Genomic DNA, 55,933 nt, shown 5'->3' with positions numbered 1-55,933 from the left:
CGCGCAGGTCGGCGCCGTGATTCAGCAGGTGCGTCGCGAACGCGTGCCGCAGCGTGTGCGGCGACAGGTGCGCGCGCACGTCGGCCTGCTGCGCGTGACGCTTGATGATGTTCCAGAACTGCTGGCGCGTCATCCCGTCGCCGCGCGCGGTCACGAACAGCGCGTCGGCCGCGCGCGCGCCGAGCAATGCCGGCCGCGCGTCGCGCAGGTAGCGTTCGATCCAGCCGTGCGCGACTTCGCCGAACGGCACGAGCCGCTCCTTCGAGCCCTTGCCCATCACCCGCACGACGCCTTCGTTGAGGCCGACCTCGACCGTCTTCAGCGTCACGAGTTCGCTCACGCGCAGCCCGCTCGCGTACATCAGCTCCAGCATCGTGCGATCGCGCAGGCCGAGCGGCGTGCCGATGTCGGGCGCGCCGAGCAGCGCCTCGACCTGCGCCTCGGACAACGTCGACGGGAACCGCGCGCCCTGTTTCGCGGACGTGATCCGCAGCGTCGGGTCGGCGCTCGCGCGATGCTCGCGCACGGCCCAGCCGTAATAGCGACGAAATACGGACAGCCGCCGGTTCGACGACGTCGCCTTGCCGTCGCTGCGTGCGGCGATGTAGCCCGTCACCATCGCCTCGTCGGCCGCGTCGAGCGGCGCGTCGTGCGTCGCGGCCAGCCACTGGGAAAACAGCACCAGATCGCGCCGGTACGCGTCGAGCGTGTTGCGCGCGAGCCCGTGTTCGAGCCACAGCGCATCGCAGAACACGTCGATCGACGCGCGGCTCGCGAGCAGCGCGGGCGATGCCGCGACGGCATCGTCGTCGGCCGCGGGGGAAATCATCGGTTCGCTCATCGGTATGGCACGCCCTCGTGCGCGAGCAGCCAGCGCTTCACTCGCTGGTAATAGCCGTTGTCGTCGTGGTTCGCGAACCCGCCGAGGCCGCCCGCCGCGACGACGCGATGGCACGGAATCACGAGCGGGAAGTAGTTCGCGCCGCACGCCTGGCCGACCGCGCGCGGCGCGCTGCCGATCCGCTTCGCGACCTGGCCGTAGGTCAGCACCGTCCCGGGCGGGATGTCGCTGATCACGTCCCACACGCGATGCTGGAATGCGCTGCCGACGTCGGCGAGCGGCAGGTCGAAGCGCGCGGACGCGCGCTCGAAATAACGTTCGATCTGCTGGACCGCGCGCTTCGCGAGCGCCGAATCCGGTTCGACCGCCTTCATCGACTCGGGCAGATAGACGATCTCGCGCACCACCGCGGCATCCGTACGGATGCCGACCTTGCCGAACGGCGCGTCGATCACTGCGTTGAACATTGCCTTCTCCTGACCGGGGGATGCGCGCGGCCCTGCCCGCGCGCCGACGACACTTTACGCCGCCTTCACGCGGCTCGCAGCGCCCATTCGACATGCTCGCGCACGACCGGCGACGGATCGTCGGCCCGCGCGCGCAGCGCGGCGACGATCGCGTCGCGCGCCGCCGGCGAGAGCCGGTCCGCGCCCGCGCGCAGCGCATTGCCGAGCCCGACCGCGAGATTGCGCAGCCAGCTTTCGTAGCCGATGCGCCGGATCGCGCTGCCCTGCATCCGCGTATCGAACGTGCCCGCGTCCCACGCGAACAGCTCGACGAGCGTCGCGCGGTCGAGGCCGTGCCGCACGTCGAAATCGGCGACGGGCGCGGCCTGCGCGAACTTGTTCCACGGACACACGAGCTGGCAGTCGTCGCAGCCGTACACGCGATTGCCGATCAGCGGCCGCAGCGGCTCGGGGATGCTGCCTTTCAGTTCGATCGTCAGGTACGAGATGCAGCGGCGCGCATCGACGCGGTACGGCTCGACGATCGCGCCGGTCGGGCACGCGTCGATACAGCGCGTGCAACTGCCGCAGTGCGCGCCGGGCGTCTCGGGCGCGGTGTCGGGCGACGTGCGCGCGTCGGTCGGCAGCGGCAGGTCGACGTAGATCTCGCCGAGAAAGAACAGCGAGCCGGCATCGCGCTGCAGCAGCAGCGTGTGCTTGCCGCGCCAGCCGACCCCGGCCTTCTGCGCGAGTTCGACTTCGAGCACGGGCGCCGAATCGGTGAACACGCGATAGCCGAACCCGCCGATCTCGTGCTCGATGCGCTCCGCGAGCGTCTGCAGCCGGTTGCGCAGCACCTTGTGATAGTCGCGGCCGCGCGCATAGATCGACACGACCGCCGCCTGCGGATCGTCGAGCCGTGCGCGTTCGCGCGCGCGCCAATCGTGCGGCACGAGCGCGCCGGGCTCGTCGTCAGCCAGCGTTTGGGCCGGTAAATAGGCGAGCCGCACGGAGATCACGCGTCGCGTACCGGCCACAAGTTCGGCCGGCCGCGCGCGTTTCATCCCATGTTTCGCCATATAATCCATTTCGCCGTGGTAACCGGCTTCCAGCCAGGCGGCGAGGCCTGCTTCGGCATCCGAGAGATCGGTGTCGCTGATGCCGATCGCCCCGAAACCCAATTCGCGCCCCCACGCCCTGATGCGAGCGGCGAGCGCAGTCAACGCCGCATCGTCGAGCGCGCACGGCGCCGCGCCTTCGGCACGAGTCGAAGGCCTGTCGGATGCGGCGCGTTCCGGTAGTCGGTTCATCGCACTATTTTACGAGAATGCCAGCCACGCCCAGCCAACCGCCTCACGCCATGCTGCCCGCCCCGCTCGCGGAGCGCGTGATCGCGCTCGCCGACGACGCGGCAACCGAGGCCTTCGGCACCCGCTTCGCGCACGCGCTCGACGCCGCGCGCATCGCGCTCGACCGCGCCCACGCGTTCGACGGGCTGCAGATCCAGCTGGTCGGCGATCTCGGCGCGGGCAAGACGACCCTCGTGCGCGCGATCCTGCGCGGCCTCGGCCACCAGGGGCGCGTGCGCAGCCCGACCTATACGCTCGTCGAGCCGTACGCGCTCGAACGCAGCGACGGGGAACTCGAGGTCTATCACTTCGATCTGTATCGATTCAACGATCCGGCCGAATGGTCGGACGCAGGCTTTCGCGAGTATTTCAATTCCAGCGCGATCTGCCTCGTCGAATGGCCGCAACAGGCGGGCGCCCTGCTCGGCGTGCCCGATCTGGTTTTCTCGCTCGACGTGGACGGCGACGGCCGCGTCCTCACCGTCCGGGCGTACAGCGCTTCAGGAAACGCATGTCTCGAAAGATGTTGATCAAACCGTTCCGCTCGATCGAATCGGCGGCCACCGCGACGCACAACTGGCGGCGCCGTCAGATCCTGCGCGCGGGGGCGTCGACGCTGGTGCTCGGTCTCGTCGCGCCGCGGCTCGCGCACGCGTCGTCGGTGCTCGGCGTGCGCGTGTGGCCCGCACGCGATTACACGCGCGTCACGATCGAATCCGACCAGCCGCTGCAGAATAGCCAACAACTGCTGCAGGGTCCCGACCGTCTCGTCGTCGACCTGAGCGGCCTCGATCTCGACCAGGCGCTGCGCGACCTCGTCTCGAAGATCGCGCCGAACGATCCGCAGATCCAGTCGGTGCGCGTCGGCCAGTATCAGCCGCACGTCGTGCGGATGGTGTTCGACCTGAAAGGCTCGGTGAAACCGCAGGTGTTCACGCTGCCGCCCGTCGGTACGTACAAGTACCGGCTCGTGTTCGATCTGTACCCGGCCGTCGCGCCCGATCCGCTGTCCGACCTGATCGCGCAGACGGAACGCAAGGAACAGGCGCTCAACGACACCGCGCGCGCGCAGCAGATGCAGCCGCCTTCCACGCTGGCCGGCCCGGGCACCCCGCCGCCCGCCGCGGGCGACAACAGCGACGCATTCTTCCAGCGTTTCGCGCAGAACACGCCGGCCGCGCCGCACACGCCGCCGGCCGCCGGCACGCCGTCGACGCCCGCGAAGCCGGCCGTCAAGCCGCCGCCCGTCATCGCGCGCCGCGACGACAGCGACGACGACGGCGACACCTACAAGTTCACCGCACCGAAATCGGGCAAGGGCGGCACCGTGCGCCTGCTGACGGTCGCGATCGACCCGGGCCACGGCGGCGAGGATCCGGGCGCGATCGGCGGCAACGGCACGTACGAGAAGCACATCGCGCTCGACATCGCGAAGAAGCTGCGCGCGAAGATCGACGCCGCCCCGAACATGCGCGCGATGATGACGCGCGACGCCGATTTCTTCGTGCCGCTGAACGTGCGCGTGCAGAAGGCGCGCCGCGTCGGCGCGGATCTGTTCGTGTCGATCCACGCGGACGCGTTCACGACGCCGTCCGCGCGCGGCTCGTCGGTGTTCGCGCTGTCCGACCACGGCGCGTCGAGCGCCGCGGCGCGCTGGCTCGCGAACAAGGAAAACTCGTCCGACCTGATCGGCGGCATCAACATCAAGACCCAGGACGCGGCAGTCAGCCGCGCGCTGTTCGACATGTCGACGACCGCGCAGATCCGCGATTCGCTGCGCTACGGCAACTACGTGCTGAAGGAAGTGGGCGGCATCAACAAGCTGCACAAGGGCTCGGTCGAGCAGGCCGGGTTCGCGGTGCTGAAGGCGCCCGACATCCCGTCGATCCTCGTCGAGACCGCGTTCATCAGCAACCCGGACGAAGAGCGCCGGCTCAACGACGACAGCTATCGCGACGAGATGGCCGACGCGATCTTCCGCGGCATCAAGCGCTACTTCGCCGCGAATCCGCCGCTCGCGAAGAGCCGGATGGCCTGAGCGCCATCCGTTCCCTGCCGCCGGCACGCGGCGCGTGCCGGCGCGTCACGACGATGCCGCGAAGCGGCTCAGCAGTTTCCCGCCGAACACGTTCACCGCGAGCCCGCCCATCACGAGCGCGGCGCCGATCAGCTGCGCTTGCGTCAGATGCTCGTCGAGCAGCAGCGCCGACGACGCGAGCCCGACGATCGGCACCAGCAGCGAGAACTGCGCGACCTGCGCGGCCGGATAGCGCGACAGCAGGCGGCTCCACAGCCCGTAGCCGAGCAGCGTCGCGACGAACGCCAGATAGACGACCGCGAAGATCGACGCGCCGTCGAGCCCGGCGAGCGCGGTCGCGATCCGCCGCGGCCCCTCGAACCACAGCGACAGCAGGAAGAACGGCACGGGCGGCACGAGGCTCGCCCACACGACGAGCGACACGAGGTTCGCCTTCCCGACCTTCTTCGTGACGATATTGCCGAAGGCCCACATCGCGGCCGAGCAGATCGTCAGCAGGAAGCCCGCGAGCGTCATCGCACGGCCGCCCTGCGCGGCGATCACGACGAGGCCGCCCGCGGCGATCGCGAGCCCGATCAGGTTCTGCACGCGCAGCCGCTCGCCGAGGAACAGCATCGCGAACACCAGCGTGAAGAACGCCTGCGACTGCAGCACGAGCGACGCGAGGCCGGCCGGCATGCCGACGTACATGCCGGTGAACAGGAACACGAACTGGCCAAGCTGGATCGTCGCGCCGTACAGCACCAGCAGCCGCCACGAAATCTGCGGCCGGCGCACGAAGAACACCGCGGGCACGGCCGCGAGCGTGAAGCGCAGCGCGCCGAGCAGCATCGGCGGCATGCCGTGCAGGCCGACCTTGATCACGACGAAGTTCACGCCCCACGCCAGAATCACGACCAGCGCGAGCAGCAGATCCTTCGGGGCCATCATCGGCGTCTCCTCGATTGTCGAATCGTCGTTGTGAAGCCGGTCAGTCTACCGGGTTTCGCCGCCGCGCCGGATACCCGCGCGGCGCGCATGGAATCGGCAGCGGGCGCAGCGGCTGGCGCGACGCGGTGGACACCGCACGATGCGTGCCCGCCGCGGCCGCATCGCGCCGCGCGCGTTTCGCGCTGCCCGTCACGCGCGCCGCCGTGCCGCCAGTACAATGACCGGCAATCCAGCCGTTCCCCACGAGGCCCGCCATGACCGACTCGATCAAAGCCTTGCTGAAGCCGCACGTGCGCGACATCGGCAACCTGCAGGTGCGCCGCACACTGCCCGCGCTCGCCGCACGCCTCGTCGGCCCGTTCATCTTCTTCGATCACATGGGGCCCGCCATGCTGCCGGCCGGCACGGGGCTCGACGTGCGCCCGCATCCGCACATCGGGCTCGCGACGGTCACCTATCTGTTCGACGGCGCGATCCTGCACCGCGACAGCCTCGGCTCGCGGCAGGAAATCGTGCCGGGCGACGTGAACTGGATGACGGCCGGCCGCGGGATCGTCCACTCGGAGCGCACGCCCGACGCGCAGCGCGCGAGCGGCCACACCGTGCACGGGATCCAGACCTGGGTCGCGCTGCCGAAAGCGCACGAGACGACCGAGCCGTCGTTCGAGCACCACGCAGCCGACACGCTGCCCAAGCGCGACGAAGACGGCGTGGCGCTGACGGTGATCGCCGGCGACGCGTTCGGGCTGCGCTCGCCCGTGACGACGTTCTCGCGCACGCTGTACGTCGCGGCCGAATTCGCGGCCGGCGGCCGGCTCGAACTCGATGCGTCGCACGAGGAGCGCGCGGTCTACGTGGTCGACGGCGAGCTCGCGATCGACGGCGCGCCGGTGCCGGCCGAACGGATGGCCGTGCTCGCGCCGGGCGCGAGCGTCACGCTGACGAGCGGCAGCGGCGCGCGCGCGATGCTGCTCGGCGGCGACCGGATGGACGGCGAACGCTTCATCGAGTGGAATTTCGTCGCGAGCAGCCGCGACGCGATCGAACGCGCGAAAGCGGCGTGGACGCGCCAGGAGATGGGCAAGGTGCCCGGCGAGACCGAATGGATTGCGCTGCCCGAAGCGAAGCCGCGTTGAAAAAGCGGCGCACCGCCCCCACCCTGACGATATTCGAACGGAAGAGAACGCCATGGACACCACGCTTGCCACATTCGAGAAAGACGTCATCGAGGCGTCGCTGGACACGCCCGTGCTGGTCGACTTCTGGGCGCCGTGGTGCGGCCCCTGCAAGACGCTCGGCCCGCTGCTGGAAAAGCTCGAAGCCGACTACGCAGGCCGCTGGAAGCTCGTGAAGGTCAACGTCGACGAGAACCAGGAGCTCGCCGCGCACTTCCAGACGCGCAGCATCCCGCACGTGATCGCGTTCGCCGACGGGCGGGCGGTCGACCAGTTCGTCGGCGTGCTGCCCGAAGGGCAGTTGCGCGCGTTCCTCGACCGCCTGCTGCCGGCCCCCGAGGAAGCCGAACGCCGCGCCGCGCAGTACGCGATGGCCGAACAGCGCTTCGACGATGCGCGCGCGCACCTCGAAGCGGCGCTCGCGCTGAACCCCGGCTACGACGACGCGCGCCTCGACCTGATCGAGCTGCTGCTCGCGCGCAACGAAGTCGATGCCGCACGCGCGGAGACCGAGCGCCTGTCGCCGCAAACCGTGCAGAACGGCGACCCGCGCTACCAGGCGATCAAGACCCGTTTCGACGCGCTCGACGCCACGGCCGACCTGCCGCCAACCGACGCGCTCGAGGCGCGCATCGCGGCGAACCCGGCCGATCTCGACGCGCGCTTCGACCTCGCGCAGAGCCTGATCGCGCGGCGCGCGTACGAAGGGGCGCTGGAACAGTTGCTGGAAATCGTGACGCGCGATCGCGCGTACGGCGACGATCTCGGCCGCCGCACGATGATCTCCGTGTTCGAACTGGCCGGCGATCGCCCCGACCTCGTCGCCGCGTGGCGACGCAAGCTGAGCATGGCGCTCAACTGACCCGACGCACGACCGGCCGGGCCGCCACGGCCCGGCTGCATCGGCCTATCGCTCGCGGCACGTCACCCGCGCCGCGGCATCGTCGTTGCGTGCCCGCGCGCCGCGCGCTCAGCCGGCCGCCCGTGCCGCGATCGCCCGCAGCGCATGCGCGGCCGCCGCGAAACCGAAGCTCGCAGTCACGCACACGCTCGAACCGAAGCCCGCACAGTTGAGCCCCGCGACGTGCGCGACGGCGGACGGCTCGGCGCCGTCCTCGATGTCGCAGGCCGCCGCTTCCGGATAGATCAGCGGCTCGTCCGAATACACGGCGCTGACCTTGAAGCGCGCCTTCGGCCCGCGCGGAAAGCCGTGCTGCTTGCGCAACTGCGCGCGGACCTTCGACAGCAGCGGATCCTGAATCGTCAGCGCGAGATCGTCGATGCGAATGCGCGTCGGGTCGAGCTGCCCGCCCGCGCCGCCGACGACGATCAACGGCTGCCGTTTCGCGACGCACCACGCGATCAGCGCGACCTTCGTGCGCACGCTGTCGATCGCATCGATCACGTAGTCGAAGCCGCCGCCGAGCAGCGCGTCGAAATTGTCGGGCTCGACGAAATCCTCGACGCGGTTCACGCGGCATGCGGGATCGATCAGCGCGATGCGCTCGGCCATCGCGTCGACCTTCGGCTTGCCGTAATTGCCGTCGAGCGCATGGATCTGCCGGTTCGTGTTGCTTTCCGCGACGTTGTCGAGATCGATCAGCGTCAACGTGCCGACCGCGTTGCGCGCGAGCGCCTCGGCCACCCACGACCCGACGCCGCCGATCCCGATCACCGCGACGTGCGCCCGCTCGAACGCGGCGGCCGCCGGCGCGCCGTACAGGCGCGCGACGCCGCCGAAACGCCGCGCGCGATCCACGTCAAGCTGGATTTCCGGGGTCGGGGTAAGATCGGAAGAACTGGGCGGGGCAGCGTCGGCGGCGGACATGGCAGCAAGGAAAACGTAAGTCGTGCAGCCCTCTATTCTGCCTGAACTCCCCCGCTCCCACGCGCCACCGCGCACGCACGATTCTCGCGCGTTCGCTATACTGGCCCCAGATTGAAGCGTTTGCATAACATGACGACTCTCGCCGATCTTCGGATCAACTATTCGCGCGCTTCGCTCGACGAAGCCGATGCCGCCCCCGACCCCTTCGCCCAGTTCGATCGCTGGTTCAAGGAGGCGCTCGCCGCCAAGCTGCCCGAGCCGAACACGATGACGCTCGCGACCGTCGGCGCCGACGGCCGGCCGTCGGCCCGGATCGTGCTCATCAAGGGCGTCGACGAACGCGGGTTCGTCTTCTTCACCAATTACGAAAGCCGCAAGGGGCACGATCTGGCCGTGCATCCGCACGCCGCGCTGCTGTTCTACTGGATCGAGCTCGAGCGCCAGGTACGCATCGAAGGCCGGATCGAGAAAACCAGCGCGGAAGAAAGCGACCGCTATTTCGCGTCGCGCCCGCTCGGCTCGCGCATCGGCGCGTGGGCGTCGGACCAGAGCACCGTGATCGACAGCCGCGCGACGCTCGAAGCGCGCGAAAAGGCCGTCGGCGAACGCTATGGCGACAACCCGCCGCGCCCGCCGCACTGGGGCGGCTACCGCCTCGTGCCCGACGCGATCGAGTTCTGGCAGGGGCGCCCGTCGCGGCTGCACGACCGCCTGCTCTATACGCGCGACACCGCGGCAGCGTCGGGCTGGACGATCTCGCGCCTGTCGCCGTAAGCGCGGCGCCGGCGCATGCCGGTCGTGTTCCGGGTTGCATCCGGGCGCCCGCGCCGCACGCACGCGGCGGGCGCCGGTCAGGATACTTGGCTGTATTCGATTCAACGAACAAACGGAGAATCCAAATGTTCTGGGAAAAGAAGCTGGCACAGTGGGCGGACGAAGTACGGGCAAAAGCGAACATACCGGCGCGCCTCGTGCTGTGGAACGGCGATCAACTCGATTTCGGCACCTTCAGCGCGCCGCAGGTCACGCTGAAGGTGAACAGCGCGTCGGCGCTGCCGCTGCTGCTCGAACCGAGCCTCGACAACCTCGGCGAGGCATACGTGAAGGGCAAGATCGATATCGAAGGCAAGCTGTCGGACATCATCAACATCGGCTACTCGCTCGCGCGCAGCACCGTGACGAGCGCGAGCAAGCTCGCACGCGTGAAGCGCTACTTCAATCACACGAAGAGCACCGACAAGAAAGCGATCCAGTACCACTACGACGTCTCGAACGAGTTCTACAAGCTGTGGCTCGACGAGAACATGGTGTACTCGTGCGCGTACTTCGAGAACGGCGACGAGGATCTCGCCACCGCGCAGATCAAGAAGATCGACCACATCCTGACGAAGATCCAGCTGCAGCCCGGCCAGCGCCTGCTCGACATCGGCTGCGGCTGGGGCGCGCTCGTGCTGCGCGCCGCGCAGAAGTTCGGCGCGACGTGTCTCGGCGTGACGCTGTCGCAGAACCAGTTCGACCTCGCGACCGCGCGCGTGAAGGCGGCGGGGCTGGAAGACAAGATCGAGATTCGTCTGCAGGATTACCGCGAGATCGAAGGCCAGTTCGACCGCATCACGAGCGTCGGGATGTTCGAGCACGTCGGGCGCAAGAACCTGCCGCTCTATTTCTCGCGCATCCGCGAGCTGCTGACCGACGACGGCATCGCGATGAACCACGGGATCACGTCGACCGACGCGGAAAGCGGCGAAACCGCGCTCGGCGGCGGCGAATTCATCGACCGCTACGTGTTCCCGGACGGCGAGCTCCCGCACATCAGCCTCGCGCTCGAAGCGGCGCAGCGCGGCGGGCTCGAGGCGGTTGACGTCGAAAGCCTGCGCCGGCACTATGCGCGCACGCTCGACATCTGGACGGAAAACTTCGAGGCGAAAGCCGAGGAAGCGCGAAAGCTCGTCGACGACGAAAAATTCCGCATCTGGCGCGTGTATCTCGCCGGCTGCGCGTATGCGTTCGAGCACGACGACGTGTCGATCTTCCAGATCGTGTGCCGCAAGGCCGGGCGCAGCGCGAAAACGCTGCCGTGGTCGCGGCGCTACATGTACGAACACGCGCTGCCGCGCTAGGCGGCGCATCACGCTGGGCATGCATGGGTGACGGCAGGACGCGGCGCAAGGCGCCGCCGCAACGACAGCGGCACGACGACGCCGACGAGTCGCACGCCGACGGACAGTTCGATCTGTTCGGCGTGCCGACGGACGCCGAACGCACGTCGCCGGTGGACGGCGACCACTCCGCCAGCCCCGACGAGCCCGTGACGCCGGACGCAGCGAAAGACCCTCGACCGGCGCCGCCCGCCCGTACGACCGCCCGCCCCGCCGCCGAAGACGCCCCCGCCCCGTCGTCCGGCCTGCTGTGGGACGAACCGCCGTCGGCGGTCGCCCCGCCAAAGAAAGGCCGCCGCAAGCGCGGCGTGCTGCCCGCGCCGGTCTCGGCGGACGTCGCCGAAGTCGCGGCCGGCCTGCCGCCGAACGTGCGGCTCGGCACGTCGTCGTGGTATTTCCCCGGCTGGAACGGCATCGTCTACGACGGCGACTTCGCGCAGACGAAGCTGTCGCGCGAAGGGCTCGAAGCGTATGGCGCGCATCCGCTGCTGAAAAGCGTGAGCCTCGACCGGTCGTTCTACGGCCCGCTGTCGGTGGCCGACTACCTGCGCTACGCGCAGCAGGTGCCCGACGATTTCCGCTTCGTCGTGAAGGCGCCGGCCGCGGTGACCGACGCGGTGATCCGCGGCCGGCGCGGCGAACCGTCCGGGCCGAACCCGACGTTCCTCGATGCGCCGCTCGCGACCCGCGAATTCGTCCAGCCGTGCCTCGAAGGGCTCGGCCGGAAAGCCGGCGTGCTCGTGTTCCAGTTCTCGCCGCTGCCCGATCAACTGCTCGCGCAGCCGGCCGCGCTGATCGACCGGCTCGCCGCGTTCTTCGCGGCGCTGCCGCCGTTGCCGCCGGACGCCGACGGCACGCGCTACGCGATCGAGATCCGCGACGCGAGCCTGCTCACGCCGCGCTTCATCCGCGCACTGGCCGCGCTCGGCGTGCGCTACTGCGTCGGCTTGCACGCGCGGATGCCCGACCCGCTGCGCCAGGCCGCCGCGCTCGCGCTGCTCGATGGCGACGCGCCGGGCCCGCTGATCGTGCGCTGGAGCCTGCACGGCGGCTTCAAGTACGAGCAGGCGAAAGCGAAATACGAGCCGTTCGACAAGCTCGTCGACGAGGATCCGGCCACGCGCTCGGCGCTCGCCGAACTGGCCGCGCGCTACGCGCTGGCCGGGCAGCCGGTGATCATCACGATCAACAACAAGGCGGAAGGCTCGGCACCGCTGTCGTGCCTCGCGCTCGCACGCGAAATCGCCGCCGCGTGCGCGCAGTGGCGCAACGAGGCGGCGTGACGCCGGTTGCCGCGGCCGACGCTCAGGCGCCGCGCAGCGACTTCAGCCGGTGCGAGAACCTCTGCCGGAATTTCGCGAGCTTCGGCCCGATCACGACCGAGCAATAGCCCTGCCCCGGGTTGCGCGCGTAATAGTTCTGATGATAGTCCTCGGCCGGCCAGTAGTTGCCGTCGAGCGGCACGACCTGCGTGACGATCGGCTGGCCGAACACCTGTTCGCGCTCGAGCTCGCGGATCACGTCGAGCGCCGTATCGCGCTGCGCATCCGAGTGCGTGAACACGACCGACCGGTACTGCGTGCCGACGTCGTTGCCCTGCCGGTTCAACTGGGTCGGATCGTGCGTCGCGAAGAAAATCTCAAGGATCTCGCGATAACCGATGCGCGCCGGATCGAACGTCACGTTGACGACTTCCGCGTGGCCCGTGTCGCCTTCGCAGATGTCGCGATAGCCCGGATTGCGCGTATGACCGCCCGCGTAACCCGACTGGACCGCCGTCACGCCGTCGACGTCGAGAAACACGGCCTCCGTGCACCAGAAACACCCGCCTCCGAGCGTCGCGGTTTCAAGCATTTCGTTCCCCATGAAATCAGCCTCTCGTGGATGATGGCAGCCGGCACACGCGTGCCGACTGCCACGGTTTCGCATCGCCGCTGCCGGCCCGCGGTGCGGGACGCGGCGGCACTCCGGCAAGTATCTCACTCGCGCGCTAAACTGGCAGATCGGCCAGGCGTCACACGCGACCGGCAGCGTATTTCTCGTCTACACTAGGCACGCGCACGCGGCGGTCAACCCGCCTCGTCAACCCAGCGTCCGATGCATGCCCGACCCCGATGCCAACACCATCTGCCGGAACATCGATATGCACGCCTTAACAGACATCGCCTGCGTCGCGGCCCCGCTCGCCGCTACGTCAATCGCACCTTCGCGGTGGCGCGTGCCCGTTTCACGGAGCGCGCCGCGCGGCAACCCGTCGCCTTTTCCCGCTTTCACGACCTGATGCACGGCATCGCGCGCGTCGCCGACGCGTTGCATTCGCCTGCCGCTCGCTCCGCCGGCATGATGCGCGCCGCGCGGCCACCGCAGTCCGCACGTCCGCAACGAACGGCCGTGCGTCCACGATCCGACACCTTCGAGAGACACCACCATGAGCATGCGGCCTGACCCGACGTTTCACGCTTCGCCCGAGCTTGCGATGCAGGCGCCGGCGGAAGAGTTTGCCTATACGTTGTTGCTGAGCCCCGATTTTTCCAGACCCGACGCGCTCGCCGTGATCGACGTGAAGCCCGGTTCGTCGACGTACGGCAAGATCGTGCATACGGTGACGATGCCGAACACCGGCGACGAGTTTCACCATTTCGGCTGGAATGCGTGCTCGTCGTCGCTGTCGCCGCTCACCGGCCATGCGTTCCTCGAGCGCCGCTTCCTGATCATCCCCGGCCTGCGCTCGTCGCGCATCTACGTGATCGACACGAAGCCGCATCCGACGCAGGCGCGCATCCACAAGATCATCGAGCCCGACGAGATCTTCGCGAAAACCGGCTATTCGCGGCCGCACACCGTGCATTGCGGCCCCGAGGGCATCTACGTGAGCACGCTCGGCGGGGCGGGCAAGGACGGCACCGACGGTGCGCCCGGCATCTTCATCATGGATTGCGAAACCTTCGACGTGCTCGGCCGCTGGGAAATCGACCGCGGCCCGCAGGACAAGCACTACGACTTCTGGTGGAACCTGCCGCGCGACTACATGGTGTCGAGCGAATGGGCGCTGCCGCCGCAATTCGAGAACGGGATCGTCCCCGAGGATCTGCTCGCGAACAAGTACGGGCACCGGCTGCATTTCTGGGATCTGCGCGCGCGACGCAACGTGCAGACGATCGATCTCGGCGCGCAGCACCAGATGGCGCTCGAGGTGCGGCCCGCGCACGACCCGGTGCGCGAGTACGGATTCGTCGGCGTCGTGGTCGATACGACCAATCTCGAAGGCTCGATCTGGACCTGGTGGCGCGAAGGCGGCAAGTTCCATGTGAAGAAGACCGCGACGATCCCGGCCGAGCCGGCGGCGGCCGACGAGTTGCCGCCGCTGCTGCAAGGATTCGGCGCGGTGCCGCCGCTCGTGACCGACATCGACCTGTCGCTCGACGACCGCTTCCTGTACGTGTCGTGCTGGGGCACCGGCGAGATGCGCCAGTACGACGTGTCGGACCCGCACCACCCGGTGCTCGCCGGGTCGGTGCGCATCGGCGGCATCGCGCGCCGTGCGCCGCACTCGAACGGCCGCACGTTCGCGGGCGGCCCGCAGATGGTCGAGATCAGCCGCGACGGCCGGCGCGTGTACTGGACCAACTCGCTCTATTCGACGTGGGACGACCAGTTCTATCCGGACGGCGTGCCGGCCGCGCAGGTGCTCGCGCACGCGGGGCCGGACGGCGGGCTGACGCTCGCCGACGACTACTGGGTCGAATTCCCCGACGGCTATCGCGCGCACCAGATCCGGCTCGAAGGCGGCGACTGCTCGACCGACTCGTTCTGCTATCCGTCGGTCAAGCGTTGAGCGCCGGGCTTCATGCGCCGTTCGCGCTGTGGGCGGCCGTGCTCGCGAGCGGCGTCTATCACGGGCTCAACCCGGCGATGGGCTGGCCGCTCGCGGTGTCGAACGCGCTGATGACGCGCCGCGGCGGCGCGCTCGTCGCGGCGCTCGGCTATCTCGCGCTCGGTCATGCGCTCGCCGTCTTCGCGGTGATGCTGCCGTTCGGGCTGCTCGCCGCGCTGCTCGCGTGGCAGACGGCGATCCGGATCGGCGCGAGCGCGCTCGTGATCGGCTTCGGCGCGGTGCTACTGATCCGGCGCCGGCATCCGCGGGCGCTCGCGCGGATTCCGCCGGCGCGGCTCGGCCTGTGGTCGTTCGCGGTCGCGCTCGCGCACGGCGCGGGGCTGATGCTCGTGCCGATCTACCTCGGCCTCTGCGGGCTCGACCGCGATGCCGGCCACCGCGCGGCGGCGATGCTCGTCGATGCGCATCTCGGGATGGCGCTCGTCGTCGCGGCCGTGCACGCGGCCGCGATGATCGCCGCCGGCGGCGGGCTCGCATGGCTCGTGTACCGCTATCTCGGGCTGAAGTTCGTGTCGCGGAGCTGGTTCAATCTCGACACGGTGTGGGCGTCGAGCCTGATCGTGACGGGGGCGCTGTCGCTCGGGCTGGCGGCGGCGCGATAGCGCGGGTCGCGCTGCGATGCAATGCCCGGCAGCGCAATCCGGCGCCGGGACGAACGGCCGCACCGTCAAAAAGCGTGACGGAACGGCGATGCCGGCCGCGCGCCGCACTGTTCGCTACGTCACCCTGCCGTCACGATGCGCCGCCCGACCGGGCCCGGCGGCCCCGATTCCGCTAAAATCGGGCCATGCGCACCCCTTCCTCATCGACCGCCTTGTCGTCTTTCGTCCGCCGCGCCTGTCGCACCCGCGCCGTGTCGCGCCCGCCCGTCCCGTTCCGGATGGCTGCCCGATGAGCCACGCCAATCCGCCGGATTTCGACTCGGCCGCCTTCCGGCAGGCGCTCGGCCAGTTCGCGACGGGCGTGACGGTGATCACGACGCAGGCGCCCTCCGGCCAGTTGATCGGCATCACCGCCAGCTCGTTCAATTCGGTTTCGCTCGATCCGCCGCTCGTGCTGTGGAGCCTCGCGCACAAATCGGCGTCGACGCCGGTGTTCCGCGGCAACAGCCATTACGTGGTGAACGTGCTCGCGGCGTCGCAGCTCGACCTGTGCAAGCGCTTTTCGACCTACAAGGGCGACCGCTTCGAAGGGATCGCGCACGCGGCCGGCAACTCGGGGATGCCCGTGCTCGACGGCGCGCTCGCGTGGTTCGAATGCCACAACCGCAGCCGCTACGACGAAGGCGACCACGTGATCTTCGTCGGCGAAGTGGAACGCTGCGGCGTGCGCGCCGTATCGGACGCCGCCCCGCCGCTCGTGTTCCACGGCGGCGGCTTCCACGGCCTCACACCGCTTTGATCGCCCCCGTGCGCGCAAGGCCGACCGGCGCGCCGGCTTCGTCCTTCAGCGTCTGCAGCACGATGTTCGAACGGATGTCCATCACGCCCGGCGCCTTGTACAGGCGGTTCAGCACGAAATCCGAATAGTGCTTGAGGTTGTGCGCGAGCACGCGCAGCAGATAGTGGCTCTCGCCCGTCACGACGAACGCGCCGACCACCTCCGGCCATTCGCGCAGCGCTTCCGCGAAGCGCTCGTGCCATTGATTCTCTTCGTTGCGCATCGACACCTGCACGAACGCCTCGAGCTCGAAGCCGAGCTTCTCGCGGCTCAGGCACGCGCGATAGTGCTCGATCACGCCCTGCTCCTCGAGCAGGCGCATGCGGCGCAGGCAGGCGGATGGCGAAAGCGAAATGCGTTCGGCCAGGTCGAGATTGCTGATTCTGCCCTCCTCCTGCAATACCGCCAGAATCCGGCAGTCGGTGGCATCGAGCGTGATCGCGTGCATTTTTGGTCCCCGTTTTCCCTCTGAGTCGAATTATCTGCCAATCCGGCGGATTGTCCATGTTTATTTCGCAAGCACTTTCTGCGAGCGTCCACCTATCATTCGATGCATCGATTCACGATTCGTCATGCCATGGACACACTCTGGGACATCTCGCCGCCCGTCAGCCCCGCCACCCCCGTGTGGCCGGGCGATACGCCGGTTTCCGTCGAGCGCGTGTGGCGGATGGAGGCCGGTTCGCCGGTCAACGTCGCGCGCCTGACGCTGTCGCCGCACACGGGCGCGCACTGCGACGCGCCGCTGCACTACGACGCCGACGGCGCGCCGATCGGCGCGGTGCCGCTCGACACCTATCTCGGCCCGTGCCGCGTGATCCATTGCATCGGCGCGGCGCCCGTCGTGCGGCCGGCCGATATCGCGGCCGCGCTCGACGGCGTGCCGCCGCGCGTGCTGCTGCGCACGTATGCGCGCGCCGCGGTCGAACGATGGGACAGCCATTTCTGCGCGGTCGCGCCCGACACCGTCGATCTGCTCGCCGTGCATGGCGTCAAGCTGATCGGCATCGACACGCCGTCGCTCGACCCGCAGGAATCGAAGACGATGGATGCGCATCATCGTGTGCGCGCGCACCGGATGGCGATCCTCGAAGGCATCGTGCTCGACGACGTGCCGCCCGGCGACTACGAATTGATCGCGCTGCCGCTGAAGTTCGCGACACTCGACGCGAGCCCCGTGCGCGCGGTGCTGCGCGCGCTGCCCGCCCGCGCCGCCTGACTACCCCGACCTACGACCCCACATCATGATGATCAAGACCCGTGAAGACGCGCTCGCGCTCGACCGCGACGACCCGCTGGCCCCGCTGCGCGACCAGTTCTCGCTGCCCGACGGCGTGATCTACCTCGACGGCAATTCGCTCGGCGCGCAGCCGCGCGCGTCGGCCGCCCGCGCGCAGCAGGTGATCGGCGCCGAATGGGGCGACGGCCTGATCCGCAGCTGGAACACGGCCGGCTGGTTCGCGCTGCCGCGCCGCCTCGGCGACAAGCTCGCGACGCTGATCGGCGGCGCGCCCGGCGAAACGGTCGTGACCGACACGATCTCGATCAACCTGTTCAAGCTGCTGTCGGCGATGCTGCGCCACCAGGCCGAGCGCGCGCCCGAGCGCCGCGTGATCGTGTCGGAACGCTCGAACTTCCCGACCGACCTGTATATCGCGCAGGGGCTGATCGAACAGCTCGGCGGCGGCTACGAGCTGCGCCTGATCGACGATCCGGCCGACCTGCCCGGCGCGCTCGGCGCGGACACGGCCGTCGCGATGATCACGCACGTGAACTACCGCACCGGCTACATGCACGACATGCCGGCCGTCACGCAGCTCGTGCACGACGCGGGCGCGCTGATGCTGTGGGACCTCGCGCACTCGGCCGGCGCGGTGCCGGTCGACCTGAACGGCGCACGCGCGGACGGCGCGGTCGGCTGCACGTACAAGTACCTGAACGGCGGCCCCGGCTCACCCGCGTTCGTGTGGGTGCCGCAGCGTCACCTCGCGCATTTCTCGCAGCCGCTGTCGGGCTGGTGGGGCCATCGCGCGCCGTTCGCGATGCAGCCGGGCTTCGCGCCGGATCCGGGCATCGCGCGCTTCCTGTGCGGCACGCAGCCGATCGTGTCGATGTCGATGGTCGAATGCGGGCTCGACGTGTTCCTGCAGACCGACATGGATGCGATCCGCCGCAAGTCGCTCGCGCTGACCGACGCGTTCATCGCGCTCGTCGAAGCGCGCTGCGCGGGCCTGTCGCTGAAGCTCGTCACGCCGCGCGCGCATCACCAGCGCGGCTCGCAGGCGAGCTTCGAGCATCCGCACGGCTACGAGGTCATGCAGGCGCTGATCGCGCGCGGCGTGATCGGCGACTACCGCGAGCCGTACGTGCTGCGCTTCGGCTTCACGCCGCTCTATACGCGCTTCGCCGACGTGTGGGATGCGGTCGAGACGCTGCGCGACATCCTCGCCACCGATGCGTGGAAGGCGCCCGAATTCGCCGAACGCGGCGCGGTGACCTGAGCGGTCTTGCGCGGCACGCCGCCGTTGCAGGCGGCGCACGCGCCGCGCGTTCGTCATTCAAATCTGGAGAAAGTCGTGAATTCTGGTCATATGCAGCCGCCCGGCGGCGACGCGCCGGCAGGCTGCCCGTTCTCGGGCGCACGCGCCGCCCAACCGGCGCAAGCCGCGCATGAAGCGCCGCACGTGCCGGGCGAGGCGGACACGCAAGCCGGCTGGCACAACGCGCAACTCGATTTCTCGAAGTCGATGAGCTACGGCGACTACCTGTCGCTGAATTCGATCCTCGACGCGCAGCATCCGCTGTCGCCCGATCACAACGAGATGCTGTTCATCATCCAGCATCAGACGAGCGAGCTGTGGATGAAGCTCGCGCTGTTCGAGCTGCGCGGCGCGCTCGATGCCGTGCGCACCGACGCGCTGCCGCCCGCGTTCAAGATGCTTGCGCGCGTGTCGCGCATCCTCGAGCAACTGGTGCAGGCGTGGAACGTGCTGTCGACGATGACGCCGTCCGAGTATTCGGCGATGCGGCCGTATCTCGGCCAGTCGTCGGGCTTCCAGTCGTACCAGTATCGCCAGCTCGAATTCCTGCTCGGCAACAAGAACGCGCAGATGCTGCAGCCGCATGCGCACCGGCCGGACATCCTCGAACAGGTGCGCGCGACACTCGAGGCGCCGTCGTTCTACGACGAGGTCGTGCGCCTGCTCGCGCGGCGCGGGTTCGCGATCGCGGCGGAGCGGCTCGAGCGCGACTGGACGCAGCCGATGCGGCACGACGAGACGGTCGAGGCCGCATGGCTCGAGGTCTATCGTCATCCGCAGCAGCACTGGGAGCTGTACGAGATGGCCGAGGAACTGGTCGATCTCGAGGATGCGTTCCGCCAGTGGCGCTTCCGTCACGTGACGACAGTCGAACGCATCATCGGCTTCAAGCAGGGCACGGGCGGCACGAGCGGCGCGCCGTACCTGCGCAAGATGCTCGACGTCGTGCTGTTCCCCGAGCTCTGGCACGTGCGCACCACGCTGTAACGCGCGTCACGCGCCCGCCGTCACGACGACGTGCGGGCGAGTTCCTCCCCTTCGCGCGGCTGAGCCGGCGCGCGCGACAGCCGCGGAATGTGCCGCCGCACCGCGAGCAGCGCGACGCACACCACGCCCATCGCGACGGCCAGCATCGTCAGGTACGCGCCCGCGCCGCCCGACGTGATCACGATCGCGCCCGCGAACGCACTGAGGATCGCGCCGAGCCGGCCGAACGCGAGCGCGCTCGCGGTGCCCGTCGCGCGTACGGCCGTCGGGTAGATGTACGCGCAGAGCGCATACATCGTCGACTGCACCGCGTTGACGAACAACCCGTGCAGGCCGAGCCCGACGATCAGCCAGCCCGTGTGGCGGCTCGCATCGACACCCATCAGCCACACCGCGCTCGCCGCGCCGCCGATGCTGCACAGCGCGAGCGGCCAGCGCGAGCCCGCATGCGCGATCGCCCATGCGCACAGCAGCGCGCCGATCACGCCGCCGAGGTTGTACGCGGTGAGCCCCGAGCCCGCGACCGACACGCTCAACCCGCTCGCCGCGAGCATCGTCGGCAGCCAGCTGAACGCCGCATACACGGCGAGCAGGCACATGAAGAACGCGCACCACAGCGCGATCGTGTCGCGCGCCTGCCCGCTCGCGAACAGCGCGCCGAAGCCGCCGCGGCCGCCCGGCGCGCGAGCGTCCTTCATATCGGTGAACACCGTGCCCGGCGCGACCGGCCGCCGCATCCGCGCGAGCAGCGCGCCGAGTTCCGGCCAGCGTGCGGGACGCCGTGCCAGATAACGCGGCGATTCCGGCAATGCGCGCACGAGCACGAAGCCGAGCACGAGCGGCAACGCGCCGCCCGCGAAGAACAGCCCGCGCCAGCCGTAGCGCGGCAGCACCTCGTGCGCGAACAGGCCGGCCAGCATCCCGCCGAGCGGCACGCAGACGATCGTCGCGGTCACCATCATCGTGCGGCGCCGCGCGGGCGTGTATTCGGCGGTCATCGTCGTGGCCGTCGGCAGCGCGCCGCCGATCCCGAGCCCCGCGCAAAAGCGCAGTATCGCGATCGTCGCGACGTCGGGCGCGAACCCGATCGCGCAGGTCGCGAGGCCGAACAGGAATACGCTGCCGATCACGGCCTGGCGGCGACCGAAGCGGTCCGCGACGATCCCCGCGCACGCGCTGCCGATCCCCATGCCGACCAGCCCCGCCGCGACGGCCGGCGCGAACGCGCCGCGCGCGATGCCCCATTCGCGGATCAGCACGGGAATCGCGAAACCGATCAACTGGCCGTCGAAGCCGTCGAGCACGATCGCGAGCGCGGCGAGCAGCACGACGCAGCGCTGCATCGGCGTGAACGGCCCGTCGTCGAGCGTCGTGCCGATGTCGACCGACGGCGGCAGCCGTTCATTCAGGGCGTCGGTCGTGCTCATGCGGCCTCCGATGCACCGCGCGCCGGCGGCAAGATGCGCGGACGGCGCGCGACGAGACAACGGCATTCGATGGTTTTCATGGCGTCTCCGGTTGTCCGGGCTGACGCACGCAAGCGTGCCCGGATCTCATGCTGTGCAGTCGACCGGCGCCCATCGATCGGCGCCGGTGCGTTGTCCCACCCTTCACGATCCATTGCCGTCGCTTCGCGGGCGCGGCATCCGTATCGTCACGCGGCGCCAGCCGGCCGCCGGCCCGTTGCTCAGTTCGCCCGTGCGTCGATCAACCGGACCAGCGCGAGCAGCGTCTCCGCATGCGGCACCGCGACGCCCGTTTCGCGCGCGGCCGCGACGACCTTGCCGCTGATCGCGTCGATTTCGGTGCGGCGGCCCGCGAGCACGTCCTGCAGCATCGACGGGCGATGGCCGCGATGGTCGCGGATCGCATGCTCGACGTTGCGCGCGATCCGCGCGCCGTCGACCGCGATGCCCTTCGCGTGCGCGACGGCGGCGGTCTCAGCCGCGAGCGCGAGCGCGAGCCGCGGCCCGTCGTGATGATGGCCGAGCTGGTCGACGGTGCAGCCCGTCGCCGCGCACACCGTGTTGAGCGCCGCGTTGAACGCGACCTTCTCCCAGATCGCGGCCCACACGTCGGCGTCGAGCGTGCAGGCGAGCCCCGCGCGCGACAGCGCGTCGGCCACGGCCGCCGCGAACGGGCGCGCCGCGCCGTCGGCCGTCATCATGCGGACCGTGCCGGCGCCGTGCGAGCGCACGTGCGCGGGCCCGGCCGCATCGGCCGGCCACGTCGTCACGCCGACCAGGATGCGCTCGATCGGCACGAACGCATTCACCGTCTCGACGTTGCCGAGCCCGTTCTGCAGCGTCAGCACGAACGTGTCCGGCGTCAGCAGCGCGCGCACGCCGTCGAGCGCCGCCCGCGTGTGCAGCGATTTCGTGAAAACGATCAGCAGGTCGAACGGCGTGTCGGGCGCGGCGGCCGCGTCCGCATTCGCGGCTTCCGGCCGCATGGCGTGCAGCGTGCGAATGCGCCGTTCGCCGCGGTCGTCGTCGATGCGCAGCCCGTCGCGGCGGATCGCTTCGAGATGCGCGTCGTTCACGTCGATCAGCGTGACGGCTTCGCCGCTTTCGGCGAGCCGCCCGCCGAACAGCGAGCCCATCGCGCCCGCGCCCAGAATCGCAATCTTCATCGTCGGCGGCCTCGTCAGAACGGATAGTGGCGCGGCGCCGTCTGCACCGTGATCCAGCGCAGGTCCGTGAACGCGGCGATGCCGGCCTTGCCGCCGAAGTGGCCGAAGCCGCTGTCCTTCACGCCGCCGAACGGCATCTGCGCCTCGTCGTGCACGGTCGGGCCGTTCACGTGACAGATGCCCGATTCGATGCGTGCGGCGACGCGCAGCGCCCGCGCGACGTCGCGGCTGAACACGGCCGACGCCAGCCCGAACGCGTTGTCGTTCGCGCAGCGGATCGCGGCCTCCTCGCCGTCGACGCGCACGATGCCCTTCACCGGGCCGAACGATTCCTCCGCATAGAGACGCATCGCCGGCGTCACGTGGTCGAGCAGCGTGGCCGGGAACAGCGTGCTGTCGGCCTTGCCGCCGCACACGAGCGTCGCGCCGTGCGCGAGCGCATCGTCGATCAGCGCGTTGCAGCGCTCGACGGCCTTCGTGTCGATCAGCGACCCGAGCACGACCGGCCCGTTGCGCGGGTCGCCGAGCGGCAGCGACGCGGCCTTGTCGGCGAGCTTCGCGACGAATGCATCGGCGATCGATGCGTCGACGACGATGCGCTCGGTCGACATGCAGATCTGCCCGGAATTCGCGAATGCGCCGAATGCGGCCGCGGCGACCGCCGCGTCGAGATCGGCATCGTCCAGCACGACAAACGGCGCCTTGCCGCCCAGTTCCAGCACCGACGGTTTCAGGTGGCGCGCGCACGCTTCGGCGACGATCCGGCCGACCCGCGTCGAGCCCGTGAAATTCACGCGGCGCACGGCCGGGTGTGCGATCAGTGCGTCGACGACGGCGCCCGCATCGTCGGGCGCGTTCGTCACGAAGTTGACGACGCCCGGCGGCAGCCCGGCCTCCTGCATCGCCTCGACGACCAGCCCGTGCGTGACGGGGCACAGCTCCGAGCCTTTCAGCACGATCGTGTTGCCGCACGCGAGCGGCAGCGCGAGCGCGCGCGTCGCGAGAATCACCGGCGCATTCCACGGCGCGATGCCGAGCACGACGCCGGCCGGCTGCCGCACGCCCATCGCGAGCGAGCCCGGCACGTCGGACGGAATCAGCTCGCCGCCGACCTGCGTGGTCAGCGACGCGGCCTCGACGAGCCCGCTCGCCGCGAGCTGCACGTTGAAGCCGGCCCACAGCGCGGACGCGCCCGTCTCGGCCGCCATCGCGGCGACGAACTGCTCGTGCTTCGCTTCGAGCGCGGCGGCCGCTTTCAGCAGCCATGCGCGCCGCGCGCCGGGGCCGAGCGCGGCCCAGCCGGGCAACGCGCGGGCGGCCGCGTCGGCCGCCGCGCGCGCATCGTCGGCGGTGGCCGCGGGCGCGGCCGACGCGATTTCGCCGTCGAGCGGGTTGCGGCGCACGAAGGTCGCGCCGCTGGACGAGTGCCGGCGTTCGCCGCCGATCAGCATCGCTACGGTTTGCATGGAATCTCCGGAAAGACGCGCGCGGCGCATCAGGCAATCTCGACTTCGACGACGACCGGCGTCGCCGCACGCAGCGCGTCGGCCAGCGTATCGCGCAGGAGCGCTGCATCGGCCACGCGTACGCCGCGGCAGCCCATCCCTTGCGCGAGCGCGACGAAATCCAGGTCGGGCAGATCGGTGCCCTGCACGGGGTCGCCGGGGCCGAAGCCGAACACGGGCGCGAAATCCTGCAGCGCCGCATACCGCCGGTTGTTCAGGATCACGAACGTGATCGGCAGCTTCAGTTGCGCGGCGCTCCACAGCGCCTGGATCGAATACAGGCTCGAGCCGTCGCCGATCAGCCCGATCACGCGCCGGCCCGGCCGCGCGAGCGCGACACCGACGGCGGCCGGCATCCCGTAGCCGAGCCCGCCGCTGTCCATCGTGTAGAACGTGCCGCTGCGCGTGAACGGCAGATGTTCCTGCATCACCGGCCGCGCGCTCGGCGCCTCCTCGACGACGATGTCCTGTGCGTCGCGCACGTCCGCGAGCGTCTGCAGCGCGAACGCGACCGACATGCGCGCGCCGGCGGCAGGCGCGTCGACGCGGACACGCGGCGCGCGCGGCGCGGGCATCGGCCGCTGGGGCGGCGCGGGCCGCGCCAGCAGATCGCGCGCGGCGAGCCGCAGGTTGCCGACGACCGCATCGCCCGACGGCGTCCACGCGGCGACGCCCGGATCGTCGACGAGCTGCACGAGCGTCGCGCCCGGCGGCACGTGCGGGCCGGAGCCTTCGATGTGATAGGTGAACGCGGGCGCGCCGAACGCGAACACGAGATCGTGCCCGTCGAGCCGCGCGACGATCTTCTCGCGGATCGCGGGCAGGAAGCCGGCGAACAGCGGATGGTCCTCCGGAAAACTGCAGCGCCCCGACATCGGCGCGACGTACACGCGCGCACGGTGCCGCTCGGCAAGGCGCACGGCGTCATCCCACGCGCCCGCGCGATCGACGGACGCGCCGACCACGAACGCCGGGCGCCGCGCGGCGTCGAGCGCGTCGCCGAGCCGCGCGAGCGCGTCGGGATCGGGCCGCACGATGCTGCTGACGTCACGGCGCGGCAGCCGTTCGGCCGGCTGGTCCCAGTCGTCGACGGGAATCGACACGAACACGGGGCCGCGCGGCTCCTGCATCGCGATCCGGTACGCACGCGCGATCGCGGCCGGCACGTCTTGCGCGCGCGCGGGCTCGATGCTCCATTTCACGTACGGCTTCGGCAGCTCGGCGGCCTGCGTCGCGCCGAGGAACGGATCGAACGGCAGAATCGCGCGCGCCTGCTGGCCCGCGGTGACGATCAGCGGCGTGCGGTTCCTGAACGCGGTGAAGAGATTGCCCATCGCGTTGCCGACGCCCGCCGCCGAATGCAGGTTCACGACGGCCGCACGGCCGGTGGCCTGCGCGTGGCCGTCCGCCATGCCGACCACGACGGCCTCCTGCAGGCCGAGCACGTAGCGGAAATCGTCGGGAAAATCGCGGAACATCGGCAGCTCGGTCGAGCCGGGGTTGCCGAACACGCGGTCGATGCCGAACTGGCGAAACAGATCGATGACGGCGTCGCGAACGGTGATCGGCGCGGCGGATTGGGACGGGGTGCCGGACATGCTCGGGCGTCTCCTCGATGGCTTGGCGGTTTCCACAGTATCGAAGCGCAGGCCATTCACGGATACTGTATTTTTTGCCAAAAGCCATTACGTCCCGGCATGACTTTCGATCTCCGACAATTGCACGCGTTCACGACCATCGTCGCGTGCGGCAGCCTGGGCCGCGCCGCCGACGCGCTGCATGTCACGCAGCCGGCGCTGAGCCGGATCCTGAAGCGGCTCGAGGCGCAGGTCGGCGCGCCGCTGTTCGAACGCCATTCGAAGGGCGTTCAGCTCACGGCGTTCGGCGAAGCGTTGCTGCCGCACGCGACGCTGCTGCAGCACGAGGCCGAGCATGCGCGCGAGGAACTCGACGCGATGCGCGGGTTCGCAAAAGGCACGATCAAGGTCGGCACGGTGGGCAGCATCGCGAGCCTCGTGCTGCCGGTCGCGGTCGGCCGCGTGCTCGACCGCTGGCCGAACCTGCGCGTCGAAATCATCGAAGGCGTGTGGGACCGGCTCGCGCAAGGGCTGGTCAAGCACGAGATCGACCTCGCGCTGTCCGCGCACGGGCCAGACACCGACGAGATCGTCGCGATCCCCGAGTGCCGCTGGGAAGATCGCAGCCATATCGTTGCGGCGCCGCACCATCCGCTGCGCGCGCTCGGCCGGCCGCCGACGCTCGCCGATACGCTGCACGCGCGCTGGGCGATTCCGCCGCGCGGCACCGCGCCGTTCGACCACATGCGCGCGACCTTCGAAGCGCACGGGCTGCCGTTGCCCGACATCGCGGTCGAGACGCGTTCGGTCATCACGCTGAAAAGCCTGGTCGCGCATGCGGGATTCCTCAGCTGGATGGCCGAGCCGATGGTCGGCGCCGAACGGCGCGCCGGCACGATCGACACGCTGCCGGTGCGCGAGGTCGTCGCGGTGCGCACGCTCACCGCGTTCCGGCGCCGCCACGGGATCCTGCCGGGGCCGGCCGGCAAGCTGCTCGACGAACTCGTCGCACTCACGCGCGAAGGGCGCTGACGCCTTTTCCCACCGGCCCCGCCGCGCCCGCCCTGCCCCGCACGCCGCCGCAGCGCACCATCGAAATGCCGTTTCCGCGCCTTGACTTTCGTTCGCCCGAATACGATCATTCGCTCACACAAAGAGCAAAAGATCGTATTCGACGAAACAGACAGGCAGGAACAGGAGACACCGGATGAGCGAATCGCCCGCCGCCCACGCGCCCGTGCTGCTGCACATCGGCGCGGGCTCGTTTCACCGCGCGCATCAGGCGTGGTATCTGCATCGCGTGAACGCGGCCGTGCCGGCCGACGAACGGTGGTCGCTGACCGTCGGCAACATCCGCGACGACATGCGCGCGACGATGGACGCGCTGGCCGCCCAGCACGGCGCTTACACGCTCGAAACCGTCACGCCGCAAGGCGAACGCGCGTACGAGACGATTCGCGCGATCACCCGCGTGCTGCCATGGTCGATCGACCTCGCCGCGCTGATCGACGCCGGCGCCGATCCGGCCTGCCGGATCGTGTCGTTCACCGTCACCGAAGGCGGCTACTACCTCGACGAACACAACCGGCTCGACGTCGCGAACGCCGATCTCGCCGCCGACCTGCAGGGCGCGCGCACGACGCTGTACGGTGCGCTCGCGGCGCTGCTCGCCGAACGCGTGAAACGCGGCGCGGGCCCGCTCACGCTGCAAAGCTGCGACAACCTGCGCAACAACGGCGCGCGCTTTCGCGCGGGCATGCGCGAATTCCTCGAACGGCGCGGCGAAGGCGGGCTGCTCGCATGGTTCGATGCGAACGTCGCGACGCCCAGCGCGATGGTCGACCGCATCACGCCGCGCCCGACCGACGACGTGCGCGAGCGCGTGCGTGCGGCCACCGGCATCGACGACGCGTGCCCGGTGATGGGCGAATCGTTCATCCAGTGGGTGATCGAGGACCGCTTCGCGGCCGGCCGGCCGCGCTGGGAGCTGGCCGGCGCCGAACTCGTCGACGACGTGCATCCGTACGAGGAAGCGAAGATCCGCATCCTCAACGCGACGCACAGCTGCATCGCGTGGGCCGGCACGCTCGCGGGCTACACCTACATCCACGAAGGCACGCACGACGCGGCGATCCGCCGCTTCGCGCACGACTACGTGACGCAGGACGTGATCCCGTGCCTGACGCCGAGCCCGCTCGATCTCGCGCGCTACCGCGACGTCGTGCTCGAGCGCTTCGGCAATCCGTACGTGCTCGACACGAACCAGCGCGTCGCGGCCGACGGCTTCTCGAAGATCCCCGGCTTCATCGCGCCGACGCTCGTCGAATCGTTCGCGCGCGGCGCCGCGCCGGTCGCCACGGCCGTGCTGCCCGCGCTGTTCCTGCGCTTTCTCGAACGCTGGGCGCGCGGCACGCTGCCGTATGCGTACCAGGACGGCGTGATGGACGACGGCGCCGCACGCGCGATCGTCGAAGCCGACGACCCCGTCGTCGCGCTGTGCGCGAGCCGCGCCTTGTGGGGCTCGCTCGCCGGCAACGCCGCGCTGCTCGACGCGTTGCGCGCCGGGCTCGCGCGCGTCGATGCCTGGCTCGCGGCGCGCTGACGACCCGCGCGCCGATGCCCGGCCGCGCGGCCGGGCGAACCCGCTTGGCACAGGCCGTGCGGCCCGGCTAAAGTAGCGGCTCCTCACCGACCGAACGGATCGCTCATGTATCTCGGCATCGACCTCGGCACCTCGGAAGTGAAGGTGCTGCTGCTGGCCCCGGACGGCACGGTGGTCGGCACCGCGGGCTCGCCGTTCACCGTATCGCGCCCGCACCCGCGCTGGGCGGAACAGCATCCGGACGACTGGTGGCAAGGCACGCTCGCCGCGCTCGCGGCGCTGCGCGAACGGCATCCCCAGGCGTTCGCGCAGGTGCGCGGCATCGGCCTGTCGGGCCAGATGCACGGCGCCGTGCTGCTCGGCCGCGACGACCGCGTGCTGCGCCCCGCGATCCTGTGGAACGACATGCGCAGCGCCGACGAATGCGCGCTGCTCACCGAACGCGCGCCCGATCTCCACGCGCTCGCCGGCAACCTCGCGATGCCCGGCTTCACCGCGCCGAAGCTGCTGTGGGTCGCGAAGCACGAACCCGACGTGTTCGCGGCGACCGCGTGCGTGCTGATGCCGAAGGACTACCTGCGGTTCCGGCTGACGGGCGCGAAAGTGTCCGATCCGTCGGACGCGGCCGGCACGCTGTGGCTCGACGTCGCACGCCGCGACTGGTCCGATGCGCTGCTCGCCGCGTGCGGGATGACGCGCGAACAGATGCCGCGCATCGTCGAAGGCAACGCGCCGTCCGGCACGCTGCGCGCGGACGTCGCGCGCGAGCTCGGGCTGTCCGAGGCCGTGCTGGTCGCGGGCGGCGGCGGCGACAACGCGACGAGCGCGCTCGGCATCGGCGCGATCCACGCGGGCGACGGCTTCGTGTCGCTCGGCACGTCCGGCGTGCTCAGCGTGGTCGGCGACCGCTTCATGCCGAATCCCGCGTCGGCCGTGCATGCGTTCTGCCATGCGATTCCGGATCGCTGGCAACTGATGAGCGTCGTGCTGTCGGCCGCGAGCTGCCTGCGCTGGGTGTGCAAGCTGACCGGCACCGACGAACCCGCGCTGCTCGCCGAAGTCGAGGCGCTCGACCCCGACGCGCTCGCGGCGGCCCCGCTGTTCCTGCCCTACCTGTCCGGCGAACGTACGCCGCACAACGATCCGTACGCGCAAGGCGTGTTCTTCGGGATGACGCACGCGACCGAGCGCGCGCATCTCGGCTACGCGGTGCTCGAAGGCGTGACGCTCGGCCTCGCCGACGGCCTCGATGCGCTGCACGCGGCCGGCGTCGAAACCGACCAGTTGTCGCTGATCGGCGGCGGCGCGCGCAGCGCGTTCTGGGCGCAACTGATCGCGGACGCGCTGAACGTGCGCACGCGCCAGATCGGCGGCGGCGAAACGGGCGCGGCGCTCGGCGCGGCACGGCTCGGCTGGCTGGCCGCCGGCGGCGATCCGCATACGGTGCTGACCAAGCCGCCGGTGCGCGCCGAATACGCACCGGACGCCGCCCGCCATGCGCGGCTGCGCGAACGCCTCGATGCGTTCCGCACGCTGTACCGCCACGTGCGGCCGCTGTACGAGCCGTCGCGCGCACGGCTCGCGTAGGCGCCGCGCTCGCGCGGGCCGCCGCCGGCCGCGCGCGCGACATGCGTTACAGTGGATGCCGTCATGCGGCCCGCCGGCCGGCCCGCGGGGCGGCCCCCCGATCCGAACCGAATCGCTATCGTGTCCAAGTCCTCAGAAAAACTCGATCTCGCCACGCGCGCCGCGTGGCTCTATTACGTCGCGGGCGACACGCAGAACGAAATCGCCGAAAAGCTGCAGGTGTCGCGCCCCGTCGCGCAGCGCCTCGTCGCGTTCGCGGTCGAGAAGAACCTGATCCGCGTACGCGTCGACCATCGGCTCGCCGATTGTCTCGACCTCGGCGCGCAACTGTCGAAACGCTACGGCCTCGCGATGTGCGAAGTCGTGCCCGTCGACGCCGATGCGCCCGACGCGATCGACCGCAAGCTCGCGGTCGCCGGCGCGCAGGTGATGGAGCGCTACCTGAGCGAAACGCGGCCGATGGTGATCGCGGTCAGCAGCGGCCGGACGCTGAAGGCCGCGGTCGCGCAGATCGCGCAGATCGATCGCCCGCAGCACCGGCTCGTGTCGATGGTCGGCGCGATCGCGGCCGACGGTTCGTCGAACCGCTACGACGTCGCGCAGTACATCTCCGAGAAAACCGGCAGCAAGCATTTCCTGCTGCCCGCGCCGCTGTTCGCCGACAGCGACGCCGAGCGCGCGCAGTGGTGCAATCATCGGCTGTATCGGATCGTCGAGGCGCTGTCCGGCGAGGCCGACGTCGCGTTCGTCGGGATCGGCAACATCGGCCCGCACTGCCCGCTCTACGAGGACGGCTTCATCACCGAACAGGAGCGCGACGAGATGACCGCGCTCGGCGCGGTGGCCGAGCTGCTCGGCGTGCCGATCGACGCGCAGGGCACGCGGATCACCGTGTCGACGAGCGCGCGCGTGACGAGCGTCGCGCTCGCCACGCCGCCGAAGCGGCCGACGATCGCGTTCGCCGGCGGCCCGAGGAAACACGACGCGGTAATCGCCGCGCTGCGCGGCGGCTGGCTGTCGGGCCTCGTCACCGACGAAGCGTGCGCGCGCGCCGCGCTCGCCGCGAAGGCGGCCTGACGCCGCCATAGATCCTGCGCGGCGCTCGGCCGTACCGGCATTGCTTCGCGCTACCGCGGGGGAGGTACGATCGACGCGCAAACCGCCGAACACCGACGCGTCACGCCGCCTTCGCGTGCACGCTCAACCGCCGGAACGCCTGCCCGTTTTCGTCGAACAGATGGCAGTGCTCGGCCTGCGCATGCACGCGCAACGCGTCGCCGGTGCGGTACGTATCGAGCGGCGGAATCCGCGCGATCAGCCCATCCGGCGCGACGGCCGACTCCGCATACAGATACGCGGCGTCGCCGAGCGACTCGACGGCCATCGTCCGCGCGGCGACGCCCGGCGCCGCCGCATCGACCAGCAGGTGCTCGGGCCGCACGCCGACGGTCACCGCCGCGCCGCGCTGCAGCCCCGCCGCGTCCACCGCGACACGCTGCGTCTCGCCGCTGTCGAACCGCACGAGCACGCCGGCCGCATCGGCCGATTCGACCGTGCCCTTCAGGAAGTTCATCTTCGGCGAGCCGATGAAGCCCGCGACGAACTGGTTCGCCGGCGCGTGATACAGCGCGTTCGGCGTGCCGACCTGCTGCACCGCGCCGCCCGACAGCACGACGATCTTGTCGGCGAGCGTCATCGCCTCGACCTGGTCGTGCGTCACGTAGATCATCGTCGTCTTCAGCTCGTCGTGCAGCCGCGCGAATTCCAGCCGCATCTTCACGCGCAGCGCGGCGTCGAGGTTCGACAGCGGCTCGTCGAACAGGAACACCTTCGGCTTGCGCGTGATCGCGCGGCCGATCGCGACGCGCTGCCGCTGGCCGCCCGACAGCTGCTTCGGCTTGCGGTCGAGCAGGTGGTCGATGTGGAGGATCTTCGCGGCCTGCTTCACGGCCTGGTCGATCTCGGGCTTCTTCGCGCCCGCGAGCTTCAGGCCGAACGCCATGTTGTCGTACAGCGTCATGTGCGGGTACAGCGCATACGACTGGAACACCATCGCAATGCCGCGCTTCGCGCTCGGCACGTCGTTGACCTTCGCGCCGTCGATCAGCAGGTCGCCGTTCGAGATGTCCTCGAGCCCGGCGATCATCCGCATCAGCGTGGATTTGCCGCAGCCGCTCGGGCCGACGAACACGACGAATTCGCCGTCGGCGATGTCGAGGTTCACGTTGCGCAGCACTTCGGTGTCGTCGTAGCGCTTCGCGATGTTGCGCAGGAGCACGCTTGCCATGATCTGTCTCCGTTCGTTCGTGATGCGCCGCATCGAGCGGCGCGCATTCGTTCCTGATTGCTAGTTCGGCAGCACCGCGCCCGTCGCCTGCCAGCGCGCGACGTAGCCGGGCAGCTCGTGCATGTCGTCGAATACGTGACGCGCGCCGATGCCGCGCAGCGCGTCGATCTGGGCCGCCGATGCGTGCCCGCCGCCGATGAAGCCGAGCACGGTCATGCCGGCCGCGGCCGCGGCGGTGATGCCGGTCACGCTGTCCTCGACGACGAGGCATTGCGCGGGCACCGCGCCGAGCGTGCGCGCGGCCGCGAGATACACGTCCGGCGCGGGCTTCGGCCGCGCGACCGAATCCGCGCAGAACAGCCGGTCGCCGAAGAAGCGCGCGAGGCCGGTGCGCGCGAGCGCCGCCTCGACGTATGCGCGATAGCTGTTGCTCGCGCAGGCCGTCGTCAGGTCGATCGCGGCCAGCGCCGCATCGATGCCGTCGACCATCGGCGCATTCACGGCCGCGGCCTCGACCGCGCGGCGGATCGCGTCGATATCGTCGTTCGTCAGCGTCCGGCCGACCGCCTCGGACGCACCGGCCAGCACGCGCTCGATGCGCAGCCCGAGCAGCGGCATCACGGCCGGCCGCGCATCGACGCCCGGCCAGCGCGCATCGAGTTCGCGCACGATCACGTCGGCGGCGACGGCCTCGCTGTCGATCAGCACGCCGTCGCAATCGCAGATCAGCACGTTCATGCCGTGACCGACCGCGCCTTTGCTTGCGCCGCTCACTTGACCGCCCCGAACGTGAGCCCGCGCACCAACTGCTTCTGCGACAGCCAGCCGACGATCAGGATCGGCGCGACCGCGAGCAGCGACGCGGCGGACAGCTTCGCCCAGAACAAGCCTTCGGGGCTCGAATACGACGCGATGAACACGGTCAGCGGCGCGGCGTTCGAGCTCGACAGGTTGATGCTCCAGAACGCCTCGTTCCACGACAGGATCACGAGCAGCAGCGCGGTGGACGCGAGCCCCGGCAGCGCCATCGGCATCAGCAGGTAGACGATCTCCTGCCACGTCGACGCGCCGTCGATGCGCCCGGCCTCCAGGATGTCCTTCGGGATCTCGTTGAAGTACGTGAAGGTCATCCACACCGCGATCGGCAGGTTGATCAGCGTGTAGACGATCACGAGCCCCGACACCGTATCGAGCAGCCCCGCGTTCTTCCACAGCAGATAGATCGGCACCAGCACGCCGACCGACGGCATCATCTTCGTCGACAGCATCCACAACAGCACCTTCTGCGTGCGGTGGTTCGGGAAGAACGCCATCGCGTATGCGGCCGGCACCGCGAACAGCAGCGAGATCAGCGTGACGCCGGCCGAGATCAGCACCGAATTCCACGCGAACGCGAAGTAGTTGCTGCGCGCGAACACCTCGCGGAAGCTGTCGAGCGTCGGCATGAACAACAGCGACGACGCGTACGCCTGCTGCTCCGTCTTGAACGCGGTGATCGCCATCCAGAAGATCGGGAAGAACAGCAAGAGCGCGATCAGCCATGCGAGCGCGCCGGGCAGCGCGCGCCGCACGAGGTCGAACACGGCCGGCGTGCGCCGGCCTGCCAGGGTCAGGTCGCTCATTTTTCGTACTCCCCCTTCAGGTTGCGCGCGAGCATCCGCACGAGGAAGAACGACACGACGTTCGCGACCACGACGGCGATGATGCCGCCCGCGGACGCGAGGCCGACGTCGAACTGCTGCAGGCCGAGCGCGTAGATCAGGTACGACAGGTTGGTCGTCGCGTCGCCGGGGCCGCCGCCCGTCGTCGTGTAGATTTCCGCGAAAATCGACAGCAGGAAGATCGTCTCCATCATCACGACCACGGCGATCGCGCGCTTCAGATGCGGCAGCGTGATGTAGAAGAACATCGCGATCGGGCCGGCGCCGTCGATGCGCGCGGCTTCCTTCTGTTCCTGGTCGAGCGACTGGATCGCGGTGAACAGGATCAAAAACGCGAACGGCAGCCACTGCCACGCGACGATGATGATCACCGCGGTCAACGGGTAATCGGCGAACCAGTCGATCGGCGTCATCCCGAGCGCGCGCATCGCGTTCGCGACGAGCCCGTACACCGGATGCAGGATCATGTTCTTCCAGATCAGCGCGGAGACCGTCGGCATCACGAAGAACGGCGCGATCGCGAGCAGGCGCGCGATGCCCTGCCCGTAGAACTTGCGGTCGAACAGCACGGCCATCAGCACGCCGCCGACCACCGTGATCGCGAGCACCGCGCCGATCAGCACGAGCGTGTGCCAGATCGCGGGCAGGAACGACGGATCGGTCGCGAGGAAGCGATAGTTGTCGAACCCGGCGAAGCCCTTCACGTCCGGGTTCAGCAGGTTGTAGCGCGAGAACGAATACCAGATCGTCATCGCGAGCGGAATCGACATCCACAGCAGCAGCACCGCGACGGACGGCGACACGAGCCAGCTCGCGCCGCCGCGCGCACGGCGCGGCGCGCCGGGCGGCGACGACGCGTCGCCGACCGACGGCGCGTGAGCGTGACTCAGGGGAAGACGCAGGTGACGCATGATCGGAGTCCCTCCGGTTGATGCGCGGGCGCGAACGGCGTGCCCGCCTGTCAGCGTCGCCGGCCCGCGCCGTGTGCCACGGCGCACGATGCGGGCCGCGCGACGGCTTGCGCGTTACTTCTTGTAGCCGGCCTGCCGCACCGCGCGGTCGGCCGCGGCCTGGCCGGCGGCGAGCGCCTGGTCGACCGACATCTGGCCCGCGACCGCACCCGCGATCGACTGGCCGACTACCGTGCCGAACGACTGGAATTCAGGAATCCCGACGTACTGCACGCCCGTGTACGGCACCTTCTTCAGCGACGGGTCGTTCGGGTCGGCCGTCTCGATCGCCTTCAGCACGAAGTCCGAGAACGGCGCGGCGGCCTTGTACTCCGCGCGCTGATACGTCGACGTACGCGTGCCCGGCGGCACCGACGCCCAGCCTTCGTCCTTGCCGACCATCTCGATGTACTGCTTCGACGTCGCCCACGCGATGAACTTGCGCGCGGCGTCCTGCTGCTTCGACGTCTTCGGCACGGCCAGCGCCCACGCCCACAGCCAGTGCGAGCCCTTCGGCGTGGCGGCGACCGGCGCGGCCGCGAAGCCGATCTTGTCGGCCACCTGCGACTGCTGCTTGTTGTAGAGCATCCCGGCCGCGACCGTCGCGTCGATCCACATCGCGCACTTGCCGGACGCGGTCAGCGTCAGGTTCTCGTTGAAGCCGTTCGAGCTCGCGCCCGGCGGGCCGTTCTTCTTCAGCAGGTTCACGTAGAAATTGATCGCCTTCTTCCACTCGGGCGACGTGAGCTGCGCGTTCCAGTTCTCGTCGAACCAGCGCCCGCCGAACGTGTTCACGACCGTCGACACGTACGCCATGTTCTCGCCCCAGCCGGCCTTGCCGCGCAGGCAGATCCCGTAGGTGCCCTTCGACTTGTCGGTCAGCTTGTCCGCGAATTCGGCGATCTGGTCGTAGGTCGGCTGGTCGGGCATCTTCAGCCCCTTCGCCGCGAACAGGTCCTTGCGGTAGAACGTCATCGAGCTTTCGACGTAGAACGGCAGCGCGTAGAGCTGGCCGTTGTACGACAGGCTGTCGCGCGCGGTCTTGACGATGTCGTTCAGGTCGTAGTCGGCGGGCAGGCCCGTGATCGGCGCGAGCCAGCCGCGCTTGCCCCACTGCGGCGTTTCATAGGTGCCGATCGCCATCACGTCGAACTGGCCGCTGCCGGTCGTGATGTCGGTCGTCGCGCGCTGGCGCAGCACGTTCTCCTCGAGGATCACCCAGTTCAGCTTGATGTCCGGGTTCGCCTTCTCGAACGCCGGCGACAGCTTCTTCAACTCGATCATGTCGGGGTTGTTCAGCGTCGCGATCGTCAGCGTGCCGGCGGACGCCGCGCACGCCGCCGTCGCGAGCGCGGCAGAGGCGAAACAGCGTGCGGCGGCGTCGAGCATCTTTCGTTGCATGGCATGTCTCCTGTGATTGTTCGAAATGTGGTCGGTCTTGCGTCGGTGTTGCGTCGTTTCCTTCGCGGCCCGTCATGCCGGCCGCTGCATCCCGCACGCGCGCGCATAGTGCGCGATCACGTCGCGTATCCGGTGGCGCACCCAAGCGCGCGGCTCCTTCGCGAGGCCGCCCGCGCGGCACGCCGCGTAGACGTCCGGCAGCCATTGCGCGACGAGCGTTTCCGGCACCGGCTGCCGCGCGAGGTTGCCGAACAGCTGCTCGACCGCGGCCGCGACGGCCGGCTGCAGCCAGTAATAGCGGATGCGGTCGCTGTAGCTGAACTGGCGCGCGAGCCGCTGCGCGGTCTCGTCGCCGCGGTAGTACGGCGCCCAGTATTCGGGCTGCGCGCGCATCGCCGCATCGACGACGTCGCGCAACCGCGAGCGCTGCGCGACGTCGTCGATCAGCGCGTCCTCGATGAACGTCAGCGCGAACAGCGCCTCGCGCAGCGCGAACGTCAGCGCGGGGCCGACCTTCAGCACCGCGAAGTGATCGCGCACGAGCGCGGCGAGCGCGTCTTCGGTCTGATAATCGGTCGAATGCGCTTCGAACACGAGGCGCGGTGTCTGCAGGATACTCGCGCCGAGCGTCGCCGCCTTGGCGCTGTCGTAATCGAGCACGTGGCGGTCGTCGAAATCGACGCCCGGCTGCGCGACGATCGCGACGACGCGCGTCCATGCGTCGTCGAGCCCGGCCGCCGAGAACGCGTGGCGGTGCGCGTCGAGCGTCGCCGCGATGCTGTCGCTGCGCGTGACCGCGATCCGCGCGATCGCGTCGTCGCCGGCGTCGTTACCGGCCTCGCCGCTCACCTCGCCGCCCGGCGTCGGCACCTCGGTGCCGATCACGTAGACGGGCGCGATTCCGGCGCGCGCCGCCGCGTCTTCCGCGACGCGGCACAGCTCGGCCGCGCGCGCGGCGATCGTGCGATCGTCGAGCCGCGCCGGATCGTCCGCGCACGCCATGCTCGCGTCGAGATGGATCTTTTCGAAACCGGCTTCGACGTAGGCCGCGACCATCGCAGCGGCCTCGCGCATCGCATCGGCCGCGCGGCGGTGCCGCCACGGGTTCGGGCCGAGATGGTCGCCGCCGAGCACGAGCGCCGACGGCGCGAGCCCGCAGCGCGCGGCGATCGCATCGACGTCGCGGCGAAAATCCGCCGGCGTCATGCCCGTATAACCGCCGAGATGGTTCACCTGATTGCAGGTCGCCTCGATCAGCAGCGGCGAGCCGTCGGCGCGCGCGGCTTCGCACGCGGCCTCCAGCACGAGCCGGTGCGCGCTGCAGATCGAATAGATGCCGCGCTGCGCGTCCGCGCGGTTCGCGTCGAAGATCATCCGCAGCACGGTGCCTGCATGCGCGGTGCGCGTGCGCTCGGCAACGGTCGTCAGGCCGGACATGCGATACCTCGTTCGGTCAGGAAGCGGTCGATCTCGGCCGCGCTGCTGTTGCCTTCCATCGGGCCGCGCCGCGTGACCGCGATCGCGCCGGCCGCGTTCGCGCGACGCAACGCGACGTCGATCGCCATGCCCGCGACGAGGCTCGCGACCAGCGTGCCGCCGAAGCAGTCGCCGGCGCCGGTCGGATCGGCTTCGTCGACCGGATAAGCCTGCGCGTCGACGCGGCTCGCACGATCGAATGCGACGCTGCCTTGCGCACCGCGTTTGAGCACGACACGCTCGAGCAGCGGATGCGTCGCGAGCAGTCCCGCGATCGCGCGCTCGGCCGGCTGCGGCCCGCAGAAGAACGGCAGGTCGGCTTCGCTCGGCAGGAACAGGTGGCACGCGGCGAGCATCTCGTCGAGGGCCGCGCGCATCGGGCGGAAACTCAGCATTTCGGGCCGCACGTTCGGATCGAACGACACCTTGGCTCCCGCGCGCGCGGCCTCGATCACGCCGCGCTGCACGGCCGCGATCGCCGATTCGCTCGTCAGCGACGAGCCCATCACGTGAAAATAGCGACAGCCGTCGAACATCGCGGTGTCGACGTCGGACGCATCGACGCATGCCGCGGCACTGGTCGACAGCGTGAAGACGAAACTGCGCGAGCCGTCGTCGCGATACGCGACGAACGCGGTGCCGGTCGGCCGTGCGACGCGGCGAATGCGCGCGACGTCCACGCCGTCGCGGGCGAGCCGCGCGACGATCGCATCGCCGAACGCGTCTCGGCCGACGCAGCCCGCATATGCGACGCGCGCGCCGAGCCGCGCGGCCTGGTCGGCGAAGATCGCCGGCGCGCCGCTCGGGAACGGGCCGGCGAAGAGTCCCGGCACATCGAAGCCCTGGCCGCGCTCGGCGGCGACGAATTCCGCCAGCAGTTCGCCGGCAACGACGATCTCGGCCATCAGGCGAGCCCTCCTCGTTCGACGGCGGCCGCGGCGTGCGGCGCTGCCGCCGCGTAGCGGGCCGGCTCGCGAACGGCGCGTGCGAGCGGCGGCATTTTCAGCTCATCCAGTTGCCGCCGTCGACGTTCAACGTCTGGGCGGTGATGTAGTCGGCGTCGGCCGACGCGAGGAACAGCGCGGCGCCCGTCAGGTCGCCCGGCACGCCCATGCGGCCGAGCGGCACGGCTTCGCCCACGAGCCGCTTCTTCTCGCCGAGCGGCCGGTTCTCGTAGCGCGCGAACAACGCATCGACCTGTTCCCACATCGGCGTGTCGACCACGCCCGGCGCGATGCCGTTCACGTTGATCCGGTGCGGCGCGAGCGCGAGCGCGGCCGACTGCGTATAGCTGATCACCGCGGCCTTGGTCGCGCAGTAGTGCGAAACGAGCGCCTCGCCGCGACGGCCGGCCTGCGACGACATGTTGACGATCTTGCCGCCGCGCCCCTGCTCGACCATCCGTTGCGCGACCGCCTGCATCAGGAAGAACAGCCCTTTCACGTTGACCGAGAACAGCCGGTCGAACACGTCCCACGATTCGTCGAGGAGCGGGCGCATGTCGAACAGCGCCGCGTTGTTGAACAGGATGTCGACGCCGCCGAAGCGCTCGACCGCCGTCGCGACGATCCGCTCGATGTCGTCGCGGCGCGTGACGTCGGCGGTGACGGCCACCGCGCGGCCGGGGTTGGCCTCGATCAGCCGCGCGAGCGAGCCGCCCGCCGGCTTCACGTCGACGAGCACGCAGCGCGCGCCCTCGTCCAGATAGCGTTGCGCGACCGCCTCGCCGATGCCGCTTGCGGCGCCCGTCAGGATCGCGACCTTGTCTTCCAGTCTCACTGGCTGTCTCCGGTTCGTTCTGTTGCATGCCGGTCGCGAAGTGAGCGAACGCTCGGTGACCGATCAATTGCTCTGTTAGTGATCGAATGATCGGATACGCGATACGCGCTGTCAAGACGACGTGACGGCTTTCTATGACGCGCTGCGGCACGGCGGCGCACGACGACGCCTCGCCGCGCCCGCACGGCAAGGCGCGGCGCGCACGGTGCGACGCAGTGGCATCGGCGGCGACGGGGACGGAGCGAGGACGGAAAACGGAATTCGCGCTGCACGGTGCGGCGATACGTTATATCATCGCGATACTGTGTTTCATCGCCTGCTTCACGCCATGGCTACCTCATCGTCCATTGACGCCCGGCTGTCCCGGGCCGACGCATTCGCCGCCGAGCACGGGCTCGCGTGGACGCCGCTGCGCCGCCAGGTCTACGAACGCGTGCTGGCCGCGCAGCGCCCGATCGGCGCGTACGACCTGCTCGCCGAACTCGAACCGCAACGCGGCCGCGTGCCGCCGACCACCGTCTACCGCGCGCTGGATTTCCTCGTCGAGCACGGCTTCATCCACCGGATCGAATCGAAGAACGCGTTCTTCGCGTGCTGCGAGATCGGCGTGCCGCACGAAGGCCAGTTCCTGATCTGCGATTCGTGCGGCGACACCGTCGAGATTCCCGGCGGCGACCTCGCGAAGCAGTTGTCCGCGAGCGAGCCCGCGCATGGGTTCGAAGTCCACCATCAGGTCGTCGAGCTGAGCGGCCTGTGCGGGCACTGCAAGCGCAAGCCCGCGCAGCGCTGACGCCGAATCGCGCGGCGTACGCGCCGCCCTTCCAACGAGGAGTTCCATGTCCATTGCCCTGAAGCGCGCGCCGCGGCGCGCCCTGTCGCCTGTCCGCTGGCTGGCCGCCGCCGTCGCCGCGCTGTCGTTCGCCGCGCCCGTGGTCGCGCAGGCCGCGCCCGTCAACGTCGTCGCCGCGGAGAATTTCTACGGCGACGTCGCGTCGCAGATCGGCGGCCGCCACGTCGCGGTCACCAGCATCCTCAGCAATCCGGATCAGGATCCGCACCTGTTCGAAGCGAGCCCGAAGACGGCTCGCGCGCTCCAGCACGCGCAGGTCGTGATCTACAACGGCGCCGATTACGATCCGTGGATGGGCAAGCTGCTCGGCGCGTCGAAACAGGCGAAGCGCGCGACGATCGTCGTCGCCGATCTCGTCGGCAAGAAGGCCGGCGACAACCCGCACCTCTGGTACGACCCGGCGACGATGCCGGCGGCCGCACGCGCGATCGCGGCCGAGCTCGGCCGCGCCGACCCGGCGAACAAGGCCGAGTACGACGCGAACCTGCAGAAGTTCGTCGCGTCGCTGAAACCCGTCGACGACAAGGTCGCCGCACTGCGCGCGAAGTACAAGGGCGCGCCCGTGACGGCCACCGAGCCCGTATTCGGCTATATGTCCGACGCGATCGGCCTCGACATGCGCAACCAGCGCTTCCAGCTCGCGACGATGAACGACACCGAAGCGAGCGCGCAGGACGTCGCCGCGTTCGAGAACGACCTGCGCAAGAAGCAGGTACGCGCGCTGATCTACAACAGCCAGGCCGAGGAACCGATGACCAAACGCATGCTGAAGATCGCGCGCGACGGCGGCGTGCCGACCGTCAGCGTCACCGAGACGCAGCCGGCCGGCAAGACCTTCCAGCAATGGATGACCAGCCAGCTCGACGCGCTCGGCAACGCGCTTTCGGCCGGCAAGTAACCGACAACCGTCACGACATGACCGCCACTCCCCACGCCCTCGCAGTCGATCGCGTCACGCTCGAACTGGGGGGCCGCACGATCCTGCGCGACGTCAGCTTCTCGATCGAGCCCGGCGAATTCGTCGGCGTGCTCGGGCCGAACGGCGCGGGCAAGACGACGCTGATGCGCGCGGTGCTCGGCCTCGTCCCCGTGTCGGCCGGCACGCTGTCGGTCGGCGGCGTGCCGGTCGCGCGCGGCAACGCGTCGATCGGCTACATGCCGCAGATCAGGAGCGGCCTCGCGAACCGCCGGATGCGCGGCTACGATTTCGTCGCGATGGCCGCCGACGGCCACCGCTGGGGCCTGCCGCACACGAACGCGGCCACGCGCCGCGACGTCGATCGCGTGCTCGATCTCGTCGGCGGCCCGTCGCTCGCGCGCCGGCCGCTGTCCGAACTGTCCGGCGGCGAACGGCAGCGCCTGCTGCTCGCGCAATGCCTGCTCGGCAACCCCAAGCTGCTGCTGCTCGACGAGCCGCTGATCAGCCTCGACCCGAACCATCAGCGCGGCGTCGTCGAACTCGTGCGCAACGTGCAGCGCGAGCTCGGCATCACCGTGCTGTTCTCCGCGCACGAACTGAATCCGCTGCTGAACGCGCTCGACCGCGTGCTGTATCTCGGCAACGGCGTGGCCGCGCTCGGCACCGTCGACGAGGTGATCACGAAGCCCGTGCTGTCGCGGCTCTATGGATCGCCGATCGACGTGATGCGCGTAAACGGCAAGATCTTCGTGATGTCGGGCGACGTCGAGATCGAGAAGCACGATCACGAACACGAGGACGACGACGGCCACTCGCACGGCGGCGGCCACGGCCATCACCACCACGGACACGCTCATCCCGGGCATTCGCACGATGTTTGAATACGACTTCATGATCAACGCCTTCGCGGCGTCGGGAATCGTCGCGGTGCTCGCGGGCATCGTCGGCTACTTCCTGGTGCTGCGCGGGCAGACCTTCGCGGGCCACGCGCTGTCGCACGTCGGCTTCACCGGCGCGACGGGCGCGGTGCTGCTCGGCATCTCGCCGATCTGGGGGATGGTCGGCTTCACGCTCGCGGCCGGGATCGGGATGGGCGCGCTCGGCGAAAGGCTCGCGGGCCGCGACGTCGCGATCGGCGTGATCCTGTCCGGCGCGCTCGGCTTCGGCCTGCTGTTCCTGCATTTCTATACGTCGTTCGCGACGCAGGTCACCGCGCTGCTGTTCGGCAACGTGCTCGCGGTCAGCCACGACACGCTCGCGGTGCTTGCCGGCATCGGCGCGGTGAGCCTCGCCGCGCTCGCGCTGATCGCGCGGCCGCTGCTGTTCGCATCGCTGCAGCCGGAACTGGCCGAAGCCAAGGGCGTGTCGCTGCGCACGGTGTCGATGCTGTTCCTGGCGGTGTGCGCGCTCGCGGTGGCCGCGGCGACGCAGATCGTCGGCGTGCTGCTCGTGTTCACGCTGCTGGTCGGGCCGGCCGCGGCCGCGCAGAACGTGTCGACGCGGCTGTCGACGGGCGTGCTGCTCGCCGCGCTGTTCGCGCTGTTCGAAGCGTGGGCCGGCATCGTGCTCGCGTATCACACCGATTGGCCGACGAGCTTCTGGATCACCGCGCTGTCGGCGCTCGTGTACGGCGCGAGCCTATTGCGACGCAATTGATCGGCGCGGCGGTCGCCGCCCGATGCCAATCAAAACGCCGGCGTGCCCGAGGGCAGCGCCGGCGTTTTTTCATGCGCACCGGATGCGTTACCTGCTTGCGCAGCTACTCACCGCGCAAGTACACGCGCATGATGCGCGAGGTGATCGGCGATGAACGTCGAGATGAAGTAGTAGCCGTGGTCGTAGCCCGGATGGCGGCGCAGCGTCAGCGGTTGGCCGGCCTTCGCGCATGCGGCTTCGAATACGTCGGGGTTCAACTGGTTCGCGAGGAACTGATCGGCGAGCCCCTGATCGACGAGGATGCCGTCGGCGAACTTCGGCGCATCGGCGCGCGCGACGAGCTCGCTCGCGTCGTGCGCCTTCCACGCTTCCCGATCGGCACCGAGATAACCGGAGAACGCCTTCTCGCCCCACGGGCATCGCGTCGGCGCGGCGATCGGCGCGAACGCCGACACCGACCGGTACAGGCCCGGATGACGCAACGCGAGCGTCAGCGCTCCGTGGCCGCCCATCGAGTGCCCGAAGATGCCGAGCCGCGCGCCGTCGATCGGCAGCTCGGCCGTGACGAGCTCGCGCAGCTCACCCGTCACGTACGACTCCATCCGGTAATGTGTCGACCACGGCGCTTCGGTCGCGTCGACGTAGAAACCCGCGCCGACGCCGAAATCCCACGCATCCGTCTCGCCCGGCACGCCCGCGCCGCGCGGGCTCGTATCGGGCATCACGAGCGCGATCCCGTGCTGCGCCGCGTATTGCTGCGCGCCGGCCTTGATCGCGAACGTCTCGTCGGTGCACGTGAGCCCCGCGAGATAGAACAGCGCCGGCACGCGCTGTTGCGCGGCCTGCGGCGGCAGGTACACCGAGAACTTCATCGGCAGGCCGATGGCCGCCGAATCGTGACGGTAGAAACGCTGCTCGCCGCCGTGGCACGCATGCGAGGAAACGAGTTCGAGCATGGCGGTGCGCCCCCGGTCAGTACAGCACGACCGAGCGGATCGACTCGCCGGCCTTCATCAGGTCGAAGCCTTCGTTGATCCGCTCGAGCGGCAGCGTGTGCGTGATCAGGTCGTCGATGTTGATCTTGCCTTCCATGTACCAGTCGACGATCTTCGGCACGTCGGTGCGCCCGCGCGCGCCGCCGAACGCCGAGCCCTTCCATTCACGGCCCGTGACGAGCTGGAACGGACGCGTGCTGATTTCCTCGCCCGCTGCCGCCACGCCGATGATGAACGACTGGCCCCAGCCCTTGTGCGTGCACTCGAGCGCCTGGCGCATCAGCTTCACGTTGCCGACGCATTCGAACGAATAGTCGGCGCCGCCGTCGGTCAATTGCACGATGTGGTCGACGACGTTCTCGACTTCGTTCGGGTTGATGAAGTGCGTCATCCCGAACTTCTTCGCGAGCTCGACGCGCTTCGGATTGATGTCGACGCCGATGATCTTGTCCGCGCCGACCATCTTCGCGCCCTGGATCACGTTCAGGCCGATCCCGCCGAGGCCGAACACGACCACGTTCGCGCCGGCCTCGACCTTCGCCGAGTACACGACCGCGCCCACGCCCGTCGTCACGCCGCAGCCGATGTAGCAGATCTTGTCGAACGGCGCGTCCTCGCGCACCTTGGCCACCGCGATTTCCGGCACGACGATGTAGTTCGAGAACGTCGACGTACCCATGTAGTGGAACAGCGGCTTGCCGTCGAGCGAGAAGCGCGACGTCGCGTCGGGCATCAGGCCCTTGCCCTGCGTCGCGCGGATCTTCTGGCACAGGTTGGTCTTGCGCGACAGGCAGAACTTGCACTCGCGGCATTCGGGCGTGTAGAGCGGAATCACGTGGTCGCCCTTGCGTACGGTGCCGACGCCGGGGCCGACGTCGACCACCACGCCCGCGCCTTCATGGCCGAGGATCGCCGGGAAGATCCCTTCCGGATCGGCGCCCGACAGCGTGTAGTAGTCGGTGTGGCAGATGCCCGTCGCCTTCACTTCGATCAGCACTTCGCCGGCGCGCGGCCCTTCGAGATCGACTTCCTCGATCGTCAGCGGCGCACCCGCCTTCCATGCAATCGCGGCTTTCGTTTTCATCGTGTCACTCCTGTGTGTCGGTGAGATCGGCCCGGGCCGGCGTGTCGGTGCCGGCCCGGGACTCATGCAAAGCGGTCGAAGCCGTGCCGCGCGGCACGGCGCAAGAATCTCGTGCTCGCCATGATGGCCGCTCCCGGCGCGCATCGCGTGCGGGAAACGGCCACCGGCTTGCCAGGATGCGTCATCGCTGACGCAAAAGAACAAGTGTCCGAGTTTAAACGCCCGTCGTGAACCATGCATCCGTGCGGGCGTACAGATCGACGAAGCGCGCGTAACGTGCGGCCAGCGGGCGGTCGTCTTGCGGTGCGGCGACGGGCGACGCCGTCGGCGCCAGCGCGTGCAACGCCTCTTCACGCCAATGCCCGATCGCGACGCCCGCGAGCAGTGCGGCGCCCCGCGTCGCGGCGTTCGGGCAATCGATCGCGTGCAGCGACGCGCCGAGCGCGTCGGCGAGCAACTGGCGCCAGCGCGGATCGACCGAGCCGCCGCCCGCGAGGCGCAGCGTCGCCACCGCGTCGCCGGGGTCGGCGTCGCGGATCGCATCGAGCCCCGCGCGCAACGCGAACGCGACGCCTTCGAACGCGGCGCGCATCATCGCGCCGCGCGTGTCGCCGAGCCCGAGGCCGAGCCAGCCGCCGCGCGCATCGGGGTTCATCCACGGCGAACGCTCACCGCTCAGGTACGGCAGGAAGCACAGCCGCTCGGACGCCGGCTGCGCGAACGCATCGTCGTACGCATCGGCCCATCGCGCATAGCCGAGCCAACCGCGCACGGCTTCGAGCGCGAGCCCGACGTTCTGCATCGCCGCCATCGTGTAATAGCCGCCGCCGGCCGCCGCACGATAGCGATGCAGTCCGCGTCGCGCGGGCGGCAGCGTATCCGCGAGCACGACGATCTGGCCGCCGCTGCCGGTCGTCAGCAGCGCGTCGCCTGCCGCGGCCAGCCCGCTGCCGAGCGCCGCGCAGGCGGTGTCGGCCGCGCCTGTCGCGAGCGGCACGCCAGCCGGCAGGCCGAGCGCGGCGGCGGCCTGCGCGCCGAGCACGCCGCAGCGCGCGGTGGACGCACGCACCGGCGCAAAGCGGTCGCCCGGCAGGCCGAGCGCCTCGATCAATGCGCTGTCCCACGCGCCGTCGGGCGTCGCGAGCGCCGTTGCGCACGCGTCGCTCGGATCGGCCGCGACGTCGCCGCCGAGCACGATGCGCAGCCAGTCCTTCGGCTGCACGGCCCAGCGTGCGGCGCGCAGCGCGTCGGGTTCGTGCGTGGCGAGCCAACGCAACAGCGGGCCTGCCATGCCGGGCGCGACGGGATTCGGAGCGACGGGCATTCCGGCGGCGTGCCAGTCGGCCGCGTCGGCCTCGCGCACCGCGCGTGTGTCCGGCCACAGCAGCGCAGGCCGCACCGGCTCGCCGGCCGCGTCGATCAGCACGACGCCATGCATCTGGCCCGAAAAGCCGATCGCCGCGACCTGCGCGCGCTCGTCGGCCGGCAGCCGCGCGGCGGCGCGCACGAGCGCCTGCCACCACGTGGCGGGCGCGATTTCCGCCCAGCCGGGCTGCGGCGACGACAACCCGTAAGGTTCGCTCGCGACGGCCCGCTCGACGCCGTCGGCATCGAGCGTGACGAGTTTGACGGAGCCGGTGCCGAGGTCGATTCCGAGCAGGCGCATGACGTGAAGGGAGATTCGGATGAACGGATGTCGATGATAACGGGATCGCGATGCGCGCTCCGGTTTTTGCCGCCGCGCCGACACATCGAACGTGCTGCCGGCCGGGAGATTGACGAGGCCGCACCTTGCACGCAAAAGCGGCCGCTCGCGGGTTAACCCGGCACGTTTTCCGTACGCCCTTTTTTGCCACTATGCGGCCCGCGCGATACACACCATAAAGCACCCCATATTTGACAGGGGGGCCGGCGCTATTTTGAAGCGCTATAAAACCGGTACGCGTCACCCCCGCGGCAGTTTCCCGATGATCGCCCCCCCGTTCCATACCGACATGGCATATCGAACCAGCAAAGAACGGAATAGAACCCAGTGCTCTTGTTGCATGGATTCATTCCGAATAACTTCGTATCACCCCGAAAACAAGATCATGGAGTGAGACAGATGCAATCGAACACGGTCCATCCGTGCGATGAGGTGCTGCCGACCGGCAAGCTGGTAACGCTTGGCCTGCAGCACGTCCTCGTCATGTACGCCGGCGCCGTCGCCGTGCCGCTCATCGTCGGCGCGGCGCTCAAGCTGCCGAAAGACCAGATCGCGTTCCTGATCAGCGCCGATCTGTTTTCGTGCGGCATCGCCACGCTGATCCAGACGCTGGGCCTGTGGATCTTCGGGATCCGCCTGCCCGTCATCATGGGCTGCACGTTCGCGGCCGTCGGCCCGATGATCGCGATCGGCACGAACCCCGGCCTCGGCATTCTCGACATCTTCGGCTCGACCATCGCGGCCGGCATCATCGGCATCGTGCTCGCGCCGATGATCGGCAAGCTGCTGCGGTTCTTCCCGCCGGTGGTGGTCGGCACGGTGATCGCCGTGATCGGGCTGTCGCTGATGGAAGTCGGCATCAACTGGGCGGCCGGCGGCGTCGGCAACCCCGAGTACGGCAGCCCCGTCTATCTCGGCCTGTCGCTGCTCGTGCTCACGCTGATCCTGCTGATCAACAAGTACGGCCGCGGCTTCATCGCGAACATCTCGGTGCTGCTCGGCATCGTCGCCGGCTTCGTGATCGCATTCGCGCTCGGCCGCGTGAACACCGACGGCGTGGCGCACGCGCCGTGGGTCGGCTTCGTGATGCCGTTCCACTTCGGCCTGCCGCACTTCGACCCGCTGTCGATCGTGACGATGGTCACGGTGATGTTCGTCACGTTCATCGAATCGACCGGGATGTTCCTCGCGGTCGGCGACATGGTCGATCGCCCGGTCAACCAGGAGCGCCTCGTGCGCGGCCTGCGCGTCGACGGCCTCGGCACGCTGATCGGCGGCATCTTCAATTCGTTCCCGCATACGTCGTTCTCGCAGAACGTCGGCCTGATCGGCGTGACGGGCGTGAAGAGCCGTTTCGTGTGTGCGACGGGCGGCGTGATCCTCGTGCTGCTCGGCCTGTTTCCGAAGATGGCGCAGGTCGTCGCGTCGGTGCCGCCGTTCGTGCTCGGCGGCGCAGGCATCGTGATGTTCGGGATGGTCGCGGCGAATGGCATCAAGGTGCTGTCGAAGGTCGACTTCGTGAACCACTCGCACAACCTGTTCATCGTCGCCGTGAGCGTCGGCATGGGCCTCGTGCCGGTCGTGTCGCCGCACTTCTTCTCGAAGCTGCCGCCCGCGCTTGCACCGATCCTGCACAGCGGCATCCTGCTCGCATCGGCCACGGCCGTGATCCTGAACATCGTGTTCAACGGCGTGAAGGGCGAAAAGGAGGCGAAGTGCGAGATCCGTCGCGCGGGGCATGATTTCGACGGGCGGCCTGTCGATCTGCACTGACGAACACCAGGCATGCGTCGGCTCGTGACGGGCCGGCGCTTACTGCATGGTGCGTAAGAGGCTGCTTGACATCGTCGAAATGGCAGCACTGCCACTGCGCGGCAGATCGCGGCCAATACCTCATTTCACTTGGCAAGGGCATTCATGCGGGCAACCGGGAAGGAAGTCGATTTCTACTCGTCGGCCATTATCCGGCACGCCGTTCAGATGATGCGACTTATAAAGCCTGGCATCGACGTCGACAGGGGCTCGACCGAGCCCCAATGTGACTAGAAGCCTCTTGACACTTTCCGCGCGTTGTTGAGCCAGCACGCGCGGCTGCCTTTCGTCAGCGTCGGCAAGGCCACCGACGGACGTACGATCAAGATTGGGATATTTGAGTTGAACGTCTATCGCCCAGTTCGCCAGCTTTATGAGCTCGTCGCCGGATACTTTGGCAGAATCTCGTTCAAACGAAACATCAAGCGTATGAACCGGGGAGCAGGCGAATGTTCCGGCCGAGAAAAACGCCAACGCAATACATGCCGGTCCTTTCATCATATCGATCTTCCGTCGGACTCGATCAGATTCAACACGGATTGCCGCGCCACGCCGCCTCTAGTCTTCATAGATAATATACCCGGCAATGCTATCCGCATTATTGATTGCGAGATCGGGGCGCGTCCGCGCCAATACCAAGCACTCGCGCATGAAATATTGATGATCCTGAGCGCCGAAAGTGTCGGCAAAATGAGTGCACTCATGAATCAGCGTCGATAACATCGAGTCCTTCGCGCTGGATATGGGACGCATCCCACAAAAATTCTCATGGATACAGATAGTATGGGTAGCTGTGTCAGGACCGCAAACATGAGCGACGGCACCATCAGGGTCCTTGTTATTCGGCGTACAACCAAGATACCGATCAAGTTCCTCTGAGTGACGAACAAAGTTTCCAGGCTTGAGATCGCGCATCACCCGACTTACTTGTGCGAGTCCGACTGTCAGACGTTGCCGAATCGCTTCATCGCTTGAGCCAAACCACGTTGCGACGCGTTGACGTTCGACCGCCCCCCACCTGCGCAAGTCTACGAGCCGTACGTCGACCATTCGTACGGCTCTGTCGCGTAACGTTAGAACCATACGGCGAAATTCCGCATCGGTCATGTTTGGACAGATGGGCGGCCCGTTCGATATCAATGCTTCGATTACCGAACCTTCTTTCAGGTCTGTCATCGCCTCCGCAATTGCTACGCGATCGCCATCACTCATTCTTCTTCCCCGCTGACTTCCAGTTTTACCGACTCGGGCTTCAGCGTGACCACTCGCATGGTATGGCCGTGCGCATCGGTAGTCCCTGATGCCAGCACGTCACCACGGCAATTTGTAATCCAATACCGAACGCCTGCAACAGGTTGCCTGGACTTCTTGTTGCGAATGACGAACTGCTGATCATGGACCGCAGTGCGTCCTCTTGCAGGAGCGACGCCTAAGTCATTCTTCCCTGTCAACCGCGCCACCTCTTCCGCGGCAAAGGTCATCTTCATGCCGCGCTCGGCGTAGAAAACAGGTGGCGGATTGCAATCGCAGACGTTGATATCACCACTCAACGCCCACGGCTTGCCGTTTGGTCCAGTGCCGGGCCAACGTGGCCCCTCCGGGGCGACAAACCCTTCCTGCTTGCATGCCGTGCAGTACGTCTTCATGTAGAGCGTTGCGATATGCACGCGCGGCGGCGGATTGGAACAGGTGACGCCATCCAATCCTTCCGTAATCGTGGCGCTGCCGCCCCGGTCACCTTTGGCAAGGAAATAACGGATCATGAATTCTCGCCTCGATGCGCAACAGTTGGACGCCTCACAACGGCGAAGGCGTCAGCCAATACCAAGCCATCACGCTCAGGGCTATCGGTAATGACGTCGCCGTTATCCAGTTCGCTACCGACGAAAGCCAGCGGCTGGAAGTCTCCGTTATCCACCCGCCCAAGGCCGCTTACGATTCGCGCAGTCGAGCCGTCTGCGTAGTGAATCTGATTACCTACGACACCAGCCCTGCCAAGCCGGACACCGGTCTCCCACGTGCCGGTGACTTCGCGCAACGCACCGCCTCGCGCGGTCGTGGCTCTTCGTACAGCCAATCGGTAGCGCGGCGACGCGGGCGGCGGCACATAATCCTTGTTAAACAATCCCTGGGCCGTTTCGCCAGTCGGTACATGAATTCCCCACAACCGCTGAAGCGTTTCGACGATACGATCGCCGTTGCTCAACCGGCTACCCACCAGCGCAAACGGCTTGTCGCTGCAAATCGCATATTCGCCTGCGCCATCCATAATGACGGCCTCGCTGCCATCCTCGTAAGTGACGACATCGCCAACACGGGCAACGACAAGCCCGGCAACTGCCAGGCCGCTGGTAGCAGTGGTTACCCGCCCACCGCGCTCGGTGAGCGCCCCGATGGTGGCAAAAAGATGAGTCGGTGCAGCGGGCTCGCGCTTCATCCGGATTTCCTTTCTCGACAATGGGTGAGGAATGCTCCATACAAAATTTGCACGGACGAGAAAGAAGAAGCAATCAGACGAATTCGAATTTCGTATAGCTAATTGTTATAAGCACCGTTCAACAATAATGAACCTGCAGCCGCTCGCTTCGATCGAGCGATGGGCCTGAATTGGAGAATCGAGGGGGAGATTCGACTGTCGGTGGGCGACAGGCTACCGAAGAGGGATGATCATCGCTTGGTCGAAACGAGAAGCTGAACGGTTAGCCGGTACGCGTCGTGCTCGACGGCGCCGGCCCGTGGATTTCACGCCCGCTGCCGAAGTACACACGTGTTCCGCCTGGATCACTGCAGCGTTCCCACGCAAGGTTACCGCGCACTCGAGGACCAACAATCATGGGCTGGCCCTACGTTGTCTCCGTTGCGTTTCGTATCATTCGCAACGGCCAACGTGCTACAGAACTAACACCCGAATCGTCCTGCCTGCGTGCGAAGCGACCGCACGCAGGCAGGATAACCACAGTTACCCGTTCGCCGCTGCCGACGCAGGCGCCGGCGCGGCCGCCTTGTCGTAGTCGACCGGTGCATCCGGCGCGCGCGGCGCTTCGCCGGCACGCTGGATCCACCCGCCGCCGAGTGCGCGGTACAGGTCGACCAGGTTCGTCCAGCGGGCCAGACGCGCGCTGATCAGCGACTGCTGCGCCGAGTACAGATCCGTCTGCGCGGTCAGCACCGACAGGTAGCTGTCGACGCCGTTCTTGTAACGCAGGTCCGACAGGTCGAAGCGCCGCTGCTGCGCGTGCTCGTTGCGCTCGAGCGCCGCGATCTGCTGGTCGTACGTGCCGCGTGCGGCGAGGCCGTCCGCCACTTCGCGGAACGCCGACTGGATCGCCTTCTCGTAGTTGGCGATCTCGATGCGCTTCTGCACGTTCGCGAGATTCAGGTTCGCGATGTTCTGCCCGCCCTCGAAGATCGGCATCGTGATCTGCGGCGCGAACGACCATGCGGCCGTGCCGGCCTTGAACAGACCGCCGAGCGTCGGGCTGCCGGTGCCGAACGCGCCCGTCAGCGAGATGCGCGGGAAGAATGCCGCGCGCGCCGCGCCGATGTTCGCGTTGGCAGCCAGCAGCGTCTGCTCGGCCTGCATCACGTCCGGACGACGCGTGAGCAGATCCGACGGAAGGCCTGCCGGCACGTCCGTCAGCAGATTCTGCGCGTCGAGCGGCATGCCGGCCGGCAGGTCGTCCGGCAGCGGCTCGCCGATCAGCAGCACCAGCGCGTTCAGCGCCTGCGCACGCGCTCGCGCCTGCGCCTGCTGGTTCGCGAGCGCCGTCTCGACCACGGTCTGCGCCTGACGCAGCTCGAGCTCGGAGCCCGTGCCGTTGTCGAACTGCAGCTTCGTCAGGTCGTACGATGCCTGCGCGGTCTTCAGCGTGTTCTCGGTGACCTTCAGCAGGTCGTCGGTCGACAGCAGCGTCAGGTACTGGTCGGCCACCTGCGACACCAGCGAGATTTCCGACGCCTGCCGGGCATACGACGTCGACAGGTACTGCGCGAGCGCCTGGTCCTTCAGGCTCTGCACGCGGCCGAACAGGTCGAGCTCCCACGACGCCGAGAGCCCGACGTTGTAGGCGCGCGAGATGTACGGCGCACCGGTCTGCGACAGGCCCTGCGGCACGCGCTGGATGCTGCCCGTGCCCGTGCCGTCGAGCGTCGGGAACAGCCCCGCGCGCGTGATCTGGTACTGCGCGCGCGCCACCTCGATGTTCAGCACCGACACGCGCAGGTCGCGGTTGTTGTTCAGCGCGATCTCGATCAGCCGCTGCAGGCGCGGATCGACGAAGAACTCGCGCCAGCCGATGGCGGTCGCAGCTTGCCCGTTCGCGCTGCGCGCGCCGGCCGCGCCCGGCTGCGTCGCGTAGACGCCGCCGGCCGGGTACGCCTGCGCGACGGGCGCGTCGGGCCGCTTGTAATGCGGCGCCATCGTGCAGCCCGTGGCAAGGAGCGCGACTGCGATTGCAGTCAAAGCGTGTTTTTGCATCATCACTGTCCCTTGTTGCCTTCGTCGCCGTTGCCCGGCTTCTCTTCGTGGTGCGAGTGCTCCTGAGCCAGGCGCAGCGCCTCGTCGACGTCTTCCTTCTCGCCGCTGAAGATCGCACGGATCTTCACGAAGAACATCGGGATCATGAAGATCGCGAGGAACGTCGCCGTGATCATCCCGCCGATCACGCCCGTGCCGATCGCGTGCTGGCTCGCCGAACCCGCGCCGTTGCTGATCGCGAGCGGCAGCACGCCGAGAATGAACGCGAGCGACGTCATCAGGATCGGACGCAGCCGCAGGCGCGCCGCTTCCAGCGCCGCCTCGATCGGCCCCATCTTCTCCGACTGCTGCAGTTCGCGCGCGAACTCGACGATCAGGATCGCGTTCTTCGCGGACAAGCCCACGGTCGTCAGCAGGCCGACCTGGAAGAACACGTCGTTCTCGAGGCCGCGCATCGTGGCCGCGAGCAGCGCACCGATCACGCCGAGCGGCACGACCATGATCACCGAGAACGGGATCGACCAGCTTTCATACAGCGCCGCGAGACACAGGAACACGACGAGGATCGAGATCGCATACAGAATCGGCGCCTGCGAACCGGACTGGATTTCCTGGAACGACAGGCCCGTCCACGAATAGCCGATACCGACCGGCAGCTTCTTCGCGATCGTTTCCATCGCGGCCATCGCCTGACCGGTCGACTTGCCCGGTGCGGCCTGCCCCTGGATTTCCATCGCCGACACGCCGTTGTAGCGCTCGAGCTTCGGCGAACCGTACGTCCAGTGACCGGTCGCGAACGCGCTGAACGGCACCATCCCGCCCGACCCGTTGCGCACGTACCAGATGTTCATGTCTTCCGGCGTCATCCGGAACGGCGCGTCTGCCTGCACGTACACCTTCTTGATCCGGCCGTCGGTGTCGAGGAAGTTGTTCACGTACTTCGACGCCCACGCGATCGAGAACGTCTGGTCGATCGCATCCGCGGTCACGCCCAGCGCATTCGCCTTCTCGCGGTCGATGTCGACCTTGTACTGCGGCGTGTCGTTCAGGCCGTTCGGACGGACACCCTGCAGCGTCGGATCCTTCGACGCCATCCCGAGCAACTGGTTACGCGCGGCCATCAGCGCATCGTGGCCAAGACCGGCGTTGTCCGTCAGCTCGAAGTCGAAACCGGCAGCGGTACCGAGCTCCGGAATCGACGGCGGGTTGAACGGAATCACGAGCGCGTCCTTGTAGCCCGCGTAACGCCCGAACATCCGGCCGATCAGCGCCTGCACCTTCTGGTTCGCATGCTGACGCTGCGCGTAATCCTTCAGGCGGACGAACACGAGGCCCGAGTTCTGGCCGCGGCCCGCGAAGCTGAAGCCGTTGACCGTGAACGCCGATTCGACGATTTCCTTCTCGTCCTTCAGCAGGTAGTCGGAAATGTTCGCGAGCGTCTTCGCGGTCGTTTCCTGCGTGGAGCCGGACGGCGTCTGCACGATCACGAACATCAGGCCCTGGTCCTCATCGGGCAGGAACGACTTCGGCAGGCGCACGAACAGCAGGCCGACCGCGACGATCACGACCAGATAGATGATGAGCCAGCGGCCCGAGCGCTTGATCACGTGGTGCACGCCGACGTGGTACTTGTCGCGGCTGTTGTTGAACGTGCGGTTGAACCAGCCGAAGAAGCCCTTCTTCTCTTCGTGATGCCCTTGCGGGATCGGCTTGAGGATCGTCGCGCACAGCGCCGGCGTCAGAATCAACGCAACCAGCACCGACAGCACCATCGCCGACACGATCGTCAGCGAGAACTGACGATAGATCGCGCCGACCGAGCCACCCGAGAACGCCACCGGCACGAACACCGCCGACAGCACGAGCGCCACGCCGACGAGTGCGCCGGTGATCTGCCCCATCGCCTTGCGGGTCGCCTCCTTCGGCGACAATCCTTCTTCCGCCATCACGCGCTCGACGTTCTCGACCACCACGATCGCGTCGTCGACCAGCAGGCCGATCGCGAGCACGAGGCCGAACATCGACAGCGTGTTGATCGAGAAGCCGACCATCGACATGATCGCGAACGTGCCGAGCAGCACGACCGGCACCGCGATCGTCGGGATGATCGTCGCCCGCAGGTTCTGCAGGAACAGATACATCACAAGGAACACGAGCACGATACCTTCGAGCAGCGTCTTGACCACTTCCTCGATCGACAGCTTCACGAACGGCGTCGTGTCGTACGGATACTTCACGACGAGGCCGTGCGGGAAGAACGGTGCGAGCTCGTCGATCTTCGCGCGCACGGCCTTCGCGGTCGCGAGGGCGTTCGCGTTGGTCGCGAGCTGGATACCGAGTGCCGCGGTCGGCTGACCGTTGTACTTCGTGTCGAAGTTGTAGTTTTCGCCGCCGAGGCCGATCTGCGCGACGTCCTTCAGGCGAACCTGCGAGCCGTCCTGGTTGACCTTCAGCAGGATGTTGCCGAACTGCTCGGGCGTCTGCAGCAGCGTCGATTCGGTGATCGTCGCCTGCAGCACGGTGCCCGGCTTCGCCGGCGTGCCGCCGATCTGGCCGCCCGCGATCTGCACGTTCTGCGCGGTGATCGCCGAGCTCACGTCGACCGGCGTGAGGCCGTAGTTGGTCAGGCGGTTCGGGTCGAGCCAGATCCGCATCGCGTACTGCGAGCCGAACAGCGTGACGGTACCGACGCCGTTCAACCGGCTGATCGGATCCTTCACGTGCGACGCCACGAAGTTCGCGAGGTCGTACTTGTTCATGCTGCCGTCTTCGGAGTTGAAGGCGAGCACCAGCAGGAAGCTGCTGCTCGACTTCGTGACCGACAGACCGAGCTGCTGCACGACCTGCGGCAGAACCGGCGTCGCGAGCGACAGCTTGTTCTGCACCTGAACCTGCGCGATGTCGGCGTTGGTGCCCGGCGCGAAGGTCAGCGTGATCGTTGCGTTGCCCGAGTCGTCACTCGTCGACGACATGTACAGGAAGTTGTCGAGACCGCTCATCTGCTGCTCGATCACCTGCGTCACCGTGTCTTCCACCGTCTTCGCGGAAGCGCCCGGGTAGTTCGCGGTAATCTGGATCGATGGCGGCGCGATCGTCGGATACTGCGAGATCGGCAGCGTGAAGATCGCCGCAACCCCGGCCAGCATCAGGATGATGGCGATCACCCACGCGAAGATCGGGCGATCGATAAAAAACTTTGCCATGAAACAGGCTCCCTGTTATTGCGCGCTCGAAGCAGCGGCAGCACTCGCCGGCGCGGCGCCCGATGCGGCGGCACCGGAAGCGGCGGCGGCGCCGGACCCGGCAGCGGCCGGCGCGGCGGGGGCAGCGGCGCCCGAGGCGGCATCGGC

The 55,933-nt window shown here is 68.6% G+C and carries 52 protein-coding genes (1 of these 52 cut by a window edge); 22 read left to right on the top strand and 30 right to left on the bottom strand.

The genetic code is table 11. From position 1 onward, the window contains the following. From xerD to queG, 3 genes are all read right to left on the bottom strand, one after another. A protein-coding gene (xerD, locus tag QZM15_RS29260; RefSeq protein ID WP_059644840.1) for a site-specific tyrosine recombinase XerD crosses the window boundary here: on the bottom strand, positions 1 to 841 show its 5' portion. It extends 110 nt beyond the left edge of the window; only the first 841 of its 951 coding nucleotides appear in the window; it begins with the start codon at positions 839 to 841; the stop codon falls past the left edge of the window. Continuing rightward, the gene (locus tag QZM15_RS29255; RefSeq protein ID WP_059578402.1) at positions 838 to 1,308 is read right to left on the bottom strand and encodes a methylated-DNA--[protein]-cysteine S-methyltransferase; all 471 of its coding nucleotides are present in this window, start codon (positions 1,306 to 1,308) and stop codon (positions 838 to 840) included. The genes xerD and QZM15_RS29255 overlap by 4 nt, the downstream gene beginning before the upstream one ends. Positions 1,309 to 1,373: 65 nt before the next feature. Continuing rightward, complete coding sequence (queG, locus tag QZM15_RS29250; protein WP_226234200.1) at positions 1,374 to 2,597, bottom strand: tRNA epoxyqueuosine(34) reductase QueG; 1,224 nt, start codon at positions 2,595 to 2,597, stop codon at positions 1,374 to 1,376. A 17-nt stretch (positions 2,598 to 2,614) separates the two neighbouring features. On the opposite strand from queG, the gene tsaE reads away from it, so the two are divergent. Continuing rightward, complete coding sequence (gene tsaE, locus QZM15_RS29245; RefSeq protein WP_124863902.1) at positions 2,615 to 3,166, top strand: tRNA (adenosine(37)-N6)-threonylcarbamoyltransferase complex ATPase subunit type 1 TsaE; 552 nt, start codon at positions 2,615 to 2,617, stop codon at positions 3,164 to 3,166. Next, the gene (locus QZM15_RS29240; RefSeq protein WP_060012038.1) at positions 3,148 to 4,674 is read left to right on the top strand and encodes an N-acetylmuramoyl-L-alanine amidase; all 1,527 of its coding nucleotides are present in this window, start codon (positions 3,148 to 3,150) and stop codon (positions 4,672 to 4,674) included. Before tsaE ends, QZM15_RS29240 begins: the two co-directional genes overlap by 19 nt. Before the next feature lie 45 nt (positions 4,675 to 4,719). Here the strand turns inward: QZM15_RS29240 and QZM15_RS29235 are convergent, their stop codons facing one another. Continuing rightward, positions 4,720 to 5,601: an EamA family transporter gene (locus QZM15_RS29235; protein ID WP_179231749.1), complete on the bottom strand. Its 882-nt coding sequence runs from the start codon at positions 5,599 to 5,601 to the stop codon at positions 4,720 to 4,722. A 43-nt stretch (positions 5,602 to 5,644) separates the two neighbouring features. Then, complete coding sequence (locus QZM15_RS29230) at positions 5,645 to 5,860, bottom strand: hypothetical protein (RefSeq protein ID WP_302107775.1); 216 nt, start codon at positions 5,858 to 5,860, stop codon at positions 5,645 to 5,647. Here QZM15_RS29230 and QZM15_RS29225 point away from each other — a divergent pair. Further along, a complete protein-coding gene (locus QZM15_RS29225) occupies positions 5,859 to 6,740 on the top strand; it encodes a pirin family protein (RefSeq protein ID WP_059578417.1) in 882 nt (293 codons plus the stop codon). The genes QZM15_RS29230 and QZM15_RS29225 overlap by 2 nt on opposite strands. Before the next feature lie 52 nt (positions 6,741 to 6,792). Then, positions 6,793 to 7,641: a thioredoxin gene (trxA, locus tag QZM15_RS29220; protein WP_124863900.1), complete on the top strand. Its 849-nt coding sequence runs from the start codon at positions 6,793 to 6,795 to the stop codon at positions 7,639 to 7,641. A 108-nt stretch (positions 7,642 to 7,749) separates the two neighbouring features. Here trxA and QZM15_RS29215 read toward each other — a convergent pair whose 3' ends face one another. Then, positions 7,750 to 8,607 (bottom strand): ThiF family adenylyltransferase, encoded by an 858-nt coding sequence (locus QZM15_RS29215; protein ID WP_124863898.1) that lies wholly within the window; start codon positions 8,605 to 8,607, stop codon positions 7,750 to 7,752. A 129-nt stretch (positions 8,608 to 8,736) separates the two neighbouring features. Here QZM15_RS29215 and pdxH point away from each other — a divergent pair, with 129 nt between their 5' ends. From pdxH to QZM15_RS29200, 3 genes are all read left to right on the top strand, one after another. Then, entirely contained in the window at positions 8,737 to 9,381 is a 645-nt protein-coding gene (gene pdxH / locus QZM15_RS29210; RefSeq protein WP_059644820.1) for a pyridoxamine 5'-phosphate oxidase, read from the top strand. Between the two features lie 125 nt (positions 9,382 to 9,506). Beyond that, positions 9,507 to 10,727 carry a cyclopropane-fatty-acyl-phospholipid synthase family protein gene (locus QZM15_RS29205; protein WP_059644817.1) on the top strand — a complete coding sequence of 407 codons (1,221 nt, stop codon included), beginning with the start codon at positions 9,507 to 9,509 and terminating at the stop codon, positions 10,725 to 10,727. 23 nt (positions 10,728 to 10,750) lie between these two features. After that, complete coding sequence (locus QZM15_RS29200) at positions 10,751 to 12,049, top strand: DUF72 domain-containing protein (RefSeq protein WP_302107774.1); 1,299 nt, start codon at positions 10,751 to 10,753, stop codon at positions 12,047 to 12,049. A 22-nt stretch (positions 12,050 to 12,071) separates the two neighbouring features. On the opposite strand, the gene msrA is transcribed toward QZM15_RS29200, so the two are convergent. Then, positions 12,072 to 12,632 carry a peptide-methionine (S)-S-oxide reductase MsrA gene (gene msrA / locus QZM15_RS29195; protein WP_124863894.1) on the bottom strand — a complete coding sequence of 187 codons (561 nt, stop codon included), beginning with the start codon at positions 12,630 to 12,632 and terminating at the stop codon, positions 12,072 to 12,074. A gap of 216 nt (positions 12,633 to 12,848) precedes the next feature. Beyond that, positions 12,849 to 13,082, bottom strand: a complete 234-nt coding sequence (locus QZM15_RS29190; RefSeq protein ID WP_244166556.1) for a hypothetical protein — start codon at positions 13,080 to 13,082, stop codon at positions 12,849 to 12,851. 112 nt (positions 13,083 to 13,194) lie between these two features. Here QZM15_RS29190 and QZM15_RS29185 point away from each other — a divergent pair, with 112 nt between their 5' ends. The 3 genes from QZM15_RS29185 to QZM15_RS29175 all read left to right on the top strand — a co-directional run bounded on the left by QZM15_RS29185 (position 13,195) and on the right by QZM15_RS29175 (position 16,062). Further along, positions 13,195 to 14,601, top strand: coding sequence for a selenium-binding protein SBP56-related protein (locus QZM15_RS29185; RefSeq protein ID WP_059721409.1), 1,407 nt, complete (start codon positions 13,195 to 13,197; stop codon positions 14,599 to 14,601). Beyond that, complete coding sequence (locus tag QZM15_RS29180; protein ID WP_099316759.1) at positions 14,598 to 15,263, top strand: hypothetical protein; 666 nt, start codon at positions 14,598 to 14,600, stop codon at positions 15,261 to 15,263. The genes QZM15_RS29185 and QZM15_RS29180 overlap by 4 nt, the downstream gene beginning before the upstream one ends. Before the next feature lie 289 nt (positions 15,264 to 15,552). Continuing rightward, complete coding sequence (locus QZM15_RS29175) at positions 15,553 to 16,062, top strand: flavin reductase family protein (RefSeq protein WP_059578443.1); 510 nt, start codon at positions 15,553 to 15,555, stop codon at positions 16,060 to 16,062. Here the strand turns inward: QZM15_RS29175 and QZM15_RS29170 are convergent. Continuing rightward, positions 16,049 to 16,549: an Lrp/AsnC family transcriptional regulator gene (locus QZM15_RS29170; RefSeq protein ID WP_006477992.1), complete on the bottom strand. Its 501-nt coding sequence runs from the start codon at positions 16,547 to 16,549 to the stop codon at positions 16,049 to 16,051. The two genes, QZM15_RS29175 and QZM15_RS29170, sit on opposite strands and share 14 nt — an antisense overlap. 129 nt (positions 16,550 to 16,678) lie before the next feature. On the opposite strand from QZM15_RS29170, the gene kynB reads away from it, so the two are divergent. From kynB to kynA, 3 genes are all read left to right on the top strand, one after another. Next, positions 16,679 to 17,320: an arylformamidase gene (kynB, locus tag QZM15_RS29165; RefSeq protein ID WP_302107773.1), complete on the top strand. Its 642-nt coding sequence runs from the start codon at positions 16,679 to 16,681 to the stop codon at positions 17,318 to 17,320. Between the two features lie 31 nt (positions 17,321 to 17,351). Next, positions 17,352 to 18,602, top strand: a complete 1,251-nt coding sequence (kynU, locus tag QZM15_RS29160; protein WP_099316958.1) for a kynureninase — start codon at positions 17,352 to 17,354, stop codon at positions 18,600 to 18,602. Between the two features lie 90 nt (positions 18,603 to 18,692). Continuing rightward, positions 18,693 to 19,628 (top strand): tryptophan 2,3-dioxygenase, encoded by a 936-nt coding sequence (gene kynA / locus QZM15_RS29155; RefSeq protein WP_302107782.1) that lies wholly within the window; start codon positions 18,693 to 18,695, stop codon positions 19,626 to 19,628. A gap of 20 nt (positions 19,629 to 19,648) precedes the next feature. Here the strand turns inward: kynA and QZM15_RS29150 are convergent, their stop codons facing one another. The 4 genes from QZM15_RS29150 to mdlC all read right to left on the bottom strand — a co-directional run bounded on the left by QZM15_RS29150 (position 19,649) and on the right by mdlC (position 25,363). Continuing rightward, the gene (locus tag QZM15_RS29150; protein ID WP_302107772.1) at positions 19,649 to 21,055 is read right to left on the bottom strand and encodes an MFS transporter; all 1,407 of its coding nucleotides are present in this window, start codon (positions 21,053 to 21,055) and stop codon (positions 19,649 to 19,651) included. Between the two features lie 260 nt (positions 21,056 to 21,315). After that, entirely contained in the window at positions 21,316 to 22,260 is a 945-nt protein-coding gene (locus tag QZM15_RS29145; protein WP_226225594.1) for a ketopantoate reductase family protein, read from the bottom strand. Positions 22,261 to 22,274: 14 nt separating this feature from the next. After that, complete coding sequence (locus QZM15_RS29140; RefSeq protein WP_302107771.1) at positions 22,275 to 23,726, bottom strand: aldehyde dehydrogenase; 1,452 nt, start codon at positions 23,724 to 23,726, stop codon at positions 22,275 to 22,277. Between the two features lie 29 nt (positions 23,727 to 23,755). Beyond that, positions 23,756 to 25,363, bottom strand: a complete 1,608-nt coding sequence (mdlC, locus tag QZM15_RS29135; RefSeq protein WP_302107770.1) for a benzoylformate decarboxylase — start codon at positions 25,361 to 25,363, stop codon at positions 23,756 to 23,758. A 99-nt stretch (positions 25,364 to 25,462) separates the two neighbouring features. Between mdlC and QZM15_RS29130 the strand changes: the two genes are divergently transcribed. The 4 genes from QZM15_RS29130 (at position 25,463) to QZM15_RS29115 (ending at position 30,608) form a co-directional block, all read left to right on the top strand. Next, a complete protein-coding gene (locus QZM15_RS29130) occupies positions 25,463 to 26,374 on the top strand; it encodes a LysR family transcriptional regulator (RefSeq protein WP_185723065.1) in 912 nt (303 codons plus the stop codon). 175 nt (positions 26,375 to 26,549) lie between these two features. Beyond that, positions 26,550 to 27,944 carry a D-arabinitol 4-dehydrogenase gene (gene dalD / locus QZM15_RS29125; protein WP_060966723.1) on the top strand — a complete coding sequence of 465 codons (1,395 nt, stop codon included), beginning with the start codon at positions 26,550 to 26,552 and terminating at the stop codon, positions 27,942 to 27,944. A 105-nt stretch (positions 27,945 to 28,049) separates the two neighbouring features. Then, the gene (xylB, locus tag QZM15_RS29120; protein ID WP_059644785.1) at positions 28,050 to 29,531 is read left to right on the top strand and encodes a xylulokinase; all 1,482 of its coding nucleotides are present in this window, start codon (positions 28,050 to 28,052) and stop codon (positions 29,529 to 29,531) included. A gap of 63 nt (positions 29,532 to 29,594) precedes the next feature. Further along, positions 29,595 to 30,608: a sugar-binding transcriptional regulator gene (locus tag QZM15_RS29115; RefSeq protein ID WP_089465099.1), complete on the top strand. Its 1,014-nt coding sequence runs from the start codon at positions 29,595 to 29,597 to the stop codon at positions 30,606 to 30,608. Between the two features lie 100 nt (positions 30,609 to 30,708). Here the strand turns inward: QZM15_RS29115 and QZM15_RS29110 are convergent, their stop codons facing one another. The 8 genes from QZM15_RS29110 to QZM15_RS29075 form a co-directional block, all read right to left on the bottom strand. Further along, entirely contained in the window at positions 30,709 to 31,818 is a 1,110-nt protein-coding gene (locus tag QZM15_RS29110; RefSeq protein ID WP_089465288.1) for an ABC transporter ATP-binding protein, read from the bottom strand. A 60-nt stretch (positions 31,819 to 31,878) separates the two neighbouring features. Further along, positions 31,879 to 32,556, bottom strand: a complete 678-nt coding sequence (locus QZM15_RS29105; protein WP_099316961.1) for an HAD family phosphatase — start codon at positions 32,554 to 32,556, stop codon at positions 31,879 to 31,881. Between the two features lie 32 nt (positions 32,557 to 32,588). After that, positions 32,589 to 33,440 (bottom strand): carbohydrate ABC transporter permease, encoded by an 852-nt coding sequence (locus QZM15_RS29100; RefSeq protein WP_059578484.1) that lies wholly within the window; start codon positions 33,438 to 33,440, stop codon positions 32,589 to 32,591. Continuing rightward, positions 33,437 to 34,390: a carbohydrate ABC transporter permease gene (locus tag QZM15_RS29095; protein ID WP_099316769.1), complete on the bottom strand. Its 954-nt coding sequence runs from the start codon at positions 34,388 to 34,390 to the stop codon at positions 33,437 to 33,439. The genes QZM15_RS29100 and QZM15_RS29095 overlap by 4 nt, the downstream gene beginning before the upstream one ends. 114 nt (positions 34,391 to 34,504) lie before the next feature. Beyond that, entirely contained in the window at positions 34,505 to 35,830 is a 1,326-nt protein-coding gene (locus QZM15_RS29090; protein ID WP_059578487.1) for a sugar ABC transporter substrate-binding protein, read from the bottom strand. A gap of 72 nt (positions 35,831 to 35,902) precedes the next feature. Further along, positions 35,903 to 37,267, bottom strand: a complete 1,365-nt coding sequence (locus tag QZM15_RS29085; protein ID WP_302107769.1) for a D-tagatose-bisphosphate aldolase, class II, non-catalytic subunit — start codon at positions 37,265 to 37,267, stop codon at positions 35,903 to 35,905. Continuing rightward, the gene (locus QZM15_RS29080; RefSeq protein WP_059644887.1) at positions 37,255 to 38,211 is read right to left on the bottom strand and encodes a sugar kinase; all 957 of its coding nucleotides are present in this window, start codon (positions 38,209 to 38,211) and stop codon (positions 37,255 to 37,257) included. Before QZM15_RS29080 ends, QZM15_RS29085 begins: the two co-directional genes overlap by 13 nt. A gap of 97 nt (positions 38,212 to 38,308) precedes the next feature. Further along, a complete protein-coding gene (locus QZM15_RS29075; RefSeq protein WP_048988957.1) occupies positions 38,309 to 39,085 on the bottom strand; it encodes an L-iditol 2-dehydrogenase in 777 nt (258 codons plus the stop codon). 328 nt (positions 39,086 to 39,413) lie between these two features. Here QZM15_RS29075 and QZM15_RS29070 point away from each other — a divergent pair, with 328 nt between their 5' ends. Genes QZM15_RS29070 through QZM15_RS29055 form a run of 4 tightly spaced genes read left to right on the top strand, consistent with a single transcriptional unit; the run spans position 39,414 to position 42,510 of the window. Next, on the top strand, positions 39,414 to 39,875 hold the full coding sequence (locus QZM15_RS29070) for a Fur family transcriptional regulator (protein WP_011546084.1): 462 nt from the start codon (positions 39,414 to 39,416) through the stop codon (positions 39,873 to 39,875). A gap of 46 nt (positions 39,876 to 39,921) precedes the next feature. After that, a complete protein-coding gene (locus QZM15_RS29065; protein ID WP_226225603.1) occupies positions 39,922 to 40,833 on the top strand; it encodes a metal ABC transporter solute-binding protein in 912 nt (303 codons plus the stop codon). A gap of 17 nt (positions 40,834 to 40,850) precedes the next feature. Next, a complete protein-coding gene (locus tag QZM15_RS29060) occupies positions 40,851 to 41,735 on the top strand; it encodes an ABC transporter ATP-binding protein (RefSeq protein ID WP_059644768.1) in 885 nt (294 codons plus the stop codon). Next, positions 41,728 to 42,510 carry a metal ABC transporter permease gene (locus QZM15_RS29055; protein ID WP_012329133.1) on the top strand — a complete coding sequence of 261 codons (783 nt, stop codon included), beginning with the start codon at positions 41,728 to 41,730 and terminating at the stop codon, positions 42,508 to 42,510. The genes QZM15_RS29060 and QZM15_RS29055 overlap by 8 nt, the downstream gene beginning before the upstream one ends. A gap of 107 nt (positions 42,511 to 42,617) precedes the next feature. Here the strand turns inward: QZM15_RS29055 and fghA are convergent, their stop codons facing one another. The 3 genes from fghA to QZM15_RS29040 all read right to left on the bottom strand — a co-directional run bounded on the left by fghA (position 42,618) and on the right by QZM15_RS29040 (position 46,255). Continuing rightward, a complete protein-coding gene (gene fghA, locus QZM15_RS29050; protein WP_099316774.1) occupies positions 42,618 to 43,466 on the bottom strand; it encodes an S-formylglutathione hydrolase in 849 nt (282 codons plus the stop codon). Positions 43,467 to 43,482: 16 nt separating this feature from the next. Further along, positions 43,483 to 44,589: an S-(hydroxymethyl)glutathione dehydrogenase/class III alcohol dehydrogenase gene (locus QZM15_RS29045; protein WP_006483756.1), complete on the bottom strand. Its 1,107-nt coding sequence runs from the start codon at positions 44,587 to 44,589 to the stop codon at positions 43,483 to 43,485. A 214-nt stretch (positions 44,590 to 44,803) separates the two neighbouring features. Continuing rightward, positions 44,804 to 46,255: a xylulokinase gene (locus tag QZM15_RS29040; RefSeq protein WP_302107768.1), complete on the bottom strand. Its 1,452-nt coding sequence runs from the start codon at positions 46,253 to 46,255 to the stop codon at positions 44,804 to 44,806. 438 nt (positions 46,256 to 46,693) lie between these two features. Here QZM15_RS29040 and QZM15_RS29035 point away from each other — a divergent pair, with 438 nt between their 5' ends. Beyond that, positions 46,694 to 48,067: a nucleobase:cation symporter-2 family protein gene (locus QZM15_RS29035; protein ID WP_059578514.1), complete on the top strand. Its 1,374-nt coding sequence runs from the start codon at positions 46,694 to 46,696 to the stop codon at positions 48,065 to 48,067. Between the two features lie 120 nt (positions 48,068 to 48,187). On the opposite strand, the gene QZM15_RS29030 is transcribed toward QZM15_RS29035, so the two are convergent. The 6 genes from QZM15_RS29030 to bpeB form a co-directional block, all read right to left on the bottom strand. Continuing rightward, the gene (locus tag QZM15_RS29030; RefSeq protein ID WP_302107767.1) at positions 48,188 to 48,607 is read right to left on the bottom strand and encodes a hypothetical protein; all 420 of its coding nucleotides are present in this window, start codon (positions 48,605 to 48,607) and stop codon (positions 48,188 to 48,190) included. Positions 48,608 to 48,664: 57 nt separating this feature from the next. Further along, positions 48,665 to 49,318 carry a M35 family metallo-endopeptidase gene (locus QZM15_RS29025; RefSeq protein ID WP_302107766.1) on the bottom strand — a complete coding sequence of 218 codons (654 nt, stop codon included), beginning with the start codon at positions 49,316 to 49,318 and terminating at the stop codon, positions 48,665 to 48,667. Further along, the gene (locus QZM15_RS29020) at positions 49,315 to 49,869 is read right to left on the bottom strand and encodes a hypothetical protein (protein ID WP_302107765.1); all 555 of its coding nucleotides are present in this window, start codon (positions 49,867 to 49,869) and stop codon (positions 49,315 to 49,317) included. Before QZM15_RS29020 ends, QZM15_RS29025 begins: the two co-directional genes overlap by 4 nt. After that, entirely contained in the window at positions 49,866 to 50,543 is a 678-nt protein-coding gene (locus QZM15_RS29015; protein WP_302107764.1) for a PAAR domain-containing protein, read from the bottom strand. The genes QZM15_RS29020 and QZM15_RS29015 overlap by 4 nt, the downstream gene beginning before the upstream one ends. A 522-nt stretch (positions 50,544 to 51,065) precedes the next feature. Continuing rightward, complete coding sequence (locus QZM15_RS29010; protein ID WP_302107763.1) at positions 51,066 to 52,586, bottom strand: efflux transporter outer membrane subunit; 1,521 nt, start codon at positions 52,584 to 52,586, stop codon at positions 51,066 to 51,068. Continuing rightward, on the bottom strand, positions 52,586 to 55,786 hold the full coding sequence (gene bpeB, locus QZM15_RS29005) for an efflux RND transporter permease BpeB (protein ID WP_059578522.1): 3,201 nt from the start codon (positions 55,784 to 55,786) through the stop codon (positions 52,586 to 52,588). Before bpeB ends, QZM15_RS29010 begins: the two co-directional genes overlap by 1 nt. Between the last annotated feature and the right edge of the window lie 147 nt (positions 55,787 to 55,933).

Source organism: Burkholderia sp. AU44665 (assembly GCF_030504405.1).
Classification (GTDB): Bacteria; Pseudomonadota; Gammaproteobacteria; order Burkholderiales; family Burkholderiaceae; genus Burkholderia; species Burkholderia semiarida.
Note: the sequence above shows the minus strand (reverse complement) of the source record. Positions and strands in the feature narration are given on the sequence as shown.

What these genes read in the sequence shown, in the direction of transcription:
- QZM15_RS29255 (WP_059578402.1), bottom strand. Translation starts at nt 1,308, where the DNA reads ATGTTCAACGCAGTGATCGACGCGCCGTTCGGCAAGGTCGGCATCCGT.
- queG (WP_226234200.1), bottom strand. Translation starts at nt 2,597, where the DNA reads ATGAACCGACTACCGGAACGCGCCGCATCCGACAGGCCTTCGACTCGT.
- tsaE (WP_124863902.1), top strand. Translation starts at nt 2,615, where the DNA reads ATGCCAGCCACGCCCAGCCAACCGCCTCACGCCATGCTGCCCGCCCCG.
- QZM15_RS29240 (WP_060012038.1), top strand. Translation starts at nt 3,148, where the DNA reads ATGTCTCGAAAGATGTTGATCAAACCGTTCCGCTCGATCGAATCGGCG.
- QZM15_RS29235 (WP_179231749.1), bottom strand. Translation starts at nt 5,601, where the DNA reads ATGGCCCCGAAGGATCTGCTGCTCGCGCTGGTCGTGATTCTGGCGTGG.
- QZM15_RS29225 (WP_059578417.1), top strand. Translation starts at nt 5,859, where the DNA reads ATGACCGACTCGATCAAAGCCTTGCTGAAGCCGCACGTGCGCGACATC.
- QZM15_RS29230 (WP_302107775.1), bottom strand. Translation starts at nt 5,860, where the DNA reads ATGGCGGGCCTCGTGGGGAACGGCTGGATTGCCGGTCATTGTACTGGC.
- trxA (WP_124863900.1), top strand. Translation starts at nt 6,793, where the DNA reads ATGGACACCACGCTTGCCACATTCGAGAAAGACGTCATCGAGGCGTCG.
- QZM15_RS29215 (WP_124863898.1), bottom strand. Translation starts at nt 8,607, where the DNA reads ATGTCCGCCGCCGACGCTGCCCCGCCCAGTTCTTCCGATCTTACCCCG.
- pdxH (WP_059644820.1), top strand. Translation starts at nt 8,737, where the DNA reads ATGACGACTCTCGCCGATCTTCGGATCAACTATTCGCGCGCTTCGCTC.
- QZM15_RS29205 (WP_059644817.1), top strand. Translation starts at nt 9,507, where the DNA reads ATGTTCTGGGAAAAGAAGCTGGCACAGTGGGCGGACGAAGTACGGGCA.
- QZM15_RS29200 (WP_302107774.1), top strand. Translation starts at nt 10,751, where the DNA reads ATGGGTGACGGCAGGACGCGGCGCAAGGCGCCGCCGCAACGACAGCGG.
- msrA (WP_124863894.1), bottom strand. Translation starts at nt 12,632, where the DNA reads ATGGGGAACGAAATGCTTGAAACCGCGACGCTCGGAGGCGGGTGTTTC.
- QZM15_RS29190 (WP_244166556.1), bottom strand. Translation starts at nt 13,082, where the DNA reads ATGCAACGCGTCGGCGACGCGCGCGATGCCGTGCATCAGGTCGTGAAA.
- QZM15_RS29185 (WP_059721409.1), top strand. Translation starts at nt 13,195, where the DNA reads ATGAGCATGCGGCCTGACCCGACGTTTCACGCTTCGCCCGAGCTTGCG.
- QZM15_RS29175 (WP_059578443.1), top strand. Translation starts at nt 15,553, where the DNA reads ATGAGCCACGCCAATCCGCCGGATTTCGACTCGGCCGCCTTCCGGCAG.
- QZM15_RS29170 (WP_006477992.1), bottom strand. Translation starts at nt 16,549, where the DNA reads ATGCACGCGATCACGCTCGATGCCACCGACTGCCGGATTCTGGCGGTA.
- kynB (WP_302107773.1), top strand. Translation starts at nt 16,679, where the DNA reads ATGGACACACTCTGGGACATCTCGCCGCCCGTCAGCCCCGCCACCCCC.
- kynA (WP_302107782.1), top strand. Translation starts at nt 18,693, where the DNA reads ATGCAGCCGCCCGGCGGCGACGCGCCGGCAGGCTGCCCGTTCTCGGGC.
- QZM15_RS29150 (WP_302107772.1), bottom strand. Translation starts at nt 21,055, where the DNA reads ATGAGCACGACCGACGCCCTGAATGAACGGCTGCCGCCGTCGGTCGAC.
- QZM15_RS29145 (WP_226225594.1), bottom strand. Translation starts at nt 22,260, where the DNA reads ATGAAGATTGCGATTCTGGGCGCGGGCGCGATGGGCTCGCTGTTCGGC.
- QZM15_RS29140 (WP_302107771.1), bottom strand. Translation starts at nt 23,726, where the DNA reads ATGCAAACCGTAGCGATGCTGATCGGCGGCGAACGCCGGCACTCGTCC.
- mdlC (WP_302107770.1), bottom strand. Translation starts at nt 25,363, where the DNA reads ATGTCCGGCACCCCGTCCCAATCCGCCGCGCCGATCACCGTTCGCGAC.
- QZM15_RS29130 (WP_185723065.1), top strand. Translation starts at nt 25,463, where the DNA reads ATGACTTTCGATCTCCGACAATTGCACGCGTTCACGACCATCGTCGCG.
- dalD (WP_060966723.1), top strand. Translation starts at nt 26,550, where the DNA reads ATGAGCGAATCGCCCGCCGCCCACGCGCCCGTGCTGCTGCACATCGGC.
- xylB (WP_059644785.1), top strand. Translation starts at nt 28,050, where the DNA reads ATGTATCTCGGCATCGACCTCGGCACCTCGGAAGTGAAGGTGCTGCTG.
- QZM15_RS29115 (WP_089465099.1), top strand. Translation starts at nt 29,595, where the DNA reads ATGCGGCCCGCCGGCCGGCCCGCGGGGCGGCCCCCCGATCCGAACCGA.
- QZM15_RS29110 (WP_089465288.1), bottom strand. Translation starts at nt 31,818, where the DNA reads ATGGCAAGCGTGCTCCTGCGCAACATCGCGAAGCGCTACGACGACACC.
- QZM15_RS29105 (WP_099316961.1), bottom strand. Translation starts at nt 32,556, where the DNA reads ATGAACGTGCTGATCTGCGATTGCGACGGCGTGCTGATCGACAGCGAG.
- QZM15_RS29100 (WP_059578484.1), bottom strand. Translation starts at nt 33,440, where the DNA reads ATGAGCGACCTGACCCTGGCAGGCCGGCGCACGCCGGCCGTGTTCGAC.
- QZM15_RS29095 (WP_099316769.1), bottom strand. Translation starts at nt 34,390, where the DNA reads ATGCGTCACCTGCGTCTTCCCCTGAGTCACGCTCACGCGCCGTCGGTC.
- QZM15_RS29090 (WP_059578487.1), bottom strand. Translation starts at nt 35,830, where the DNA reads ATGCAACGAAAGATGCTCGACGCCGCCGCACGCTGTTTCGCCTCTGCC.
- QZM15_RS29085 (WP_302107769.1), bottom strand. Translation starts at nt 37,267, where the DNA reads ATGTCCGGCCTGACGACCGTTGCCGAGCGCACGCGCACCGCGCATGCA.
- QZM15_RS29080 (WP_059644887.1), bottom strand. Translation starts at nt 38,211, where the DNA reads ATGGCCGAGATCGTCGTTGCCGGCGAACTGCTGGCGGAATTCGTCGCC.
- QZM15_RS29070 (WP_011546084.1), top strand. Translation starts at nt 39,414, where the DNA reads ATGGCTACCTCATCGTCCATTGACGCCCGGCTGTCCCGGGCCGACGCA.
- QZM15_RS29065 (WP_226225603.1), top strand. Translation starts at nt 39,922, where the DNA reads ATGTCCATTGCCCTGAAGCGCGCGCCGCGGCGCGCCCTGTCGCCTGTC.
- QZM15_RS29060 (WP_059644768.1), top strand. Translation starts at nt 40,851, where the DNA reads ATGACCGCCACTCCCCACGCCCTCGCAGTCGATCGCGTCACGCTCGAA.
- QZM15_RS29055 (WP_012329133.1), top strand. Translation starts at nt 41,728, where the DNA reads ATGTTTGAATACGACTTCATGATCAACGCCTTCGCGGCGTCGGGAATC.
- fghA (WP_099316774.1), bottom strand. Translation starts at nt 43,466, where the DNA reads ATGCTCGAACTCGTTTCCTCGCATGCGTGCCACGGCGGCGAGCAGCGT.
- QZM15_RS29045 (WP_006483756.1), bottom strand. Translation starts at nt 44,589, where the DNA reads ATGAAAACGAAAGCCGCGATTGCATGGAAGGCGGGTGCGCCGCTGACG.
- QZM15_RS29040 (WP_302107768.1), bottom strand. Translation starts at nt 46,255, where the DNA reads ATGCGCCTGCTCGGAATCGACCTCGGCACCGGCTCCGTCAAACTCGTC.
- QZM15_RS29035 (WP_059578514.1), top strand. Translation starts at nt 46,694, where the DNA reads ATGCAATCGAACACGGTCCATCCGTGCGATGAGGTGCTGCCGACCGGC.
- QZM15_RS29030 (WP_302107767.1), bottom strand. Translation starts at nt 48,607, where the DNA reads ATGATGAAAGGACCGGCATGTATTGCGTTGGCGTTTTTCTCGGCCGGA.
- QZM15_RS29025 (WP_302107766.1), bottom strand. Translation starts at nt 49,318, where the DNA reads ATGAGTGATGGCGATCGCGTAGCAATTGCGGAGGCGATGACAGACCTG.
- QZM15_RS29020 (WP_302107765.1), bottom strand. Translation starts at nt 49,869, where the DNA reads ATGATCCGTTATTTCCTTGCCAAAGGTGACCGGGGCGGCAGCGCCACG.
- QZM15_RS29015 (WP_302107764.1), bottom strand. Translation starts at nt 50,543, where the DNA reads ATGAAGCGCGAGCCCGCTGCACCGACTCATCTTTTTGCCACCATCGGG.
- QZM15_RS29010 (WP_302107763.1), bottom strand. Translation starts at nt 52,586, where the DNA reads ATGATGCAAAAACACGCTTTGACTGCAATCGCAGTCGCGCTCCTTGCC.
- bpeB (WP_059578522.1), bottom strand. Translation starts at nt 55,786, where the DNA reads ATGGCAAAGTTTTTTATCGATCGCCCGATCTTCGCGTGGGTGATCGCC.